This is a genomic window from Paraburkholderia denitrificans (assembly GCF_042655705.1).
GTDB lineage: Bacteria > Pseudomonadota > Gammaproteobacteria > Burkholderiales > Burkholderiaceae > Paraburkholderia > Paraburkholderia denitrificans.
On sequence record NZ_JBHSMP010000045.1, the window covers coordinates 1 to 57,671 of the forward strand.

Genomic DNA, 57,671 nt, shown 5'->3' on the forward strand with positions numbered 1-57,671 from the left:
CGTCAGGCTCCTTATGCTGTATCCGAAACCCCGGTGTCTCCCTGAGCGCCGGGGTTTCGGCGTTTACGTCCCGCCTGGGGCAGACGAGGCTGCGCGGCAGCGGTCAAGGCGAACAGTTAAAGCCGCAGGGCACATGAAGCAGCGCACATGAAAAAGCCGTCCCGAAAGACGGCTTTTCTGCATTCAAGCTCGTGACGATCTACTTCTGCGCAAGAAACTTCGTCGCAAGCTGCACCCAATACGACGAGCCAACCGGCAGCAACTGGTCATTGAAATCGTAGCTGGCGTTGTGCAACATGCACGGCCCCGCGCCGTGGCCCGCATCGCGATGGCCACCGTCGCCGTTACCCAAAAACGCGTAGCAACCCGGCTTCTCGATCAGCATGAACGAGAAATCCTCGGCGCCCATTGTTGGCTCGACGCTGGCGTTCACGCGGTCCTCACCGACTATCTCGCGCATGACCTCCGCAGCAAACTGCGTTTCCTTGCTGCTGTTTACCGTCGGCGGATAGTTGCGGTGGAAGGTCACCTCAGCGGTGCAATCATAGGCTTCGGCCGTGCTCGCAACGATCTTGCGTAGCCGCGATTCGATCAGATCGAGCGTATCCGTAGTGAACGTGCGAACAGTCCCGGCCAACCACGCGTCATTCGGTACGACATTGACCGCATCGCCGGCGTGAATCTGTGTGATCGACAGCACCGCCGTGTCGAGCGGCTTCTTGTTACGCGTGATGATACTTTGCAGCGCATTCGCGATCTGCACCGCGGTGAATACGGGATCGTGTCCATAGTGCGGCAGCGCCGCATGTGAACCGACGCCTTTAATGTCGATCCGGAATTCGTTGCTCGATGCCATGATCGGGCCTTCAGTCACGCCGAAGTGACCCGCCGGCATGCCCGGCCAGTTATGAATCCCGAACACGGCGTCGACGGGAAAGCGCTCGAACAACCCATCCTCGATCATCGCTTTCGCCCCCGCGCCGCCCTCTTCGGCAGGCTGGAAGATAAACACCACCGTGCCGTCGAACTGCCCGTGCTTCGCGAGATATCGGGCTGCGCCGAGCAACATCGCCATATGGCCATCGTGCCCGCACGCGTGCATCTTGCCTTCATTGCGCGAGCGGTGCTCGAAGGTATTCAGTTCGTGGATCGGCAGCGCGTCCATATCTGCGCGCAGCCCTACTGAGCGCGTGCCGTTGCCCCGTTTGAGAACACCGACAACGCCGGTTTTGCCCATTCCGCGATGTACGTCGATCCCCCATCCTGCTAACGTCGATGCAACCAGATCAGATGTGCTGGTTTCTTCGTAGCGCAGTTCGGGGTGAGCGTGAATCGTTCGTCGGAGGGCCTGGATTTCGCCTTGGGCGGACTGAATTTCCGGGATCAGTTTCATGGCGGACAGTGCGCGAGCGGGTGAGCACCCGGGATTGAACCGGGTTTGAATAGACCATTCTACGCCCAACCCCTTTTTTTGCTTTAACGCTTCGGGATCCTCGAACGATCAAAACACCCAAGAGGCGATGAGCTGGATAGCGGTCGATGTCGGCGGCAAGGCGACACTCTGCGCTGGCTGGTCGCTTGTCGCGTGCCGCCGCCGTTCGAGTGCTGCATCTAACTTGCTGATTCGCAGGGTTAAGCACCGATGCTTCCGTGCTACGATCCAGTTTTTAGCACGACCATTCGAAAAATAAAGGAGACGACGCCGCATGGAAAAAGTCTGGCTGAAATCGTATCCCCCCGGCGTTCCCTCGGAAATTGATCCGGGCCGCTACGCGTCGATCACGGCGCTGCTTGAAGAAAGCTTTAATGCGTATCGGACGAGGCCCGCTTTCGCATGCATGGGCAAGCAGATCACTTACGGCCAGCTTGACGACCTCTCGCGCCGGTTCGGGGCGTGGTTCCAGTCGCGCGGCATCGCGCGCGGCGCACGCATCGCCATCATGATGCCGAACGTGCTCCAGTATCCGGTCGCGCTTGCCGCGATCTTGCGCGCGGGCTACGTGGTCGTGAACGTGAACCCGCTCTACACGCCGCGCGAACTCGAACATCAGCTGAAGGACAGCGGTGCCGAAGCGATCGTCATCCTTGAGAATTTCGCGTCGACGCTTGATGCCGTCCTCGCGAGGACGAGCGTCAAGCACATCGTGGTCGCCTCGATGGGCGATCTGCTTGGTGTGAAGGGCTGTCTCGTCAATTTCGTCGTGCGGCGCGTGAAGAAGATGGTGCCCGTGTGGACCTTGCCGGGCCACGTGCGGTTCAACGATGCGATCGCCGCCGGTTCGCGCGCACAGTTCCAGCCTGTCGAGCAGTCGGGCGACGACGTCGCGTTTTTGCAGTACACGGGCGGCACGACCGGCGTTTCGAAGGGCGCGACGCTGCTGCATCGCAATCTGATCGCCAACGTGCTGCAGTCCGCGGCATGGAGCGAGCCCGCGCTCGCCAGGCTGCCGGACAGCGTCCAGGCGGTGACGGTCGCGGCGCTGCCGCTCTATCACGTGTTCGCGTTGACGGTCTGCGGCCTGCTGACGATCCGCACGGGCGGCCTCGCCGTCCTGATCCCGAACCCGCGCGACATCGCGGGCATGATCAAGGAACTCGAGGGCTACTCGATCACGACGTTCCCCGCGGTGAATACGCTCTACAACGCTGTCCTCAATCACCCGGATTTCGGCAAGCTCGATTTTTCGAAGCTGCTCGTTGCCAACGGCGGCGGCATGGCCGTGCAGGAAGCCGTGGCGAAGCGCTGGTACGAGAAGACACATGCTCCGATCATCGAGGGCTATGGTCTGTCTGAAACCTCGCCGAGCGTCACCTGCAATCCGACGACGGCGACCGAATACACCGGCACGATCGGTCTGCCGCTTCCCTCGACGGAAATCTCGATCCGCGACGATGCGGGCAACGAATTGCCGATTGGCGAAGCGGGCGAAATCTGCATTCGCGGGCCGCAGGTGATGGCGGGCTACTGGCAGCGGCCGGAGGAGACGGCGAAGGTCATGACGCCGGACGGCTTCTTCAAATCGGGCGATGTGGGCCTCATGAACTCGCGCGGCTATGTGAAGCTCGTCGATCGCAAGAAGGACATGATTCTCGTCTCGGGCTTCAACGTTTATCCGAACGAGGTGGAGGACGTGGTCGCGAAGCTGCCAGGCGTATTCGAAGTGGCGGCAGTGGGCGTGCCCGACCAGCATTCCGGCGAGGCGGTGAAGCTTTTCATCGTGAAGAAGGATCCGACGCTCACCGACAAGGACGTGTTCGATTACTGCAAGACGCAGCTCACGGGTTACAAGCGTCCGAAAATTGTCGAGTTCCGCAACGAGCTGCCGAAGAGCAACGTCGGCAAGATCTTGCGCCGGGAATTGCGCGACGGCCGCGCTTGAGCGGCGCCGATAACCGGTAAAGACTTAGGCCTGCCCGCGAGGGTGGGCCTTTCTTATTTGTGCGTGTCCAACCCGGAATCTGCCAAAGTGCAGCCGCGCCGTCACAAAGAAAAAAGGCGCCCTAAGGCGCCTTTGAGTTTGCTACAACTCTTCTTCTTCGAACCTGTGTCGGATCCCGAGCGTTTCTGGATTTTCTTCGTTTTATACGCGGAGCCGATTTTTTATTGACGTCGGTCTCTGCAGTCAACTTCGCGAGAGATTGCACGTAATGTAACAAACCCGCCGACCGGCGCAAAATAAAACCGGGCCGCTTCTAAGTACCTGTTTCGTTTACACAACATGGTCTAAAATATGCGCCTGCTATCGGCGCTGCCCCTGATTGACTGCGATCCGGGAGTTCCTGTATTGGCAAAAGCAGCCGCGCAAAGTCGCCGCAACAGTAGCTGCAAAAACGCGGTTCACGGCCTTGCCGCCGTTCGAGCAATCAAAGGGAGGTTGGATGACGCTTGACGATTTGATTACCGAATTCGATCGGGGCCTGCGCTCCGTTACGGGTGTTTCCCGGATGACGCGGCCGATGCCCGTACCGACTGCCCAGTCTTCGGAGGGCGAATCCGCCAAATCCACCGAATCCGCCGAAACGATGACGCCCGCCGCCGCGGAACTCACGCAGGCCGAGCGCGCGCACGCCGCGGGGCTGATGCGCGTGAATCATGTCGGTGAAGTGTGTGCCCAGGCCCTTTATCAGGCGCAGAAGCTGGCCACGCGTTCGTCCACGCTGAAGGCGGCGTTCGAACGGGCCGCGCGCGAGGAAGAGGATCACCTCGCATGGACAGCGCGCCGCCTGCAGGCGCTCGACGCGCGCCCGAGCCTGCTCAATCCGCTCTGGTATGCGGGCGCGGTGGCGATCGGTCTGGCCGCGGGCCGCTTTGGCGACAAGGTGAGTCTCGGTTTCATGGCCGAAACCGAGCGCCAGGTGGAACACCATCTCGACGGTCACCTGGAAAGCCTGCCGCCCGCCGATCTCGAATCGCGCGCCATCGTCGAGCAGATGCGCGCCGACGAGATCGCCCACGCGAAAGCGGCGGCCGATGCGGGCGGTGTCGAACTGCCGTTGCCGGTGCGCGCACTGATGCGCACCGTGTCGAAAATAATGACGCGTACCGCGTACTACATTTGAGGTTTTGATACGGAGCGGCGCCCTGTGCCGCTCCGTGTTTTGCACGCGATCCAATCCAGCTCGTCCCGCGCTTTTATTCCCGCCGAATCAAGTCCCGCCCGCGGTTTTCTTCGTGCTTTTCACGTATCACCTTCACAACCTGCGTTAGCTCATTCATTCGTAACGGTTTTTTATTTTTCACCTGACCTTGGGAAATGCCGCTAAGTCATTGTTCTATCGGACAAATTTCGTGAAAAAGCGAGCGGCGTCCCTTGACCCTTGTTGGACGTTCCTCTAAAGTGGGAGACAGTGTGAGAAAGTGTATTTTTGTGTGATTTCCGGGGCCTATTCGGGTAAATTTTTGAATTGAGACGGTTGGCCAGTGCCGCCGTTTGAGGGGGAGCAAATTGTTCCAGGGGGCGTCGGCGCTGACTCTTGATGCGAAAGGACGGATGTCGATTCCGTCGCGCTATCGGGACGCGCTGCAACAACAGGCAGAGGGACGGGTGACGATCACCAAGCACCCGGACGGCTGCCTGTTGCTATTTCCGCGCCCCGAATGGGAAGTGTTCCGCGCGAAGGTCGCCGCCTTGCCGATGGATGCGCACTGGTGGCGCCGGATTTTTCTCGGCAATGCGTCCGATGTCGACGTCGACAGCGCGGGCCGTGTGCTCGTCTCACCTGAATTACGTCTTGCGGCGGGAATGGAAAAGGAAGTCATGCTGCTTGGCATGGGTAGTCATTTTGAGTTGTGGGATGCGCAGACCTACGCGGCCAAGGAGCAGGCCGCGATGGCCCAGGGCATGCCCGACGCCTTGAAGAATTTCACGTTCTGATCGCGGTTTAAAAAGCTATGGCATCTGCGATGGGACAGGGACTGCAGCATCGCACGGTGCTGCTCGACGAAGCGGTCGATGCACTCGTCACGCGTGCGGACGGCCTCTATGTGGACGGCACGTTCGGGCGAGGCGGGCACAGCCGCGCGATCCTCGGCCGGCTCGCCGATGGCGGGCGCCTGATCGCGTTCGACAAGGATCCGCTCGCGATCGCCGAGGCCGCGACGATCGAGGATCCGCGTTTCGCCATCGTGCACGAGAGTTTTGCTTCGCTGCGCGACGCTCTGGCGTCGCGCGGGGTAGGGCGTGTGTCGGGAGTGCTGCTGGATCTTGGCGTGTCGTCGCCGCAAGTCGACGACCCGCAGCGCGGTTTCAGTTTCCGCGCGGACGGTCCGCTCGACATGCGGATGGACCCGACGCGCGGCGAGTCTGCCGCTGACTGGCTCGCTCGGGCCACGTTGCAGGAACTGACGGAGGTGATTCGAGATTATGGGGAAGAACGGTTTGCTTTTCAGATTGCAAAGGCGCTTGTTGCTCGCCGGGCAGAGTCCGACCGTCTCGGGCCTCTCGTCAGCACGGGCGAGCTTGCCCAAATCGTGGCTAACGTCGTCAAAACCCGTGAGAAGGGTAAGGACCCGGCAACCCGCACCTTTCAGGCTATACGGATTCACGTCAATCAAGAGCTTGCGGAGCTGCAAGTCGTTCTAGAAGCAGCGTTGTCCGCGCTGGAGCAGGGGGGGCGGCTGGTGGTCATCAGCTTTCATTCGCTCGAAGACCGGATCGTCAAGCGGTTCATGCAGGCGCACGCAAGCGCGCCCGCCGTTGACCGCCGCTTGCCGATCCGCGCCGTCGATTTGCCGAGCCCGCCGCTCAAGCTGCTCGGCCGCGTGTTCGCGAGCGACGCCGAAGTCGCCGCGAACCCGCGCGCCCGTTCGGCCGTGATGCGCATTGCGGAGCGCGTCGCGCCATGAACCGCCTGAACATCTTCCTGCTGATCGTCGTGATGGGCTGTGCGTTGTCGGTCGTCAACGCCACCAATCAGCAGCGCCAGATCTTCATCCAGCTGCAGCGTGCGCAGTCGCAGGAGCGCCAGCTCCAGCAGGACTACGCACAACTTCAGTATCAGCAGAGCGCGCTGTCGAGGACATCGCGCATCGAACAGATCGCCACCGATTCACTCAAGATGCAAGCCGTCGCGACCGGACGCACGCAATACCTGACTCTCGCGCCCGGGGCGACTGCCGCCTCGGACGCGCCGGTGCCCACGTCGGCGCCGGCCTCCGCCCCGGCCGCTCCTACCAGCCGTCGCGGAGGCACGCGATGAAAAAAGGCAATAGCCGCAAGAGCGTCGCCTTTTCGTCGAATCCGATCCTGTCCGTGCGCCTGCCGATGTGGCGCTCGAAGCTCGTCGTGTTCCTGCTGTTCATGGCGTTCGTCGCGCTGGCCGCGCGCGCGTTCTGGATCCAGGGCCCGGGCAACGCGTTCTATCAGAAGCAGGGCGAAAGCCGCTATCAGCGCACGGTCGAATTGCCCGCCACGCGCGGCAAGATCCTCGACCGCAACGGGCTCGTCCTCGCGACGAGCCTGCCCGTGCGCGCCATCTGGGCCATTCCCGAAGACGTGCCCGACGACCTCGGCGCTGACAAGCTCACGCAGCTCGGCCAGCTGCTCGACATGTCGACGACCGATCTGCGCAAGAAGCTCTCCGAGGACAAGAACTTCGTCTACGTGAAGCGCCAGGTGCCGCTCGAGGTCGCCGCCAAAGTGACGGCGCTCGACATTCCGGGCATCTATCAGCGCAACGAATACAAGCGCTTCTATCCGGAAGGCGAGGTGACCGCTCACCTGATCGGCTTCACGAACGTCGAGGACGAGGGCCAGGAAGGCATCGAGCTCAGCAACCAGAAGATTCTCGAAGGCATGCCGGGCATCCGTCACGTCATCAAGGACCGCATGGGGCACGTGGTCGAGGATCTGGACGAGCAGGTCGTGCCACACGACGGGCAGGACGTGCGGTTGTCGATCGACAGCAAGATCCAGTACATCGCCTGGTCGAACCTGAAGGCCGCCATCGAGAAGTTCAAGGCGAAGGCCGGCGCGGCGATGGTCGTCGACGTGCGCACCGGCGAAGTGCTCGCGCTCGTCAATTTCCCCACCTACAACCCGAACGACCGCTCGCACCTTACGGGCGAGCAGTTGCGCAACCGCATCCTCACCGACGTGTTCGAGCCGGGCTCGATCATGAAGCCGTTCACGGTGTCGCTCGCGCTGGATTTGCACCGCGTCTCGCCGACTACACTGGTGGATACGGGCCCCGGTCACTTCACGCTGGACGGCGCGACCATCACCGACGACGCCGCGTTCGGCGTGCTCACGGTGGGCGGCGTGATCCAGAAGTCGAGCAATATCGGCGCGACCAAGATCGCGATGACGCTCAAGCCCGAAGAAATGTGGGACATGTACACGAGCATCGGACTCGGTCAGGCGCCGAAGGTCGGATTCCCCGGCGCGGCGGCGGGCCGCCTGCGTCCGTGGAAAAGCTGGCGCCGCATCGAACAGGCGACGATGTCGTACGGTTACGGCCTTTCGGTGTCGCTGTTCCAGCTCGCGCGCGCGTACACGGCGATTGCCCACGACGGCCAGATCCTGCCCGTCACGATCTTCCGCCACCCGGGCGACGACCAGCCTGTGGCCGGCACGCAGGTGTTCTCGCCGACCACGGCGCGCGAAGTGCGCACGATGCTGGAAAGCGTGGTGTCGACCCAGGGCACGTCGCCGGCTGCGGCCGTGCCGGGCTATCGCGTGGGCGGCAAGTCGGGCACCGCGTACAAACATGAGGCCCACGGCTACGACAAGTCGAAGTACCGTGCGTCGTTCGTCGGCATGGCGCCGATGCCGAATCCGCGCATTGTCGTCGCCGTGTCGATCGACGAGCCGACTGCCGGCAGCCACTTCGGCGGCGCGGTGTCGGGTCCGGTGTTCTCGGCGATCGCCGGCGACACGCTGCGCTCGCTGAACGTGCCGCCCGACATGCCCGTCAAGCAGCTCGTCGTATCCGACGACACCGCGCGCGATACAGCTTCGAACACGCCGGCTTCCGGTGTGGTCGCCGCCGCGCCGGACAAGCGCGCAGTTGCTACACCGAATACAGCAGCGAATACCGCAGCGATTGCTGCACCGAATGCGGCGAAGAAACCCGCCGCAACGGCGCGTCGCCTGACCGTCGCCGAAAACGCCAGGAACAGCCCAGGAGTCGTCCGATGAGCGCAATGCGCAACCGGCATCCCGCGCACCAGCAGATCGCGGACGCGCTCGCGTGGCTGCGTGCGCACGCCGCGCCGCAGGCCGCCTTGCACGCCGACACGCGCGGCTTGAAACCGGGCGACGTGTTCGTCGCCTATGCCGTCGACGGCGCGGACAATCGCGCGCACATCGACAACGCGATCGAACGCGGTGCGGCCGCCATTCTTTATCAGCCGGAAGGGTTCGCGGGCCAGCCGGATGCGTCGATGTCGCTCGCGGTGCCGCAGCTCGACATGCTGGCCGGTGAGATTGCGAGCGGCTGGTATGGCGACCCGAGCGATGCGATGCTGATGGTCGGCGTGACCGGCACCAACGGCAAGACGTCGTGCAGCCAGTGGGTTGCCACGGCGCTTACGGCGATCGGCGAGAAGTGCGCGATCGTCGGCACGCTCGGCAGCGGCTTTCCCGGCCAGCTCGCGCATACCGGCTTCACCACGCCCGACGCGCCGCAACTGCAGCGCAGTCTCGCGCAGCTGCGCGCGTCCGGCGCGCGCGCGGTGGCGATGGAAGTGTCGTCGCACGCGCTGCATCAGGGCCGCGTGAACGGCACGTCGTTCGACGTCGCGATCTTCACGAATCTCACCCAGGATCACCTCGACTATCACCGTACGTTCGCGGCTTACGAGGCGGCGAAGGCACGGCTTTTCGCGTGGCCCGGCCTGAGTGCGGCAGTGATCAACGCCGACGATGAAGCAGGCCGCCGCCTGATCGCGTCGACGCGCGGCCACGCGCGCACGATCGCCTACAGCGTCGAAAAATCCGCTGCCGAAGCGCCGGTCGCCGATGCCTCGCTGCGCGCCTCGAACGTGCGCGCGACGGCGACGGGCACGGCATTCCACCTCGAAACCTCCGACTGGGGCGAAGCTGAAGTCGAAGTCGAGACGCTCGGCCTCTTCAACGTGAGCAATCTGCTGGGCGTGCTCGGCGCGCTGCTCGTGGCGAACGTGCCGCTCGTCGCGGCGCTCGGCGAACTGGCGAAGCTGCAGCCGGTGAACGGCCGCATGGAGCGCCTGGGCGGCCGCGTCGATCATGACGAGCCGCTCGTCGTGATCGATTACGCGCACACGCCCGACGCGCTCGAAAAAACGCTCGAAGCGCTGCGCCCGATTGCAGCGGCACGCGGCGGCCAGCTCGTGTGCATGTTCGGCTGCGGCGGCGACCGCGACGCGACCAAGCGTCCGCTGATGGGCGCCATCGCCGAGCGTCTGGCCGACCATGTCGTCGTGACGAGCGACAACCCGCGCAGCGAATCGCCTGCCGCGATCATCGACCAGATCGTCGGCGGCATGCGCGATGTAGAGCACGCGCGCCGTGTCGAGGACCGCGCGAGCGCGATCCTGCAAGCGGTGCGCGGCGCGGCGCGCGAAGACGTCGTCGTGCTGGCCGGCAAGGGGCACGAGGCGACTCAGGAAATCATGGGCAAGAAGCGTGCGTTCTCCGATCAGGACCACGCGCGGCTTGCTCTCGCTGCTCGTGCCACGCACGGGCGCGGAGGCGGTGAATGACGATGTTTTCCCTGCTCGAAGCGGCAGCGCTGATTCCGGGTGCGAGTGTGCTCGGCGACGAGCACGCCACGTTCGAGCGCGTGTCGACCGACAGCCGCACGGCCGGTCCCGGCGATCTGTTCGTCGCCCTCAAGGGCGAGCGTTTCGACGCGCACGACTTTCTGCCCGAAGTGGCGAACCGCCACGTAAGCGCGGTGCTGGTGTCGCGCAGTCCCGGCGACTGGCGCATTCCGGCGCTGCGCGTGGGCGACACACGCACGGCGCTCGGCGCGCTCGCGCTTGGCTGGCGGCGGCGTTTCGCGCTGCCGCTCGTCGCGGTGACGGGCAGCAACGGCAAGACGACCGTCAAGGAAATGATCGCGTCGATCTTCGCTGCGGCAGTCGGCGAAGACGGTCGGCTCGCGACCGCTGGAAACCTCAACAACGATATCGGCGTGCCGCTCACGCTACTGCGCCTGTCCGGCGCACATCGCCTCGCCGTCGTGGAACTCGGGATGAACCATCCGGGCGAAACGGAGTTGCTCGCACAGTTCGCGGAGCCGACTGTCGCGGTGATCAACAACGCGCAACGCGAACATCAGGAATTCATGGCGACGGTGGAAGCTGTCGCGCTCGAACACGCGAGCGTGATCCACGCCTTGAAGCCCGAAGGCGTCGCGGTGTTTCCCGCCGATGACGCGTACGCGGGCCTCTGGCACATCGCCGCGACCGGCTCGCGGGTGCTCGATTTTGCGCTTCATACCGACGAGCGCGCCGTCGATGCGGCTGTCACGGGCAAATTCGCGGGCAAGCTCGCGGACAAGCTCACGGCCAATCGCCTCTCCATCGCCACGCCGGAAGGTCATCTCGAAGTCGAACTGCAGGTGCTCGGCGCGCACAACGCCCACAACGCGCTTGCCGCGACGGCGGCGGCGCTCGCAGCCGGTGTTTCGCTCGATGCGATCCGCCGCGGGCTCGAAGCGTTCGTGCCGGTGAAGGGGCGTTTGCAGGTGAAACATGCGCTGCTCGGGGAACTTGCGGGCGCTGCGGTGATCGATGACACCTACAACGCGAACCCGGACTCCGTGCGCGCGGCAATCGACGTGCTCGCGCAGTGCGCCGCACCGCGCGTGCTGGTGCTCGGCGACATGGGCGAAGTCGGCGACGACGGTCCGGCGTTTCACCGCGAGGTGGGCGCGTATGCGAAAGAGCGCGGCATCGATGCGCTTTACACGCTCGGCGACGCCGCGCGCGACAGCTCGGCGGCATTCGGCGCGAACGCGCTGCATGCGGCCGGTGTCGGCGAACTGGTGAATGCGCTCTCGGCGGCCGGTTACGGTTCCGGCGCAACGTTACTCGTGAAAGGCTCGCGCTTCATGAAGATGGAACGCGTGGTGGCGGCACTCACGAATCCGCACAATCCTGCGCCGGATGCCAAATCCGGCGCGCACTGAAATACGAAGGAATCCAAGGCATGCTACTGGCGCTGGCGCAATGGCTGCAGAATGACGCAAGCTTCTTGCGCGTGTTCAGTTATCTGACGTTCCGTGCGGTGATGGCGACCATCACCGCGATGGCGATCGGACTTTTCTGCGGCCCGTGGGTCATCCGCAAGCTGACCGAGATGAAGGTCGGCCAGGCGGTGCGCACGGACGGTCCGCAGACGCACCTCGTGAAATCGGGCACGCCGACGATGGGCGGCGTGCTGATCCTCATGGGCATCGCGGTATCCACGCTGCTCTGGGGCGATCTCACGAACCGCTTCATCTGGATCGTGATGCTCGTCACGTTCGGCTTCGGCATGATCGGCTGGGTGGACGACTATCGTAAGGTCGTCTACAAGGACCCGCGCGGGATGTCGTCGCGCGAGAAGTATTTCTGGCAGTCGGTGATCGGTCTTTTCGCGGCCGTGTATCTCGCGTTCAGCGTGTCCGAGGCGAACAACGTGCGCGTGTTCGACCTCTTCATGGCGTGGGTCAGAAGCGGTTTTTCGATCGGCCTGCCCGCGCGCGCCGACCTCTTGCTGCCGTTCCTCAAGTCGATCAGCTATCCGCTCGGCGTGTGGGGCTTCATCGCGCTCACGTATTTCGTGATCGTCGGCGCGAGCAACGCCGTCAATCTCACCGATGGCCTCGACGGCCTCGTCATCATGCCGGTCGTGCTCGTCGGCGGCTCGCTCGGCGTGTTCGCCTATGTGATGGGCAGCTCGGTGTATTCGAAGTATCTGCTGTTCCCGCACATTCCCGGCGCGGGCGAGTTGATGATCTTCTGCTCGGCGATGGGCGGGGCCGGGCTCGCGTTTCTCTGGTTCAACACGTATCCCGCACAGGTGTTCATGGGCGACGTGGGCGCACTCGCGCTCGGCGGCGCGCTCGGCACCATCGCCGTGATCGTGCGCCAGGAGATCGTGCTCTTCATCATGGGCGGCATTTTCGTCGCGGAAACGCTCTCCGTGATGCTGCAGGTCACATGGTTCAAGTACACGAAGAAGCGTTTCGGCGAAGGCCGCCGCATCTTCAAGATGGCGCCGCTGCATCACCACTTCGAATTGTCGGGCTGGAAGGAGACGCAGGTTGTCGTGCGTTTCTGGATCATCACGCTGATGCTGTGTCTGTTCGGTCTGTCCACGCTCAAGTTGCGCTGAGTCAGCAGGTTAAACAAGCAGTCCAACTGGCAAGTAACCAAGGGAATCAAGCGATGTTTGGCGAGAAGTTTCGGGATCGGCAAAAGCCGATGGTGCTCGTGCTGGGGCTCGGCGAATCGGGCCTCGCGATGGCGCGCTGGTGCGCCAGGCACGGTTGCCGCCTGCGCATTGCCGACACGCGCGTGGCGCCGCCCGGCTTGCCCGAACTCGCCGCACGCGGCATCGACGCCGATTTCATCGGCGGGTCGTTCACGACCGCGTTGCTCGACGGCGTCGATCTCGTCGCGATGAGCCCCGGCCTCTCGCCGCTTGCCGCCGACCTCGTGCCGCTGATCGCGGCGGCGCGCGAGCGCGGTATCGATGTCTGGGGCGAACTCGAACTCTTTGCTCAGGCGCTGCGTCATCTCGGCGAGAGCGGCTACACGCCGAAGGTGCTCGCGATCACCGGCACGAACGGCAAGACCACGACGACGAGCCTCACGGGCATGCTCTGCGAGCGCGCGGGCAAGCGCGTCGCGGTCGCGGGCAACATCAGCCCGGCGATGCTCGACAAGCTTGCGGACGCTATCGACAACACCGCGCTGCCCGATGTCTGGGTGCTCGAATTGTCGAGCTTCCAGCTTGAGACATCGCAAACGTTCGCGCCGGACGCGGCCGCTGTTCTCAACATCACGCAGGATCACCTCGACTGGCACGGCGGCATGGATGCCTACGCCGCCGCGAAGGGCCGTATCTTCGGGCCGCAGACCACACGCGTGCTCAATCGCGACGATGCGCGCGTGATGGCGCTCGCGCCCGTGGCCGACAGCGCTGCGCGCGCCGTGACTGCAGTGACGTTCGGCCTCGACGAACCGCAGCGCGATGGCGACTACGGCCTCTCGCGCGAGAACGGCATGCTGTGGCTCGTGCAGGCGTATGACCGCGACGCGACGGACGAACCGGTTTCCGCGCGCCGCCGCAAGCAGCAGGAAAGCGCGTCCGCGAACCTCGGCATCAAGCGTCTGATGCCTGCGGACGCGCTGCGCATTCGCGGCCTGCACAACGCTGCGAACGCGCTGGCGGCGCTCGCGCTCACGCGCGCAATCGACCTGCCTGCGGCACCGCTGCTGCACGGCCTGCGCGACTATCGCGGCGAGCCGCATCGCGTGGAGTTGATCGCGTCGATCGAAGGCATCGACTACGTCGACGACAGCAAGGGCACGAACGTCGGCGCGACGGTCGCCGCGCTCGACGGCCTCGCGCAGCGCGCGGTGCTGATCGCGGGCGGCGACGGCAAGGGCCAGGATTTCGAGCCGCTCGCGGCCCCGGTGGCGCGCTGGTGCCGCGCGGTGATGCTGATCGGCCGCGACGCGCCGCAGATTCGCGCCGCGCTGGAGCCGACCGGCGTCGTCATCGACGATCACCCGACGCTCGAAGCCGCAACGCGCGCCGCCACGGCGCTCGCGCAACCCGGCGACGTCGTGCTGCTCTCGCCTGCGTGCGCGAGCCTCGACATGTTCAAAAACTACGCCCATCGCGCGGCCGTGTTCCACGATACGGTCGAGGAAATCGCCGCTGAACGGGGGACGATGATATGAGCTGGTCCGAACGGTTCGGTTCGCGATTCCTCGGCGAGCGTGGCGGCCAGGATGGGGCATCGGGCGGTGCAGCGGCCCGCGCGAGCGGGCTCGCGAGCGTCGTCAGCGGCGTGCGGCCCGCGCGCTCGCGCATGCTGGACTACGATCACTCGCTCGTGTGGGCCGTGATCGCGCTGCTCGGGCTCGGCGTCGTGATGGTGTATTCGGCGTCGATCGCCATGCCCGATTCGCCGAAGTACGCCTCGTATCACGACTACGCGTTCCTCTTGCGCCACCTCATTTCGCTCGCGGTCGCCGCGATTGCGGCGCTGATCGCGTTCCGCATCCCCGTTTCGACGTGGGACCGCTACGCGCCGAAGCTCTTCATCATCGTGCTCGCGATGCTTGTCGTCGTGCTGATTCCGCACATCGGCAAGGGCGTCAACGGCGCGCGCCGCTGGATTCCGCTCGGCGTCACCAACATGCAGCCGTCGGAAATCATGAAGCTCGCCGTGACGATCTACGCGGCGAACTACACGGTGCGCAAGCAGGAATACATGCACAGCTTCGCCAAGGGCTTTTTGCCGATGGCGTTCGCGGTCGGCGTCGTCGGCGCGCTGCTGCTGCTCGAACCCGACATGGGCGCGTTCATGGTGATCGCCGCAATCGCGATGGGCGTGCTGTTTCTCGGCGGCGTGAACGGCAAGCTGTTCGGCGGCCTCGTTGCGACAGCGGTCGGCACGTTCTCGCTGCTCGTGTGGGCATCGCCCTGGCGGCGCGAGCGGATCTTCGCGTATCTCGATCCGTGGGACGACCGCTACGCGCAGGGCAAGGCCTACCAGCTCACGCACTCGCTGATCGCATTCGGGCGCGGCGAGTGGTTCGGCGTCGGGCTGGGCGGCAGCGTCGAGAAGCTCAACTATCTGCCCGAAGCGCACACCGACTTCATCCTCGCCGTGATCGGCGAGGAACTCGGTTTTGTCGGCGTGCTGATCGTGATCCTGCTGTTCTACTGGATCGTGCGCCGCTCGTTCGAGATCGGCCGCCAGGCGCTCGCGCTCGACCGCACGTTCGCGGGGCTCGTCGCGAAGGGCATCGGCGTGTGGTTCGGCGCGCAGGCGTTCATCAACATGGGCGTGAACCTCGGCCTGCTGCCGACCAAGGGCCTCACGCTGCCGCTCGTGAGCTACGGCGGCTCTGGCATTCTGCTCAACTGCGTCGCCGTCGCGCTGCTGTTGCGCGTGGATTACGAGAATCGCGTGCTGATGCGTGGGGGGAAGGTATGAACCGCACGCTCATGGTGATGGCTGGCGGCACGGGCGGACATGTGTTCCCCGGGCTCGCGGTCGCGCACCGCATGCAGTCGTGGGGCTGGCGCGTCGTGTGGCTCGGCAATCCCGCGGGCATGGAAGCGACGCTCGTGCCGAAGCACGGCATTCCGATGGAATTCGTGCGCTTCGGCGGCGTGCGCGGCAAGGGCATCAAGACGAAGCTGATGCTGCCGCTCAACCTGCTGCGCGCATTCACGCAGAGCCGCGCGGCGCTCGCGCGCGTGAAGCCCGATGTCGTGCTCGGCATGGGCGGCTACATCACGTTCCCGGCGGGCGTGATGAGCGCGCTATCGGGCGCGCCGCTCGTGCTGCACGAACAGAACTCTATTGCGGGCCTCGCCAACAAGGTGCTGGCGAAGCTCGCGAAGCGCGTGCTCGTCGCGTTTCCCGGCGCGCTGCCGCACGCCGAGTGGACCGGCAATCCGATCCGCGAGGAACTCGAACACGTCGGCGAGCCGCAGGCGCGCTACGCGGCACGCAGCGGTCCGCTGCGCGTGCTCGTCGTCGGCGGCAGCCTCGGCGCGGCGGCGCTCAACGACGTGGTGCCTCGCGCGCTCGCGCTCATCGCGCAAGGCGAGCGTCCGCGCGTCGTGCATCAGGCGGGTGCGAAGCACATCGACGCGCTGAAGGCCAACTACGTCGAAGCGGGCCTGCTCGACCCGGCAGCAGCCGACGACTCGGTGCGGCTCGTGCCGTTCATCGACGACATGGCGAGCGCCTATGAGGACGCGGATCTCGTGATCTGCCGCTCGGGTGCGATGACCGTGGCCGAAATCGCTGCGGTGGGCGTGGCGGCGTGCTTCGTGCCGTTCCCGTTCGCCGTGGACGACCATCAGACCACCAACGCCGCATTCCTTGCCGACAAAGGCGCGGCGCGCGTGGTGCAGCAACGCGACCTGACGGCGGAATCGCTCGCCGGATGGCTGCGGCAACAAACCAGACAATCGCTGGCGGAAATGGCTGGGCGCGCCCGCGCGCTCGCGAAACCCGACGCCGCCGATCAGGTCGCAAGCATTTGCGCGGCCGTGGCCGGTGGCAGTCCGGGAGGAAAGCAATGAAACACATCGTCAAACATATTCATTTCGTCGGAATCGGCGGCGCGGGCATGAGCGGCATCGCCGAAGTGCTCATCACGCTCGGCTATCAGGTCAGCGGCTCGGACCTCACGCAGAACGCGGTCACCGACCGTCTCGCCGCGCTCGGCGCGCGCATCGCCATCGGCCATGACGCGCAGAACATCGAAGGCGCGAATGCCGTGGTCGTCTCGACCGCCGTGCGCAGCGACAACCCCGAAGTGCTCGCGGCGCGCCATCTGCGCGTGCCGATCGTGCCGCGCGCGGTGATGCTCGCGGAACTCATGCGCCTGAAGCAGGGCATCGCGATTGCGGGCACGCACGGCAAGACCACGACCACGTCGCTCGTCGCGAGCGTGCTCGCCGCGGGCGGACTCGATCCGACCTTCGTGATCGGCGGGCGCCTCATCAGCGCGGGCGCGAACGCGCGGCTCGGCACGGGCGACTTCATCGTCGCGGAAGCCGACGAGTCGGACGCCTCGTTCCTCAATCTTCTTCCGGTGATCGAAGTCATCACGAACATCGACGCCGATCACATGGACACCTACGGGCACGACTTCGCGCGCCTGAAGCAGGCGTTTATCGAATTCACGCACCGGCTGCCGTTCTACGGCATCGCGGTGCTCTGCGTCGACGACCCGAACGTGAAGCAGATCCTGCCGTTCGTCTCGAAGCCGATCATCCGTTACGGCTTCGCGCCCGAGGCGCAGGTGCGCGCGGTCAACGTCGTCGCGCGCGACGGCAAGATGTATTTCACGGCGATGCGCGAAGATGCGCCGTCGCTCGACATCGTGTTGAACCTTCCCGGTACGCACAATGTCCAGAACGCGTTGGCCGCGATTGCGATTGCGAGCGAACTCGAAGTGAAGGACGCGGACATCCAGCGCGCGCTCGCCGAATTCAACGGCGTGGGCCGCCGCTTCCAGCGCTACGGCGAGATTGCGGTCAACGGCGGCGGCACTTACACGTTGATCGACGATTACGGCCATCACCCGGTGGAGATGACCGCGACCATCGCTGCTGCGCGCGGTGCGTTTCCCGGGCGCCGTCTCGTGCTCGCGTTCCAGCCGCACCGCTATACGCGCACGCGCGACTGCTTCGAGGATTTCGTCAAAGTGCTGTCGACCGTCGATGCACTCGTGCTGACCGATGTGTACGCCGCGGGCGAAGCAGCGATCGTCGCCGCCGATGGCCGTGCGCTCGCGCGTGCGATCCGCGTGGCGGGCAAGGTCGAGCCGGTGTTCGTCGAAACGGTGGACGAGGTGCCGAACGCGCTTGCCGCAATGGTGCGCGACGGCGATGTGGTGATTACGATGGGCGCGGGGTCGATCGGCAGTGTGCCGGGTCGCGTCGCTGCCCGCGAAGAGAAGGTGTGAGATGAGCGACATTGATCCCAAGCGGTTCGGCAAGGTAGCGGTGTTGTTCGGCGGTGTGTCCGCCGAACGCGAGGTGTCGCTCAAGTCCGGCCGCCTCGTGTATGAAGCGCTGCGTGGCGCAGGCATCGACGCACATCTGTTCGACCCGTCCGAGCGGCCGCTTTCGGCGCTCAAGGAAGAGGGCTTCGTGCGCGCGTTCAACGCACTGCACGGCGGCTACGGCGAGAACGGCCAGATCCAGGGCGCGCTCGACTTCGAGGGCATCCGTTACACGGGCACGGGCGTGCTCGGCTCGGCGCTCGGCATGGACAAATTCCGCGCCAAGCTCGTGTGGCAGCAACTCGGCATTCCGACGCCGCCGTTCGAAACCGTGCTGCGCGACGACGACTACGCGGCGAAGGCGCCTGCCATCGTGGCGAAGCTCGGCCTGCCGCTCTTCGTGAAGCCGGCGTGCGAAGGTTCCAGCGTTGCGGTCATCAAGGTGAAGAGCGCCGCCGAACTCGCACCGGCGCTCGAAGAGGCCGCGAAGTTCGACAAGATCGTGCTGGTGGAGAAGAGCATCGAAGGCGGCGGCGAGTACACCGCGTGCATCGCGGGCGACCTCGACTTGCCGCTCATCAAGATCGTGCCCGCGGGCGAGTTCTACGACTACGACGCGAAGTATCTGCTCGACAGCACGCAATACCTGATTCCTTGCGGCGTGGCGCCGGAGGAAGAGGCGCGCCTGAAGAAGCTCGCGCGGCTCGCGTTCGAGGTGCTCGGCTGCAGCGAGTGGGGCCGTGCCGATTTCATGATCGACGGCGCGGGCAACCCGTATTTCCTCGAGGTGAATACGGCGCCGGGCATGACCGATCACTCGCTGCCGCCGAAGGCGGCGCGCGCCATCGGCATCTCGTATCAGGACCTGGTCGTGCAGGTGCTCGCGCTTACGTTGAAGGATTGACGCCACTAACGGACCTTTACCGACGAATTGAATTAAGCCAACTGACGCAACAATCTCGACATGTGGAATAACGTACGCCAGCTCAACCTCGCCGCCAATGCAATGCATGCGCTTCTCGCGCTTGCATTGCTGGTGGCCGGCGGTTTCTGGCTGGTGCAGCGGCCGAATTTTGCGCTGCGCGAAATCCGCATCGAGGGCGACACCGACCACATCAATGCGCCGACCGTACGGGCGAGCGTGGTTGGCCGTCTGAAAGGCAACTTCTTCACCGTCGATCTCGATGCCGCGCGCCAGGCATTCGAGCAGATGCCGTGGGTGCGCCACGCGAGCGTGCGTCGCGTGTGGCCGAACGCGCTGGCGGTGAACCTCGAAGAGTACAAGCCGATCGCCACCTGGGGCAGCGATCAGCTCGTGAGCACGGACGGCGAGTTGTTCACCGCGAACCAGGCCGAACTCGACGACGAACTGCCCGCGTTCGACGGTCCTGAAGGCAGTGCGAAAGAGGTCGTTGCGCGTTACCGCGATTTCGTCAAATGGTTTGCGCCTCTTGGCCTCACCCCGGACGAAGTGACGCTCTCGCCGCGCTACGCATGGACCGTAAAGCTTTCGAACGGCACGCAGGTGGAACTCGGCCGCGAGCGCAACGCGGACACGCTCGGGGAGCGCTCGCGCCGGCTCATCGCGGCATGGGCGGCGGTCACGCAACGTTGGGGGGAAGACGTCCAGTATGCGGATTTGCGCTATCCGAATGGATTTGCGATTCGAGCGGCCGGCATGCGCTTTATCAGCGACACGGCCACCGGCAAGAAGTAACAGCACATCACACGCAACGAGCACGCTATGAGTAAAGACTACAAAGATCTGCTGGTCTCCCTCGACATCGGGACGTCGAAGGTGGTGGCCGTTGTCGCCGAGTTGAAGGGCGAAGGCCACTACGAGGTGATCGGACTCGGCCAGAGCGAATCGAAGGGGCTCAAGAAGGGCGTCGTGGTGAATATCGAGGCCACGGTGCAGTCCATTCAACGCGCGCTCGAAGAAGCGGAGCTGATGGCCGACTGCAAGATCACGAACGTGTTTACCGGCATCGCGGGCAGCCATATTCGCAGCTTCAATTCGAGCGGGATGGTCGCGATCAAGGAGAAGGAAGTCACGCAGGCGGACGTCGCGCGCGTGATCGAGACCGCGAAGGCGATCAACATCCCGACCGACCAGCAGGTGCTGCACATCCTCACGCAGGAATTCATCATCGACGGCCAGGAAGACGTGCGCGAGCCGATCGGCATGAGCGGCATCCGTCTCGAAGTGAAGGTGCACATCGTCACGGGCGCGGTGAGCGCGGCGCAGAACGTCGTGAAGTGCGTGCGCCGCTGCGGCCTCGAAGTGAACGATCTGATCCTGCAGCCGCTGGCGTCGTCGCTCGCGGTGCTGACCGAGGACGAGAAGGAACTCGGCGTCGTGCTGGTGGACGTGGGCGGCGGCACGACCGACATCGCGATCTTCAGCGAAGGCGCGATTCGCCAGACGGCGGTGATTCCGATCGCGGGCGACCAGGTGACGAGCGACATCGCGATGGCGCTGCGTACGCCGACGCCCGACGCGGAAGACATCAAGGTGAGCTACGGCATCGCGAAGCAGGCGCTGGCCGACCCGGACGAGATGATCGAAGTGCCGGGGCTCGGCGAGCGCGGTCCGCGCACGCTGTCGCGTCAGGCGCTGGCGGCCGTGATCGAGCCGCGCGTGGAAGAACTTTTCTCGCTCGTGCAACAGGTCGTGCGCGAGTCGGGTTACGAAGAACTGCTGAGTTCGGGCGTCGTGCTGACGGGCGGCGCCGCGATGATGCCGGGCATGGTCGAACTCGGCGAGGACATTTTCCTCAAGCCGGTGCGCATCGGCGTGCCGGAGTATGCGGGCGGTCTCGCGGACGTCGTGCGCAATCCGCGCTACTCGACGGCGATGGGCCTGCTCGCGGAAGGCCGCTCGCAGCGCATGCGCGGTCGCAAGGTTGCAGTGCAGTCGGGATCAATGGGCCAGGTCTTCTCGCGGATGAAGGACTGGTTCCTCGGCAACTTCTGACGGCAGGGCTGGAAACAAGCAGTGAACAAGCAGGGAACAAGCAGGGAACAAGCGATTAACAGATGAGAATACGCGCCGGTGACGGCGGCCGGCGCGCACAGGGAGGTTGCCCGATCTTCCTGCGGATAACGGCCGAAGAGCGGTATCTCTTTCTTGACGGAGGCAACATGGAATTCCAGATGCTGGAAACGGAAACCAACGGCACCATCATCAAGGTGGTGGGCGTAGGTGGCGCTGGCGGCAATGCCGTGCAGCACATGATCAACCGCGGCGTTCAGGGCGTCGACTTCATCGTGATGAACACGGATGCGCAGGCGCTTTCGCGCTCGCGCGCATCGGCCGTGATCCAGCTCGGCAACACTGGCCTTGGCGCCGGTGCGAAGCCGGAAATGGGCCGCCTGGCGGCTGAAGAAGCACGCGAGCGCATCGCCGACGCACTGCTCGGCGCGCACATGGTGTTCATCACCGCGGGCATGGGCGGCGGCACCGGTACGGGCGCAGCCCCGGTCGTGGCGCAGATCGCCAAGGAAATGGGCATTCTGACTGTTGGCGTCGTGAGCAAGCCGTTCGAGTTCGAAGGCGGCAAGCGTATGCGCGTGGCAGAAGCCGGTGCGCAGCAACTGGAGGATCACGTCGACTCGCTGATTGTCGTGCTCAACGACAAGCTGTTCGACGTGATGGGCGATGACGCCGAGATGGACAAGTGCTTCCAGTGCGCGGACGACGTTCTGAACAACGCAGTGGCCGGTATCGCCGAAATCATCAACGTCGACGGTCTGGTGAACGTCGACTTCGAAGACGTGAAGACGGTGATGGGCGAGCAGGGCAAGGCGATGATGGGCACGGCGACGGTGGCCGGCGTCGATCGCGCGCGCCTCGCTGCCGAACAGGCCGTGGCGAGCCCGCTGCTCGAAGGCGTCGATCTGTCTGGCGCGCGCGGCGTGCTGGTCAACATCACGTCGAGCCGTTCGCTGCGTTTGTCGGAAACGCGCGAAGTGATGAACACCATCAAGAGCTACGCGGCGGAAGACGCCACGGTGATCTTCGGCGCGGTGTACGACGACGCGATGGGCGACGCGCTGCGCGTGACGGTGGTTGCGACGGGCCTCGGCCGCGCGGCGAAGAAGCAGCAGTCGGCGGCGCCGATGACGCTGCTGCGTACCGGCACGGACAACCATCCGGTTCCGGCGATGCAGTCGTACGCACCGCAGTCCTCGGCGGGCACGACGGCCGATTACGGCGCGCTCGATACGCCGGCTGTGTGGCGCACGTCGCGCGACACCGCGGCTTCGCACGTTCAGGCGCTGCAGGAAAAGGGCGTCGATACGTACGATATCCCGGCGTTCCTGCGCAAGCAGGCGGACTGAGGGCTGGCGTACATGGGACCAGCGTGCGGTGCGGCCAGGCCGGAGTGAGTACGGCGAGATCTGAGTGAGCGATGTGGGACCTGAGCGGGCGGTAAAGCGCGGCTCCGGTCGGCATGCCTGCTTTGGTCGCCAGGTAATACGCCAGCTCCGGCCGACGCGCGCGACGCGTCGCAATGAAAGCCAGCAGGGCCGTGTCCGCGAGGACGTACGGTCGGGATGGTTGCCCGCTGCGTTTGTGCGAGCTTTATGCGAGCGGCGGACGGCGTGCCGTCTGACGATCCTGAAAGCCTGATGGCAGATAATGGCGGGATGTCGCGCATTGAACGCTGATGCACCGATGCGAAGGACGAGTAGCAGGACGAGTAGTGATCAAACTGGGTGAATCGCTGCCGGACGTGAACCTCCACGAATTCGTCGAGGACATGCACGAAGGCTGCACGCAGGGGCCGAAAAGCCTGAGCGTGCGTGAAGAGGCGGCGGGCAAATGCGTGGTGATCTTCGGATTGCCGCGTGCATTCACGCCCGCGACTTCGGCGAGACAGGTGCTGGGATACGTCGAGTGGGCCGAGGCGATTGCCCCGGCTGGCATCGACGAAATCTGGTACGTGTCGGTTAGCGATGCGTTCGTGATGGGCGCGTGGGGACGCGATCTGCGTACCGCGGGCAAGGTACGCGCGATGGGCGACGGCAGTGCAACATTCACCCGGGCGCTTGGTCTGGAGCAGGATTTGTCGGCGCGTGGCATGGGCATTCGCTCCCTGCGCTACGCAATGGTGGTCGACGACGGCGTGGTCAAGACGCTGGATGTCGAAGCACCCGGCAAGTTCGAAGTAAGGGATGTGTCGAACATCCACGCAACGTTGAGGCCCGAATGAGCGCTTCGACCGGCGACACGTTGCCGCAGCGCAACGAGCCGACGGCGCAAATGTGACGGGCCATTACGTCGCACCAGGCGGGCCGATGACCGAAAACGCCTCCGTTTCGGACATCGGCTCCGCTGCTTTTCCCGCTCGCGTAATAGCGGGAAACAGATTGTCACGCTGAGGGAAACAGCGAAAACCCTATATCTGGAGTATAATTCGCGCTATTAGTTAAAAAATCCCGATTGGGATTTTCAATGGGCAGAGTCATGTTGAAGCAGCGAACCATCAAATCGATCGTGAAAACGGTCGGCATCGGCCTGCACTCGGGCCGCAAAGTCGACTTGACGCTCCGTCCGGCTGCGCCGGATACGGGCATCGTGTTTTCGCGCGTGGATTTGCCGACGCCGGTGGATATTCCCGCGTCGGCGATGTCGATTGGCGATACGCGTCTCGCGTCGGTGCTGCAGAAAGACGGCGCGCGCGTCTCGACGGTCGAGCACCTGATGTCCGCGTGCGCGGGCCTTGGCATCGACAACCTCTACGTCGACGTGACCGCCGAGGAAATTCCGATCATGGACGGCAGCGCGGCCTCGTTCGTGTTCCTGATCCAGTCGGCCGGAATCGAAGAACAGAACGCCGCGAAGAAATTCATCAAGGTCAAGAAGCCCGTGGAAATCCGCGAGGGCGACAAGTTCGCGCGCCTCGATCCGTATTTCGGCTTCAAGCTCAAGTTCACGATCGATTTTCGCCATCCGGCTGTCGACAAGACGGGCCAGGCGCTCGAAGTCGATTTTGCCAACACGTCGTATGTGCGCGAAATCGCGCGCGCCCGCACGTTCGGCTTCGCGCACGAGGTTGAAATGATGCGCGAGCTGGGCCTTGCGCGCGGCGGCAGCATGGACAACGCGATCGTGCTCGACGAATACCGCATCCTGAACAACGACGGCCTGCGCTACGACGACGAATTCGTGAAGCACAAGATGCTCGACGCCATCGGCGATCTTTATGTGGTGGGGCACCCGCTGCTCGCGTCGTACACGGCGTACAAGTCGGGCCACGGCCTGAACAACCTGCTGCTGCGCGAATTGCTCAAGCACGAAGACGCTTACGAGATCGTCACCTTCGACGACATGCACAAGGCGCCGCGCGGCTTCGGCTACGAAGCGCAGACCGCATTCGCCTGAGCGCGAACGCGTCAGACGATCAGCGAAAAGGGCGGCAACATACCGCCCTTTTTCAATTTCAGCGCTTCATTTCTCGCTGCATCAATTCCTGCTCGCATCGCCGTGTGCCGCTATCGCTGCATAACCGGCTAGCGCGGATCAGCGCTTGTTCGAATGGCGCGCCGCCATTTTTGCCAGCGCGATTTGCAGCGGCGAAGGCGGCAATTCCTCGCTGAGCGCCCGCAGCGCAGCCGCGCCGACCGGCGTCATGCGCGCCTGTTTGGGCGGTTTCGTTTCCTTGACCGACTGCGGACGCACGCGGATACGCACGGCGTCGAGCGGCCAGCCGCGCGCCTGCAGATCGGCAACGAGGCGCGGTTCCAGATGCCGCAGCCGCGCCGCGAGCGCATTATGGGCGGTGAAGAGCGCGAGCTTGCCGTCCTTGATGAAGCCCGGCTCTACGCTCGCCGCGAGGTAATCGGGCAGCAGTGCGTCGAGGTCGCGCTGCATCGCCGCCATCTGCTCGACGCCGGCGCGCAGCGGCGCGAACGCGTCGGTGCGGCTTAGCAGTTCGCTCACGGGCTGGGCGTAGCGCGGCGCAGACGGCCTTGAAAATGGCGAGAAACGGCTCATGTTGGGAAGAGGACGGGCGCACACGTAACGTCGCGTGCAATTGCCGCCATTGTAGCTTGCACGGCAAGCGCCCACGCGCCTTCCGGCCGTCTGGCCCGGACCTGCCAGCAGGCAGGCCATACAGCCGGGCCCACACAGCCGGGAGGCTTTCCGTGCGGGCATTTGGCGCGCCATCTCGTCTTGCCGCTGACATAAGCGGGCATGAGGGTGCGTGCTAAAATGCCCGATTCGAATCCACCATTTTGGGCTTAAGCCGCCGAGGTCTTTCCGATTCGGGTACAGCCGCAGGTTTGGCAGGTTGAACGCCGAAAACCACGCACGAATCCCGACCGAAGCCGCGACGCAGACACCGATCCGATGACCACCGGTTTCTTACAGAAAATCTTTGGCAGCCGCAATCAGCGCCTGATCAAGCAATATCAGAAGACGGTCGCGGCGATCAATGCGCTCGAACCGCAGATCGAGCAGTACAGCGACGAGCAACTGCGCGCGAAGACCGTTGAGTTCCGCGAGCGCGTGGCGAACGGCGCGTCGCTCGACGAGCTGCTGCCGGAAGCTTTCGCGGTCTGCCGCGAGGCCAGCAAGCGCGTGCTCAAGATGCGCCACTTCGACGTCCAGCTGATCGGCGGCATGGTGCTCCATTACGGCAAGATCGCCGAAATGCGCACCGGCGAGGGCAAGACGCTCGTCGCAACGCTCGCGGCCTACCTGAACGCGCTCTCCGGGCGCGGCGTGCACGTCGTGACGGTGAACGATTACCTCGCGCAGCGCGACGCCGAATGGATGGGCCGCCTGTACAACTTCCTGGGCTTGAGCGTCGGCGTGAACCTGTCGCAGATGGACCACGCTATGAAGCAGCAGGCGTACAGCTCGGATATCACGTACGGCACGAACAACGAGTTCGGCTTCGACTACCTGCGCGACAACATGGTCTACGAGACCGACGCGCGCGTGCAGCGTGCGCTGAACTTCGCCGTCGTCGACGAAGTGGACTCGATCCTGATCGACGAAGCGCGCACGCCGCTCATCATCTCCGGCCAGGCCGAAGATCACACCGAACTCTACGTGCGCATGAATGCGCTGCCGCCGCTGCTCGAGCGCCAGATCGGCGAAGAGAAGGCCGACGGCACGGGCGTCGAAAAGCCGGGCGACTATACGCTCGACGAAAAGGGCCGCCAGGTGTTCCTCACGGAGTCCGGCCACGAGAAGGCCGAACGCATGCTCTCCGAGTGGGGCCTGATCGGCGATGGCGAAAGCCTTTACGCGCCGCAGAACATCACGCTGATGCACCACGTGTACGCGGCCCTGCGCGCGCACACGCTGTTCTTCAAGGACCAGCACTACGTGGTGCAGAACGGCGAAGTCATCATCGTCGACGAATTCACCGGCCGTCTGATGTCCGGCCGCCGCTGGTCGGATGGCCTGCATCAGGCCGTCGAGGCGAAGGAACACGTGAAGATCCAGAGCGAGAACCAGACGCTCGCTTCGATCACGTTCCAGAACTACTTCCGCATGTACGGGAAGCTGTCGGGCATGACCGGCACCGCCGACACGGAAGCGTACGAATTCAACGAGATCTACGGCCTCGAAACCGTCGTGATCCCGACGAACCGCGTACCCAAGCGTGCCGACAAGCAGGATCAGATCTACAAGAGCGCCCGCGAGCGTTACGACGCCGTGATCCGCGACATCCGCGAGTGCTATGAGCGCGGTCAGCCGGTGCTCGTCGGCACGACGTCGATCGAAAACTCCGAACTGCTCTCCGACCTGCTCACGAAGGCCGGGCTGCCGCACGAAGTGCTCAACGCGAAGCAGCACGCGCGCGAAGCGGCAATCGTCGCCGAAGCGGGCCGTCCGCAGCGCATCACGATCGCCACGAACATGGCGGGCCGCGGTACCGACATCGTGCTCGGCGGCAACGCCGAAAAGCAGGCGTCGTTCATCGAGGCCGACGAATCGATTGCCGACGACGAAAAGACGCGCCGCATCCAGCAGCTCAACGACGAATGGCAGACGCTGCACGATCATGTGAAGGCCGCCGGCGGTCTGCACATCATCGGCACCGAGCGCCACGAGTCGCGCCGTATCGACAACCAGCTGCGCGGCCGTGCGGGCCGTCAGGGCGATCCGGGTTCGTCGCGCTTCTATCTGTCGCTCGAAGACCCGCTGCTGCGCATTTTCGCTGGCGACCGCGTGCGTTCCATCATGGACCGCCTGAAGATGCCCGAAGGCGAGGCGATCGAGGCAGGCATCGTCACGCGTTCGATCGAGTCGGCGCAGCGCAAGGTCGAAGCGCGCAACTTCGATATCCGCAAGCAGCTGCTCGAATACGACGACGTGTCGAACGACCAGCGCAAGGTGATCTACCAGCAGCGCAACGAACTGCTCGAAGCGCACGACATCACCGAAACCATCGGCGCGATGCGTCACGGCGTGATGTCCGAACTCGTGCGCGAGTTCGTGCCCGCGGGCAGCATCGAGGAACAGTGGGACGTGCCCGAGCTGGAGGAAGTGCTGCGCAACGAATGGCAGCTCGACCTGGCGATTCAGGAGATGATCAACGAGTCGTCGTCGATCGACGCCGACGAGATTCTCGAAGCCGTGCTCGCCGCCGCCGACGAAGCCTACGAGCAGAAGGTCGCACTCGTCGGACGCGAATCGTTCAGCGCATTCGAGCGCTCGGTCATGCTGCAGACGCTCGACCGCAGCTGGCGCGAACACCTCGCGGCGCTCGACCATCTGCGCCAGGGCATCCATCTGCGCGGCTATGCGCAGAAGAATCCGAAGCAGGAATACAAGCGCGAGGCGTTCGAACTGTTCGCCGCGATGCTCGACGCCGTGAAGAACGAAGTCACGAAGATCGTGATGAACGTGCAGATCCAGTCGCCCGAGCAGCTCGAAGAGGCCGCCGAACAGATGGACGAGCAGGGCGGTCATCTCGTCGATAATGTCGAGTTCCGCCACGCGGAATTCGCCGAAGCCGATGCAGTGGCGGCGGCGCCGGTTGCGGCCGATGCGGCTGCGGCGATGGTCGGCGCGGCCATGAGCCACGCGCACGCCGCCGCGCCGGACGGCCAGAACATGCCGAAGGTGGGCCGCAACGATCCGTGCCCGTGCGGCAGCGGCAAGAAGTACAAGCAGTGCCACGGCAAGATCGCGTGATGCCGGGCGGCGCGCGTACCGTACGTACACGCGCCGCTGTTAGTTTTACGCGGCTCTGCAGTTGGCGCCGCCGTTGACCTTGCAGTTGATTCCGTGGCCCGGACTTCGTTTCCGGGCCTTGCCTTTTGATTCCCAATGCCGGCCAGGCTGAAAGCGCCTCGGTCGGCATTGCCTTTTCGACAGGTCGCCACCATGGCTGTCAATTTTCCCTCGATCGATCCCGCGCAACTTCATCCGGTGGCCGGCGTGACGCTTGGCTGGGCCGAAGCCAACATCCGCAAGCCCAACCGCAAGGACGTGCTCGTGATTTCCGTCGACGAAGGCGCGAGCGTCGCGGGCGTGTTCACGCTGAACCGCTTCTGCGCGGCGCCAGTGACGGTGTGCCGCGAGCATCTCGCGAAGGTGCGCGGCGGCGGCAAGGGAATCCGCGCGCTCGTCATCAACACGGGCAACGCGAACGCGGGCACGGGCGAGCCCGGTCTTGCCGACGCGCGCGCGACCTGCGATGAACTCGCGCGTCTCGCGGGCATCGAGCCCGCGCAGGTGCTGCCGTTCTCGACGGGCGTGATTCTGGAGCCGCTGCCGATCGACCGCCTGAAGGCCGGCCTGCCTGCCGCGCTCGCGAACCGCAAGACCGCGAACTGGTACGACGCGGCGCAATCGATCATGACCACCGACACGCTGCCGAAGGCCGCGTCGCGCCAGGTCGTGATCGATGGCCACACGGTCACGCTCACGGGCATCAGCAAGGGCGCGGGCATGATCAAGCCGAACATGGCGACGATGCTCGGCTTCCTCGCATTCGATGCGAACGTGGCGCAGCCGGTGCTCGACGAACTCGTGAAGCACGTCGCGGACCGCTCGTTCAACTGCATCACCATCGACGGCGATACGTCGACGAACGACTCGTTCATGTTGATCGCCTCGGGCAAGTCGAGCTTGCCGGCCATCACGTCGACGGACTCGCCCGCCTATGCGGCGCTGCGCGATGCCGTGACCGAAGTCGCGCAGACGCTCTCGCAGCTGATCGTGCGCGACGGCGAAGGCGCGACGAAGTTCATGACGGTGCAGGTCGAAGGCGGCAAGGACGTCGCCGAATGCCGCCAGATCGCCTACGCGATCGGCCACTCGCCGCTCGTGAAGACGGCCTTCTACGCGTCGGATCCCAACCTCGGCCGCATCCTGGCCGCGATCGGCTATGCGGGTGTGACGGATCTCGATGTCGGCAAGATCGACCTCTATCTCGACGACGTGCTCGTCGCGAAGAGCGGCGGGCGCAACCCGGCGTATCGCGAGGAAGACGGCCAGCGCGTCATGAAGAAGAGCGAGATCCTGATCCGCGTGCTGCTGGGCCGCGGCGATGCGCAGGCCACGGTCTGGACCTGCGACCTCTCGCACGACTACGTGAGCATCAACGCCGACTACCGCTCCTGATCCTGCGGCTTACGGTTCTTCAAGCCTTTACGCACATGGACAAGCTCGAACAGTTTCTGACCCGCGCCGAAGCATTGATCGGCCGCCTCGAAGCGGTGCTGCCACCGGCCGCTCCGGTCGTCGACTGGAACGCGGCGGTGGCGTTTCGCTGGCGCAAGCGTCAGGGCCGCGGCTATCTGCAGCCGGTGCCGTCGGTGTCGCCGATTACGCTCGACGACCTGCAGAACATCGACCGCCAGAAAGATCTCATCGAACGCAACACGCGCCAGTTCGTGCAGCAGAAGCCCGCGAACAACGTGCTGCTCACTGGTGCGCGCGGCACGGGTAAATCTTCGCTGATCAAGGCGTGCCTGAACGCATTCGCGAACGACGGCCTGCGCCTCATCGAAGTCGATAAAGACGATCTGCACGATCTGGGCGACATCGTCGATCTGATCTCGGGGCGCACCGAGCGTTTTATCGTGTTCTGCGACGACCTCTCGTTCGAGGAAGGCGAATCGGGTTACAAGGCGCTCAAGGTGGCGCTGGACGGCTCGGTGGCCGCACAGGGCGACAACGTGCTGATCTACGCGACCTCGAACCGCCGCCACTTGCTGCCCGAGTACATGAGCGAGAACGAGACGTACCGGCACATGCCGGACGGCGAAATCCATCCGGGCGAGGTGATCGAGGAGAAGATCTCGCTGTCCGAGCGCTTCGGCCTGTGGGTGAGCTTCTATCCGTTCAAGCAGGACGACTATCTGACGATCGTCGGCCACTGGCTGCGCCATTTCGGCTGTGGCGACGCCGATGTCGAAGCCGCGCGCGGCGACGCGCTCGTCTGGGCGCTGGAGCGCGGCTCGCGCTCGGGCCGCGTCGCGTGGCAGTTCGCGCGCGACTGGTCGGGCAAGAAGGTGCAAGACACATGAGCGGCGCCAACGGAGCAGGTAAGGCGCAGATGCGGCCGGTAACCGAAGTGGCGGTTGGCGTGATGGTGCAGCCGGATGGCCGCTATCTGCTGGCGCAGCGCCCCGACGGCAAGCCCTACGCGGGCTACTGGGAGTTTCCGGGCGGCAAGCTGGAGGCGGGCGAGTCGGTCGAGGCGGCGCTTGCGCGCGAGCTGCACGAGGAACTGGGCATCGACGTGAAGGCGTGCCATCTGTGGCACACGCTCGAACACGATTACCCGCACGCCTACGTGCGCCTCTATTTCTGCAAGGTGACCGAGTGGAGCGGCGAGCCGCACGGACGCGAGGGCCAGGCGTTCGTCTGGCAGTCGCTGCCGGCGAGCGTCGAACCGCTTCTGCCAGCCGCCATTCCCGTGCTGGAATTGCTGGCAGCCGAGTGAGGCGACAAAAAAAAGCCGCTGCGTGAATCGCGTAGCGGCTTTTTGCTTTTCGTGCGCCTGCTTGTTGGCCAGCTTATTGACCTGTGTATTGGCCCGATTACTGGCGCGTGTCGGTGGGGGGCGCGTCGTCGGGCGGCGTCTCTTCGTCGTTACCGCCGATGCGGTACTTTTCGGCGGCCCAGGCGCCCAGGTCGATCTGCCTGCACCGTTCGGAGCAGAACGGGCGGAACCGGTTTTCCGGCACCCAGCGGACATCCTTGCCGCAAGTCGGACATTTGACGACGGTGACCATTTGCTTAGCCGGCTGCTGCCGCGTTGGTGAACATGTTGCCGCGACGCGACATCAAAGGCTGCACAGCGTCAGCTGGAACGGCACGTCGACATCGACGGCGCGCGGCCGCAGATCGCCGTCCTGCACGGTGAAGCGCACCCACAGCATGTACTTGTTGGCGCTCGCTTCCGGGATCATGCGCAAATCCGGTGCCACGCGTACCTGCATCAGCTGATAGGCACGGCCCGCGAGCATCTGCTGGTAGCTGCCCTGCATCGCCATCACCTTCGACGCCTGACCCGATTCGCGCGCGAGACGCAGCACGATCGAGGCCGCGTCGCGCAGCGGCAGCAGCGGCATTACCCACTTGGCGATGTCTTGACGGCGCTGGTCGGGATGCAATTGTTGCCATGCGTAGTACGACGGCAGGTCGAACTTGCAGGTGCCGCCCGGAATGATCGCGCGGCTGCGGATGCTCGTGAGCCACTCGTTTTCGGAGAGATGCTGGCCGGTCTTGCCCTGCATCTGCGTGAGGCCCGCGAGTGTCTGCTCGATTTCGCCGAGCACGGTTTCGAGCGCGTTCTGTTCGATGCCGGGATTGCCGCGGAACGGTGCGAGCGTCTGACGTTGCCTTTCGAGTTCCTTCATCAGGTCCGACTTGAGGTCGGCGCGGCCTGCGACTTCCGCGATTTCGAAAAGCGTGGTGAGCGCGACGTGGTGTTCCCTCGGATCCTCCTGCGTCAGGAAAAACGTGAAGCGCTCGAACAGGTCTTCGAGGCGCAGCAGCGTACGGATTCGCTCGTTGAAGGGATACTCGTAAAGAATCAAGCGCGCTCGCCTCTGGCGTGGTCGGTGAAGGATTGCAGCACATTCTAATGCCGCAAGACTACGGTCGCAATCTTGCCGAGGCTGCTGTAGCTCAGGCGTGCGGGCCTGCTGCCTGTTCCTGTGCGAGCGCAAGCGCGATGTACTTCGCGTGCAGTGCGTCCACGTCGCGGCCGAGTGTTTCGAGCGATGCGCCGTCGTTGAGCACGGCATCGTCGGCCGCGGCGAGACGCGCCTCGCGCGTGACCTGGCGCGCGATGATGGCGAGCACCTGCTCGCGCGTGAAACCATTGCGGCGCATGACGCGTGCGATCTGTGTCTCGACGCTGCAGTCGACATCGAGTACACGGTCGACGCGCTGCTTCCAGGTACCGGATTCCACGAGAAGCGGCACCACGACGATCACATAGGGCCCGCTCGCCGCGCGCGACGCCCGCTCGGTCTCCGAGCGGATCAGCGGATGCGTGATCGCTTCGAGCCGCTTGCGCGCCGATTCGTCGCTAAAGACCAGCGCGCGCATGCGGGCGCGGTCCATCGAGCCGTCGGATGCGACGAATTCGGGTCCGAATTGTTCCAGGATCTGTGGCATTGCGGCGCCGTGGGGCGCCGTGATCCGATGGGCGATCAGATCGGTGTCGATCACCGGCACGCCGCGTGCCGCAAACAGATCCGCCACAGTCGATTTGCCGCTGCCGATGCCTCCTGTCAGTCCGACTGAGAACATCGATCAGTTCCCCCACACAAAATAGAGCGGCGTGCCTGCGAACAGCATGACAAACGCGCCCAACGCGAGATACGGACCGAACGGCAGCGGCTCTTCGAAGCGCATGCGACCGGTCCATGTGGCCGCGAGTCCGATCACGGCGCCCGCGACGGCGGCGATTGCGACGATCTGGGGCAGCGCGCCCCAGCCGAGCCAAGCGCCAAGCGCGGCCAGCAGCTTGAAATCGCCCTGGCCCATGCCTTCGATGCCGCGCAACAGCCGGAACAGCCAGTAGATGCACCAGAGTGCGAGATAGCCCGCGATGGCGCCGATCACGGCATCGTGCAGGCTGACGAACGTGCCGGACAGATTCACGATCAGTCCGGCCCAGAGCATCGGCTGCGTGATTTCGTCGTAAAGCATCTGATGTTCGAGATCGATCGCGCTTGCGGCAATCAGCGCCGCGCACAGGGCGAACGCGGCCAGCGCCTTGCCCGAAGGGCCGAACACGGCGAGTGCGAGCAGCGCACAAATCGCGCCCGCGAGTTCGATGAGCGGATAGCGAATGCTCACGCGCGCGCGGCAGTGGCTGCAGCGTCCGCGCAGTACGAGCCAGCTCAGCACGGGAATGTTTTCCCACGCGCGCAGTACGTGGCCGCAGTGCGGGCAGGCGCTGCGCGGAAGCCACAGGTTGTAGCGGCTGGGCAGGCCGTCGTCGGCGAGGTGCTCGCCGGTGGTTTCCGCGGCGTCGCCGGAACCAGCGGAGGCGGCGGCATCGGCGGCATCGGCGCGCCAGGCGCGTTCGAGCATGATCGGCAGGCGATGCACGACCACGTTCAGAAAGCTGCCCACGACGAGCCCCAGCACGATTGCCAGGCACGCCAGAACGGCGGGCGGCAACGCACCGAGTGGTCCGTCAGACGCGAACCCGGAAGTGAACAGAATATGAGCGGGCATGAGAGGTATTGGAATCTGGCAGCGATGCTACACCACGTTGCCGAGTTGAATGATAGGAAGATACATCGCGACGACAAGTCCGCCGACGAGCGCGCCGAGCACGACGATCACGAGCGGCTCGCACAAACTCGAAAGCAGCCCGATTTTTTCGTCAACCTGACGGTCGGCGAGCGACGCGACGTCGAGCAGCATCGCGTCGAGCGCACCCGACTCTTCAGCGACGGCAACCGGCTGGATCACTTCGGCAGGAAAGCAGCCGGCAGCGCGCATGGCGGCCGCGAGCCGCTCGCCATGCCGCAGCCGTGCGCTGACGCCCGCAGTCGCGTGGTCGAAGTAAGCGTTGCCGCTGGCATGGGTGAGCGAGTCGAATGCGTCGGCGAGCGGTGTGCCCGCCGCGAGTAGCGTGCCGAGCGCCCGGCTCCAGCGCGCCGCGCAGAGTGCGGTGAGCAGCGTGCCCACGAGCGGCGGTTTCAGCGCGAGGCGACCGAAGGCGATGCGAGCGCGCGCGGAGCGTCGCATCGCGACGCGCGCTGCGAACACGGCTGTCGCGCAACACGCAGTGACGGGCAGACTCCATCGTGCCGCTCCCGCTGACAGCATCAGCACGAACTGCGTGGGCGCTGGCAATGCCGCGCCGAAGCCTTCGAAGATCTGCTTGAACGTGGGTACGACCCAGATGAGCAATGCCGCCGTGATCGCGACCGCGAGCAACAGCACGGCAACCGGATAGGTGAGCGCGGCACGCACTTTGGCACGCTGCGCGGCGGCGCGCTCGCGATCGTCGGCGATACGCGCGAGCACGGCGGGCAGTGCGCCCGACGCCTCGCCGACCGCCACCAGCTGGCAATACAGTGCGCCGAAACGCTGAGGATGGCGTGCGAGTGAATCGGAGAAGCGCATGCCGGTGGCGATATCGCGCGCGAGCGTGCCGACGATGCGCGGCATGCCCTGCGGTCCCGGTGACTGTGCAAGCAGGTCGAGTGCAGGCGCAAGCGGCAGGCCGGCGCGCAGGAGGCTCGACAACTGGCGTGTGAAACGCGTGATGTCCGCGGGACTGGCGTGTGGGACCGGTGCCGCGCGCTGTCGCGCGAGCACTGTGACCGTGATGCGTTCGCGCTTGAGCGCGTCGCGCACGGCGGCGGCGTCGATAGCGATCGACGTGCCGCGCCTGGGTGCGCCCGTCGCGTCAACGCCGTGCCAGGCGAACCGCCATTCAGAAGGCGCGCGATCCGGATGGGGGCGTGCGGGCGTCATGGCGAATCCGTGGCCGAGAGCGCCTCGGCGAGGCTCGTCGTGCCGTCGCGTACGCGTGCCAGTGCGGCTTCGCGCAGCGTCGCCGCGCCGTCCGCGCGCGCCTGCTGTGCAATGACGTGTGCACCTTGCTTCGCGACGATCCGTTCGCGCATCGCAGCCGTGACTGGCATGACCTCATGGATTCCGATGCGCCCGCGATATCCGATGCCATGGCACGATTCGCAGCCGCATGCTTCGTAAATCGTTTGATCGCCGTCCAGCCCGGCCGCGCGCAACGCTGCCGCCGATTCCCGGGCCGGTACGCGGCATTGCGGGCATAGCCGCCGTACGAGCCGCTGAGCCGTGACGAGCCGCAGCGCGCCCGCGAGGTTATAAGGCTCGACGCCGATATCGATCAGGCGCGCGGCAGCCGCGGGCGCGTCGTTGGTGTGCAGTGTCGAGAGCACGAGGTGTCCGGTCTGCGCGGCTTTCACCGCGACGCTCGCGGTTTCCTCGTCGCGAATCTCGCCGATCATGATCACGTCCGGGTCCTGGCGCAGCAGTGCGCGCAGGGCGACGGCAAACGTGAGCCCGGCCTTCTCGCGCACGTTGACCTGGTTGATGCCCGCGAGCTGGATCTCGGCGGGATCTTCCACCGAGCACAGATTGCGTGAGTCGTTGTTGAGCATCTGCAGAAAGCAGTACAGCGAGAGCGTCTTGCCGCTGCCGGTCGGCCCCGTCACGAGCACGAGGCCGTGCGGTGCGCGGATCGCATCGGCGACGCTCTGCCGCTGTGCTTCGTCGAGCCCGAGCGCCGCGAGCGTGAGGTTCTCGGGCAACGCTTCGAGCCGCCGCAACACGAGCTTTTCGCCGAACAGCGTGGGCAGCGAATTCACGCGATAGTCTTCGGCGGCTTGCGTCGGCAGCGGCGATATGAGCCGCAGACGGCCGTCGAGCGGAACGCGCCGCTCGGCGATATCCATGCGTGCGAGCACCTTGACGCGTGTGATGAACGCATCGCGCAGATGCCTGGGCGGCCGCGCCACCTCGTGCAGCACGCCATCGATGCGCAGCCGGATACGCCAGCCGTGCTCGAGCGGCTCGACATGAAGATCGGAGGCGTTGCGGCGTGCCGCAACGCTCAGCATGTCGGTGAGGAGACGCACGGCGGGAGCGTCGTCGACGCCCGCCGAGGCAGCGGGTGTGGCCGATGCAGCCGCCGCTGCGGGAGTGGCGAAGAGCGGCGCGGGCACCGCGGGGCGCGGCGCGCCGCCGCTCGCCGCAGACTGAAGAGCCGCGAATACGCGGCTCGACGCCAAACGATCAGGAATGGAAAACATCGGACGGAGCCACCTCGAACAAGGAACGGCTCCATCATCGAACGGCGCACGGCTCGCGCGCCATTCAGCCAGACGGCTAACGGCGCGACAGCAGCTTCTTCGTTTTCTTCGGCGGGTTCACGCCCGGCTTGAAGAGCTTCACCGTGCGCACGGCCTGATCGTCGCTGCGCAGCACTTCGAGCTTCGCGTCGCCGATCTGCACGCACACGTCGCCTTCTGGAATCTCTTCGAGCGCTTCGAGGATCAGGCCGTTGAGCGTCTTCGGTCCGTCGGTGGGAAGCGTCAGGTGGAGCCAGCGGTTCAGTTCGCGCAACGGCATGCTGCCGGGCACGATGCATTCGCCGTCCTCGTTCCAGCCGCCGCGGCCTGCGCCGCTCCTCGGCAGCGTCGTCGTGAATTCGCCGATCAGTTCCTCGATGATGTCTTCCGGCGTGACGATGCCTTCCATCTCGCCGTATTCGTTCACGACGAGCGCGATGCGGTGGCGGCTTTCCTGGAAGTACTGAAGCTGCTGGAACACGGGCGTGCCGGTCGGCACGAAGTAGGGATCGGCGAGCAGCTCGCGCAGCGTCTCGCGGTCCACTTGCCGGTTGTGCAGCGCGGATAGCGTCTTGCGCACGTGCAGCACGCCCAGCACGCGGTCGATATCGCCCTGATAGACGATCAGCTTGTTGTGATAGCAGGTTTCGAGCTGATGCAGGATGTCTTCGAGCGGCGCTTCGAAGTCGAGCGCCTCGACGCGGCGGCGCGGGATCATCACATCGTCGACGGTGATGTTTTCGAGATCGAACAGGTTCAGCAGGATGCTGCGGTGCTTGGTCGGCATGAAGCTGCCGGATTCGAGCACGATGGTGCGCAGTTCCTCGGTCGAGAGGCGCTGGTCGCGACCCTGGCTCGTGTTGATGCGCAACAGGCGCAGGACGCCGTTCGCGAACTGGTTCACGAACCACACGACAGGCTTGGTGACGCGCATGAGCGGCGCGATCATGAGGCTCGCGGGCAGGGCGATCTTCTCGGGGAAGGTCGCGCCGACGATCTTCGGCATGATTTCCGCGAACACGATGATCAGGAATGCGACGATACCGGTCGCGATCGACAGGACCAGATTGTCATGGCCGAACGTGCGCAGCGCGATCGAGGTGGTGAGGACCGGGATGATCGTGTTGAACAGGTTGTTGCCGATCAGGATCACCGTGAGCAGCAGGTCGGTGCGGCCGAGCAGGTTTTGCGCGGTCTTCGCGCCGAGCGCGCCGTGGTTGACGAGATATTTCAGTCGATGACGGTTGAGCGCCATCATCGACGTTTCAGAGATGGAGAAGAAGCCGGAGCCGATGAGCAGGAGTAAGACGGCGCAAACTTGCGCCCATAAAGGAATTTGGTCCACGCGTCGTGAATGTCAGAGTGAGTGAAACGGATGAGATGACTATAGCAGAGGGGGTCTTGCGGGACTGGCGCTGCGATGCAGCCGGCGTTGGAGTGCACACAGAGGCGGACGGTGCACGGGGACTTGGGCCATCCCGGTCGCGCGGCAGGCGCGAAGTGAGCCTTCGAAGTGCGCCTTGAGCCTCAAGAAGCAAGCCTTGGAAAGCAGGCAAAAAAAAACCGCACAACATGTGTGCGGTTTTTCGAAATTCTGGTCGGGGTGAGAGGATTCGAACCTCCGGCCTCTACGTCCCGAACGTAGCGCTCTACCAGGCTAAGCTACACCCCGAAATTTCCTGCTATTCATCCTGCTACTCAATTAGACTTTACAGCTCGCTTCGTCTTCTTCAAGACTGGCGCGTCGTCGAGTAAGAACATAATTCTAGCAGGCTATCTTTGTAAATGGAAGAGGGGAACGCTGAAATTGCATCGGCGGCGGCCTGTGCCTCGGCATTCGCGCACGCGAGCGTGTGATCGAGCGCGCCCGAGCGTGTGATCGCCGTGAAGATTTCATTGAAGCGCGTCGTGCCGCCTTGCTCGATGGCTTCGCGCGCAAGCGCCGATTCCGCTGCCGTGCCGTGCTCGATCAGCCAGATGAGCGGCAGCGTGGGCTTGCCTTCGCGCAGATCGTCGCCGGCGTTCTTGCCCATCGCTTCGGCCGTGCCTGCGTAGTCGAGCCAGTCGTCCATGATCTGGAACGCCGTGCCGATGCGGCGGCCGAACTCCGCAGCCGCTTCCTCGGTGCGTGCATCCGACCCCGAGAGCACCGCGCCGAGCTGCGCCGCAGCCTCGAAGAGCTTCGCCGTCTTGTAACGGATCACGCGCATGTAGCGGGACACGTCCACGTCGGCGTCGTGCATGTTCAGGAGCTGGAGCACTTCGCCTTCGGAGATGATCGTCGTGGCTTGCGACAGGATTTCCATCACGCGCATCTTGCCCACGCCCACCATCATTTCGAACGAGCGCGAATACAGATAATCGCCGACCAGCACGCTCGCCGCGTTGCCAAACAGCGCATTGGCCGTCTGGCGGCCGCGCCGCAGGTCGGATTCGTCGACCACGTCGTCGTGCAGCAGCGTCGCCGTGTGGATGAACTCGACCACGGCGGCGAGTGAGTGCCGGTGCGTGCTGCGGTCGCCGAGCGCGCCAGCCACGAGCAGCAGCAGCGCCGGGCGCAGCCGTTTGCCTCCCGCGCCGATGATGTACTCGGAGATCTGGTTGATCAGCATCACCTCGGACGCCAGGCTTTGCCGGATGACGCGGTTGACCTGCTCCATGTCAGCGGCGATCGGGGCAAGCAGGGTAGTTGCGCTGGGGGTAGGGGTGGCGGTGGACGGCATGATGACGTTTATCGATAGTGCCGCGGATTATAAGGCGAATCGCGCGATTCCCGGACGTTGTCATACTGTCCTGGCCGCTTCCGCGTCGCTTCCTGGTCGGCTTCCGCGCAGCTTCACCGTGGTTTCCAGGCACTTTCCTGGCAGTTTCCAGGTAGCGAGCGGCGATCCCGTCAGGGGGCGGCGCCCGGAAAACGTGCGCCGGGCGGTGCCTGGACGCCTGTGGGCGTTCGGTGTCAAGGAGTTTTGACTGCGTATCTAACTCCATGTATAATCAGCGGTTTCCAGCGCCAAATGCAGCCTGCACGTGCAGGTTTGTCAACAAGCTGGAAAGTATTCTCAGAGTGAGGTTCTCAATGTACGCGGTCATAAAAACCGGCGGCAAGCAGTATAAGGTTGCCGTTGGCGAAAAACTTAAAGTAGAACAGATACCGGCAGACATTGACGCAGAAATCACGCTCGACCAGGTTCTCGCAGTGGGCGAAGGCGAATCGATTAAGTTCGGTACGCCGCTGGTCAGTGGGGCTTCCGTCAAGGCTACCGTTGTCTCGCAAGGTCGTCACGCCAAAGTGACCATCTTCAAGATGCGTCGCCGGAAGCACTACCAGAAGCACGGCGGCCACCGCCAGAACTACACCGAACTGCGCATCGACGCGATCAACGCTTAAGTCGACGCAAAGCGCACGAAGGTAAAGGAGCAAACAAATGGCACACAAAAAGGCTGGCGGTTCCTCGCGGAACGGCCGTGACTCAGAGTCGAAACGACTTGGCGTGAAGGTGTTCGGCGGCCAGGCGATCCTCGCAGGCGGCATCATCGTTCGCCAGCGCGGCACGCGCATGCACCCGGGCAACAACGTCGGCATCGGCAAGGACCACACGCTGTACGCGCTGGTTGACGGCCACGTCACGTTCACGACCAAGGGCGCAGCGAATAAGCACATGGTCAACGTCGTCCCGGCAGCGGCCTAAGCTTTTTAGCCCGCTCGCAATCGACGCAAGGAAGGCCCCGCGAAGTTTGCGGGGCCTTTTTATTTATCGTTGTTTATCGTTGGCGATTGGCCCGGGCCACGCCGGCCGCAGACGTTCGGCCAGGTTGGTCAAGCGAAGCTGCGCGCGGCAAAATAACGACATCCACGGGACGGAGTAACGCATGAAGTTCATTGACGAAGCGAAGATCGAAGTCATCGCCGGCGATGGGGGCGATGGCAGCGCGTCGATGCGGCGCGAGAAGTTCGTCCCGTTCGGCGGCCCGGACGGCGGCGACGGCGGGCGCGGCGGCAGCGTCTACGCGATTGCCGACCGCAACATCAACACGCTGATCGACTACCGCTATACGAAGAAGCATCTGGCCCGCAACGGCGAGAACGGCCGCGGCGCGGACTGCTATGGCAAGGGCGGCGACGACGTCACGCTGCGCATGCCGGTGGGCACGTCCATCACCGATCAGGATACGGGCGAGCTGATCGCCGACCTCACCGAGCACGACCAGCGCGTCATGGTCGCGCAGGGCGGCGCGGGCGGCCTCGGCAACCTGCATTTCAAGTCGTCCACGAATCGCGCGCCGCGCCAGAAAACCGACGGCAAGCCCGGCGAGCGCCGCATGATCAAGCTCGAACTCAAGGTGCTGGCGGACGTCGGCCTGCTCGGCATGCCGAACGCGGGCAAGTCCACGTTTATTTCGTCCGTGTCGAACGCGCGGCCGAAGGTGGCGGACTATCCGTTCACGACGCTTGCGCCGAACCTCGGCGTGGTCCGTGTGGGACCGAGCAAGAGCTTCGTGATCGCCGATATTCCGGGCCTGATCGAAGGCGCGGCGGAAGGCGCGGGTCTCGGTCACCAGTTCCTGCGCCATCTGCAGCGCACCAACCTGCTGCTGCATCTTGTCGACCTAGCGCCGTTCGACGAAGCGGTCGACCCGGTGGCGGAGGCGAAAGCCATCGTCGGCGAACTGCGCAAATACGACGAGTCGCTCTACGAGAAGCCGCGCTGGCTCGTGCTCAACAAGCTCGACATGGTGCCCGAAGAGGAGCGTGCCGCGCGCGTGGCCGATTTCGTGAAGCGCTACGAGTGGGACGGCCCCGTGTTCGAGATCTCGGCGCTCACCGGCCAGGGCTGCGAAAACCTGTGCTACGCCGTGTACGACTACGTTTCCGCGCATTCGGATGCACGCCGTGCCGAACAGGCTGAAGACCTCGCGTCCGACGTCCGCTTTCGCGACACGCCGCCCGCCGAAGGCGGCGTGAGCCAGCCGCAGGAGTAATACCTCGCCAGTGCCGGCGCGCAGGGCGCGCCGGCGGTCGCATCGTCATCCGTTATTTGGGGAGATCGCGCAGTATGCGTTCCGTCATCGCCGATTCCCGGCGTCTGGTAGTGAAAGTCGGTTCGAGCCTCGTCACGAACGACGGCCGGGGGCTCGATCATGCGGCGATCGGCCGCTGGGCCAAGCAGATCGCGGCGCTGCGTTCGCAGGGCAAGGAGGTGGTGCTGGTCAGCTCGGGCGCGATTGCCGAAGGCATGCAGCGGCTCGGGTGGTCGAAGCGCCCGCGTGAGATCGACGAACTGCAGGCAGCCGCGGCGGTTGGCCAGATGGGGCTCGCCCACGTGTACGAGAGCCGTTTTGCCGAACATGGCATCCGCACCGCGCAGATCCTGCTCACGCACGCCGACCTCGCCGATCGCGAACGCTATCTGAACGCGCGCTCGACGCTGCTCACGCTGCTGCGTCTCGGCGTCGTGCCGATCATCAACGAGAACGACACGGTCGTCACCGACGAAATCAAGTTCGGCGACAACGACACGCTCGGTGCACTGGTCGCCAATCTGATCGAAGGCGACGCGCTCATCATCCTGACCGACCAGAGCGGCCTTTACACGGCCGATCCGCGCAAGGATCCGTCAGCGACGCTCGTTCAGGAAGCGGATGCGGGCGATCCGGAACTCGAAGCGATGGCGGGCGGCGCCGGATCGAGCATCGGCCGCGGCGGCATGCTGACCAAGATCCTTGCGGCCAAGCGCGCGGCCCATAGCGGCGCGAATACCGTGATCGCGAGTGGCCGTGAATCCGAGGTTCTCGTGCGTCTTGCGGCGGGCGAGGCGATCGGCACGCAGTTGATCGCACGCACCGCACGCATGGCTGCACGCAAGCAGTGGATGACCGACCACCTTCAGGTGCGCGGGCACGTCGTGATCGACGATGGCGCCGTTCAGAAGCTCACTACCGACGGCAAAAGCCTGCTGCCGATCGGCGTGACTGGCGTGCACGGCGCTTTTGCGCGCGGCGAGGTGATTGCGTGTCTGAACCTCGCGGGCGTCGAAGTCGCGCGCGGACTTACTAACTACAGCAGCGCGGAAGCAAACCTGATTCAGCGTCATGCGAGCAGCGAGATCGAGAGCGTCCTCGGTTACATGCTCGAACCCGAACTGATCCACCGCGACAATCTCGTGCTCGTCTGACGTTCTTCATACGCGTACCCAGCAAAAAAGCCGCACCGGCGCAGAGCCGGGGCGGCTTTCGTACTTAATAACGCAACATCGGCGCGAAGCTTCAGGACGCAGCTTCAGCGAACGAACGAGGATTGCGTGCGTCCGTAACGCAGGTTCTGGAGGATGACCGACGCTTTCGCCACGGGTAGCTTGTTCGAGCAGAAGTAGTCCTGATAGAGCGAAGCGTGATACGCGTTCAACGAGCCGTTCTCGATACGCGACCAGTCGTTCGCCACGGTTTTGTCCCAGCCGTTGTGATCGGCGTCGAGACTCGCATAGAGGCGCCATTCGTACGTATCGCAGCGAATGCCTTCGTAGTTCACGTTGCGTGCGCCCGTCGGGCTCGTGATGACGATCGTGTAGCGCACGACGCCGTCCGTGCCGACCGTGAGCGAAGCGGGATCGACGGCGAACTTGAGCGGCGTGTTGTTGGAGACGTCGAACGGCAGCAGCTTCGCGCTGGCCTCAGGCAGCGGAGGCAGCCCTTCGAGCTTGTTTTCCTGCCAGTCGCCTTTACGGTCGAGCAGATAGACGAATGCGCTGTCGTCCTTGTTGGTCGGGCCAGAGCTGCCGCAACCGGCCAGCAGGACGCTACTTGCGGCTGCGGCGCACACCGCAGCAAGAGCAATTCGGTTCAAATTGATTTCCCTTCGTAGCAACGTCGCGACGCGCGCGAGCAGCATCGCGCCGCAAATGCAAACGGCGACGCGAGTCTCGCTCGTGCCGCCGGTTCTTGTGTCCAGTGCGCCGTCGTCGGCCTGTCAGTCATGCTCGTCCGGCGCAGGCACGATCATACTCTGGCCCGGCCCGCAATCGCCTTCGTCCGCTGCGCCATCCGGCTCGTGGACGAACTCAGGCTCGGCCTGCACGGCGTTGGCGTGCGCCGACGTGACGACGCGCGGATAGCGCACTTCGTGAGCGTGCAGGCAGGCGCGATCCTGCCGCGCCGCTGCGGGGCGCCGCAGGAAGCGCGACAATTCCGTCAACGCGAGTTGATAGACGTCGCGCTTGAACTCGATGACCGCTTCGAGCGGCACCCAGTATTCGTTCCAGCGCCACGCATCGAACTCGGGATGCTCCGTTGCCCGCAGGCAGATATCGCAATCGCGCCCGACCATGCGCAGCAGAAACCAGATCTGCTTCTGACCGCGATAATGGCCGCGCACTTCGCGCTTGATGAACTTGTCCGGCACCTCATAACGCAACCAGTCGCGCGTGCGACCGACGATCTTGACGTGCTCAGGTAGCAGCCCGGTTTCTTCTTGCAACTCCCGATACATTGCCTGCATGGGGGTCTCACCATATTTGATGCCCCCTTGCGGAAACTGCCAGGAATGTTCGCGAACCCGCTTGCCCCAAAACACCTCGTTATGCGCGTTCAAGAGGATGATGCCGACGTTCGGGCGAAAGCCTTCACGATCCAGCATACAACCACCTTCGAATCCTTTAAAATTGCTTTGATTATAAACAGATAACGGTCCTCACGCACCCGAGCGCCGGAAGATTGGAGCGTTTTACTGCGCATTCTCGCAAGAGCGGGCAAACGACGCGCGCAATCAAGGTACGAAGGGGCGTTCGCTCGCGAGGTCGGCCCGCGCCCTGTTTAGTGCGCTAGCATGTCGGCACCGCGCAGTTCCGGGAATTCCTATACCCGTTTCACCTTGTTCGGGCGGTCCGCACGGGCCGCCGCTTTTGGAAAATCTGAATGAAAGCCTCCCGTTTCTTTATCGGCACCCTGAAGGAAGCGCCGGCTGACGCCGAGATCGTCAGCCACAAGTTGATGGTTCGCGCGGGCATGATCCGTCGCGTCGCAGGCGGCATCTACAACTATCTGCCGATCGGCCTGCGCTCGATCCGCAAGGTCGAGCAGATCGTGCGCGAGGAAATGAACCGCGCGGGTGCGATCGAATTGCTGATGCCGTCGGTGCAGCCGGCCGAGCTGTGGCAGGAATCGGGACGCTGGGAGCAATACGGGCCGGAGCTGCTGCGCTTCAAGGACCGCAAGCAGAGTGATTTCGTGATGGGGCCGACGCACGAGGAAGTCATCACCGACATCGCGCGCAACCAGATCAAGAGCTACCGGCAGATGCCGGTGAACTTCTATCAGGTGCAGACGAAGTTCCGCGACGAAATCCGTCCCCGTTTCGGCGTGATGCGCGGCCGCGAGTTCATCATGAAGGACGCGTATTCGTTCGATAAGGACGTCGACGGCCTCAAGGTTTCGTACCAGAAGATGTATGACGCCTACACGCGGATCTTCACGCGTCTCGGCCTCCAGTTCCGCGCCGTGGCGGCCGACAACGGTTCGATCGGCGGCAGCGGCTCGCACGAATTCCACGTGATCGCAGAGACCGGCGAGGACGACATCGCCTACTGCCCGACGTCCGATTTCGCGGCGAACGTCGAAGCCGCCGACGCGCTGCCGCTCATCGCGCAACGCGGTGCGGCAACCGAAGCGCTCACGAAGACCGCGACGCCGAGCGCGCCGAAGTGCGAGCAGGTCGCCGAGCTGCTCGGCATTCCGCTTGAGCGCACGATCAAGTCGATCGTGCTGGCGACGGATCACGGCGAAGGCGCCGAACCGACGATCTGGCTGTTGCTCCTGCGCGGCGACCACGATCTGAACGAGATCAAGGCGAGCAAGCTCGAAGGCCTCGGCAATTTCCGCTTCGCGACCGAAGCCGAGATCGTCGAGTGGTTCGGCACGCCGCCGGGCTACCTCGGCCCGATCGGCACGAAGAAGCCGGTGAAGGTGATCGCCGATTCGACGGTCGCGAACATGAGCGACTTCGTCGTCGGCGCGAACGAAGTGGACTTCCACACGACGGGCGTGAACTGGGGCCGCGATCTGCCGGAACCGGTCGTCGCCGACATCCGCAACGTGAAGAAGGGCGATCCTTCGCCGGACGGCAAGGGCGTGCTCGACATCTGCCGCGGCATCGAAGTGGGCCACGTGTTCCAGCTCGGCACGAAATACTCCGAAGCGATGAGCGCCACTTTCCTCGGCGAAAACGGCAAGCCGCAACCGATGCAGATGGGCTGCTACGGCATCGGCGTCACGCGTATTCTCGGTGCCGCGATCGAACAGAACTTCGACGACAAGGGCATCATCTGGCCGGAATCGATCGCGCCGTTTCAGGTCGTCGTGTGCCCGATGGGGCTCGACCGCAGCGAGCTCGTGCGCGAGCACGCCGGGCGCGTCTACGACGAACTCCTGAAGGCGGGCATCGACGTGATCCTCGACGACCGCGGCGAGCGTCCGGGCGTCATGTTCGCGGACTGGGAACTGATCGGCGTGCCGCATCGCCTCGTGATCGGCGAGCGCGGCCTGAAGGAAGGCAAGATCGAGTACCAGGGCCGCCGCGATGCGGAAGCGACGCTGCTGCCGGCCGACGAGGCCGCGCAGGTCGTGGCGCAGAAGGTCCGCGCCGCGCTCGCGCGCTAAGCGTCACGGAGCACGGCAAGCGTGGAGTACAGCTTTCTGTCCGCGACGGTCCTGCTGCTGCTTATCACCGATCCGCTCGGCAACATTCCGCTCTTCATCGGGTGTTTGCACCATGTGGCGCCAGCGCGCCGGGCGATCGTGATCCTGAGAGAAGTGGCGATCGCGTTCGTGATCCTGCTCATCTTCATGGTGGCCGGCAACGGCTTCCTGCGGATGATGGGGCTCACGGATACGTCGCTGCGCATCGGCGGCGGCATCGTCCTGTTCCTCATCGCGCTGCGCATGATCTTTCCGCATCCGGGCGGCCCGTTCGGCGGCAGCGACAAGGGCGGCGAGCCGCTTATCGTGCCGCTCGCCATTCCCGCGCTGGCGGGGCCCTCGGCGCTCGCGACCGTCATGCTGCTTACCTCGCAGGCGCCGGGCAAGCTGCTCGAATGGATTGCGGCGCTCACGGTGACGATGGTGGTTTGCGCCGTGGTGCTCGTGCTGGCCGAGCGCATTCAGCAGTGGCTCGGCGAGCGTGTGGTGACGGCGTTCGAACGGCTCATGGGACTCGTGCTGGTGGCGATCTCGGTCGAGATGATCCTCGCGGGGATCAGCAAGTTCGTCCACAGCCTTTGATATCCGGCGAACGCGCCAACGAAAAAGCCGCTCTGATGGGCGGCTTTCTTATGTCGCGTGCTCCGCGCGTTTCGCGCAAGCGGCGGGGCGCATGAAATTGCTTATGCGTCCGCTTATACGTCTTCAGTTAGCGCACGGATAGTCGGCAGATTGCGCCAGTAGCCCTTCGCGTCCATGCCGCAGCCGAACACGTAACGATCCGGCACTGAGAAGCCGCAATAGTCGGGATGCAGCGGCTTCGCCTTCGGGATGATCTTCTCGCACAGCACCGCCGACAGGAATCGCTTCGCACCCATCGCGAGGATGCGGTCGCGGATCGCAGCCATGGTCTCGCCTTCGTCGAGGATGTCGTCGAGCACCAGCACCACGCGATCCTTCACCGACTCGCGCGGCGCCACGCGCCACTGCATTTCGGCGCTGCCCTTGATGGCGTTGCGATAGCGCGTGAGGTGGATGTAATCGAATTCGAGCGGGAAGTCGAGGTGGGGCAGCAGCATGCCGGTGAAGACGGCGGCGCCGCCCATCACCGATAGCACGAGCGGGAAGTCTTCGCTGACTTCGGCGCGGATGGCTTCGGCCATCCGGCCGATCGACTCATCGACCGCTTGCCTGGAAACGATCTCTTCGGAGTGGCGGAATATGTGCAGGGCTTCTTCGCGATTCATGACTCAGGCGGGATCGTAGCTGTAGCTATTCAGTGTGGAAAATAACGCTGGCGCGCGCTACAGCATAAACCCGCGCTTTCCGGCTCGCGCGCCGCATTACCGACGATGGGCCGCCGCGCGGCGCCCGAACGCATCCGGGCGCCGCGGCAGGGACCGCAAGCTTACCGCATGCCGGGCATCATGCCCTTCATGCCGCGCATCATCTTCTGCAGATTGCCGCCCTTGAGCTTCTTCATCATGGTGCGCATCTGCTCGTACTGGTTCAGCACGCGATTCACTTCCTGCACCTGCACGCCCGCGCCCGCCGCGATGCGGCGCTTGCGGGTTGCCTTGATGAGTTCCGGCTTGGCGCGCTCGGCGGCCGTCATCGAATTGATGATGCCTTCCATGCGGCGCAGCTGCTTTTCGGCGATGCCCATGTCGGCGCCCGCGGCAGCCTGCTGGAACTGCGCCGGCAGCTTGTCCATGAGCGTCGAGAGACCGCCCATTTTTTTCATCTGCGAAAGCTGCGCGCGGAAATCGTTGAGATCGAAGTCGCCGCCTTTCTTGACCTTGTCGGCGAGCTTCTGCGCGGCCTGCACGTCGACGCCGCGCTGCGCTTCCTCGACGAGCGCGAGAATGTCGCCCATGCCGAGAATCCGGTTCGCCATGCGATCCGGATGGAAGACTTCGAGGCCGTCGAGCTTTTCCGCGACGCCGACGAACTTGATCGGCTTGCCCGTGATGTGGCGCACGGAGAGCGCCGCGCCGCCGCGCGAGTCGCCATCGAGCTTGGTGAGCACGACGCCGGTGAGCGGCAGGGTGTCATTGAACGCTTTCGCGGTGTTGACGGCGTCCTGGCCGAGCATCGCATCGACGACGAAGAGCGTTTCCGCGGGATTGAGCGCCGAGTGAAGCGCGGCGATCTCGTTCATCATCGCTTCGTCGATGCCGAGGCGGCCGGCCGTGTCGACGAGCAGCACGTCGTGATAGTGGCGCTTCGCCCAATCGACGGCCGCATTGGCGATATCGACGGGTTTCTGGTCGGGCTGCGACGGGAAGAACTCGGCACCGACCTGCTCCGTCACCGTCTTGAGCTGCGCAATGGCGGCCGGACGATAGACGTCGCATGAAACGGTGAGCACCTTCTTCTTGTGCTTCTCTCGCAGCAGCTTCGCGAGCTTGCCGACGGTGGTCGTTTTACCGGCGCCCTGCAGACCGGCCATCAGGATGACGGCGGGCGGCGAAACGGCGAGATTGAGTTCGGCGGCCTTGCCTTCGTAGTCGCCGCCGATCACGGCGGTCAGTTCGCGCTGCACGACGCCGACGAGCGCCTGCCCGGGCGACAGGCTGCCGATCACTTCTTCGCCGAGCGCCTTTTCCTTCACCTTGGCGATGAATTCGCGCACGACGGGCAGCGCGACGTCCGCTTCGAGCAGTGCGAGACGCACTTCGCGCAGCATTTCCTGCGTGTTGGCCTCGGTCAGCCGGGCTTCGCCGCGCAGCGTCTTGACGACGCGCGCCATCCGTTGAGTGAGATTGTCGAGCATGGGGAGCGGTAGACAGTGCAGCCCGAGTCACAAGCGCGCGGGTATAAGGGTGCAACCGTCGCAGCCTGAGGGGGCTATAGTAAACTTCGAATATGGATATTGTACTGTATGCCCTCACTGCACTCCTCTACGGCGGATTGTGCACCGCCGACTGGCGCGCGCTGCGCCGCGCAGGCGTGCGCCCGCTCCTCGGCAGCGTGCCGCCGGTGCCGGTCACGGCGACGGTAGACGGCGACGGCGTGCCGCGCACCCGCGGTTTCGGGCCGGTATCGCGTACTTTGCTGTTCATCGCGCTCGCGGCGCACGGCCTGCTGCTGCACACGACGATCTTCCACGACAACGAGATGATCTTCGGCTTCGCGTTCGCGTTGTCGGCGATGTTCTGGCTCGGCGTGGGCATCTACTGGATCGAGAGCTTTTTCTTCCAGCTCGACGGGCTGCGGCTCATGCTCTTGCCGCTCGCCGTGGTGGCGTCGCTTTTGCCGATTCTGTTCGGCGGCGTGCGCGTGCTTCCATATGCCGCAGCACCGATGTTCAAGCTGCACTTCGTCATCGCGAACGTCGCCTACGGCCTCTTCGCCATCGCCGCTTTGCACGCAATCCTGATGCTCGCCGTCGAGCGCCGTCTGCACGCGCTGCGCGGCGGCGGCATACCGCGCAATGCGCTGACGCGCGGCGGCTGGCTGTCGAACTGGATCGAGACGCTGCCGCCGCTCCTCACGATGGAGAAGCTGCTGTTCCGCCTGATCAGCGCGGGCTTTGCACTGCTCACGCTCACGCTCATCTCGGGCATCGTGTTCAACGAGCAGTTGATCGACAAGCCGCTCTCGCTCGACCACAAGACCGTCTTCGCGATCCTCTCGTGGCTGATGTTCGGCGCGCTGCTCACGGCACGCAAGATTTCGGGCTGGCGCGGCCGCGCCGCGCTGCGCTGGGTGATCGCCTCGTTCGTTGCGTTGCTGCTCGCGTACGTCGGCAGCCGGTTCGTCTTCGAGGTGCTGCTGCACCGTTCTGTTGCCTGAGCGCGTATCGATACGCGCATCGATGCCATGAGACAGCTTTTCCTTCTGATTCTGCTGTTCGTCGTCGGACAGTGGTTCGTCAAGTCACTGCGCGGCGCACAGTCGCGTTCCGGCTCGCAAGGGCAACGCACGCCAGGCGCTCAGGGTGGCCAAGGTGCACAAGGTGGTCAGAGCGCCCGGAACGGGCAGGGCGCATGGCGCGCACCGGCTGGCGGCGCAAGCCGTCCGAATGGCCAGGCGGCGCTGGCTGAACCGATGGTGCGTTGCGCCGAATGCGGCGTGCACGCGCCGCGCAGCGAGTCCGTGATGATGGGCTCGCAGTCGTTCTGCAGCGACGAACACGCACGCGCCTACGCCGCACGCACGGCGAACCAGGATCGCGCCGCGCGATGAGCGCAGCGTCACCGTTCGAGGCGGACGCGCAGGGCTGGGTGGCCGCCGCGCGCCGCCTGCCGTCGCCGAACTTCGAAGCGCGTCCCGCAGGCGCCGTGCCGACGCTCATCGTCGTGCACAACATCAGCCTGCCGCCCGACACCTTCGGCGGCCCCGAAATCGCCGACCTCTTCCTCAATCGCCTCGACTGCGACGCGCATCCTTACTTCGATCAGCATCTGCGTGGCGTGCGCGTGTCGGCGCACTTCGTGATCCATCGCGACGGTGCGCTCGAACAATTCGTCTCCTGCGACGCGCGCGCATGGCACGCGGGCGTGTCGAACTTCTTCGGCCGCGCGCGCTGCAACGACTTCTCGATCGGCATCGAACTCGAAGGCAGCGACACGACGGCGTTCGAGCCCGCGCAATACGCGACGCTCGCGGCGCTCGTGAAGGCGCTCGCCGCGCGCTATCCGATCCGTGCGCTCGCGGGTCATTCAGACATTGCACCGGGCCGCAAGACCGACCCCGGGCCGCATTTCGACTGGGCGCGCCTGCAACGCGACACGCAGCTTGCCGACGCGTACTTCCCCTGCTTTCGTCAACCGGGCGCACCCGATGCGACGCTGTGACTCTGCGTTGCCGGCATAAAAAATCGCTCTGACTGTTGCGTTACCGCAAGGCCCCGGCGCGCCGGAGCGTTTCTGGTTGTCAAGAGTTTGCGCTGAAATAAATTGGTTTGATCGAGTCCGAATCTTCACTATACTTGGTGAACAACATTCGCTTTTACACCATATGTTGTGTTGTGATGCGGCGCCCGGCTCCATGAGCACGGCGCCGCGTGCATTAGCGGCACAGGAAAAAAGAATGATGTGCGGTGTATCCGGCGCAAGTAGTTGCGAACTGGTGCACCGGCTGTAGTCGGGAAAGAGGGCGCAGCCAATGATCGCGGCATGCACGATGAACACTCGTATCGCGTTTGTCCCATCGGCCTTGCCGCATCCGGCAGCCTCGCCAGGCTGGCTCTCTTTCTCCACCCGATCGACCGCGCACGGGGGCGCGGCATCCGATTTAATCCGCGAAAACGCTTCGCACACTTCCAGGACCAGGAGCTTTGCACATGCAAACGACCGATAACGTCTCGAGCCGGGTAGAAGGCGCGCCTGTTGCGCATACGCCGGGTGGCCAGCCGCAAACCGGCCAGGCGAGCACGTCGCAGTTCGAGGACCACAAGGTGATCCGTCGCAACGGCAGCGTGATGCCGTTCGAGCCGTCGAAGATCGCGATCGCGATGACCAAGGCATTTCTGGCTGTCAACGGCGGACAAGGCGCGGCGTCGGCACGCGTGCGCGAACTCGTCGAACAACTCACGCAGAACGTCGTGCGCGCACTCGTGCGCAGCCGTCCGAATGGCGGCACGTTCCATATCGAAGACATCCAGGATCAGGTCGAACTTGCGCTGATGCGCGGCGGCGAGCACAACGTCGCGCGCGCCTACGTGCTGTATCGCGAGAAGCGCAACCAGGAACGCGGCCACGCGCTCGAAACGCAGGCAGCGGCGGCGCCTGGCCTGAACGTTACCGACAACGGCGTGACGCGTCCGCTCGACATGGGCGCGCTGCGCGCGCTGATCGTGTCGGCGTGCGAGCACCTCGGCGATGCAGTGAACCCGGATCCGATCGTCGCGGAAACGGTGAAGAACCTCTACGACGGCGTGCCGATGGCACAGGTCTACGACTCGGCCATCCTCGCTGCACGCACGATGATCGAAAAGGACCCGGCGTACAGCCAGGTCACGGCGCGCATTCTGCTGCACACGATCCGTCGCGAAATTCTCGAAGAGGAAGTGACGCAGGCGCAGATGGCCGAGCGTTACGCCGAATACTTTCCGCAGTTCGTGAAGCGCGGCGCGGAAGCGGGCCTGCTCGACGACAAGCTGCTCCAGTTCGATCTGAAGCGCCTCGCATCGGCGCTCGACGCGAACCGCGATCTGCAGTTCGGCTACCTCGGCCTGCAGACGCTCTACGACCGCTACTTCCTGCACGTCGAAGGCACCCGCATCGAGATGCCCCAGGCATTCTTCATGCGCGTCGCGATGGGCCTGTCGCTCAACGAGATCGACCGTGAAGCGCGCGCGATCGAGTTCTACAACATCCTTTCGTCGTTCGACTTCATGTCGTCGACGCCGACGCTGTTCAATTCGGGCACGCACCGCTCGCAGCTTTCGTCGTGCTACCTGACGACCGTCTCCGACGATCTCGACGGCATCTACGAAGCGCTCAAGGACAACGCGCTGCTCTCGAAGTTTGCCGGCGGCCTCGGCAACGACTGGTCGCGCGTGCGCGCGCTCGGCTCGCACATCAAGGGCACCAACGGCAAGTCGCAGGGCGTGGTGCCGTTCCTGAAGGTGGTCAACGACACGGCAGTCGCCGTGAACCAGGGCGGCAAGCGCAAGGGCGCAGTCTGCGCGTACCTGGAGTCGTGGCACCTCGACATCGAAGAGTTCCTCGAGCTGCGCAAGAACACCGGCGACGACCGCCGCCGCACGCACGACATGAACACGGCGAACTGGATTCCCGACCTGTTCATGAAGCGCGTGATGGAAGGCGGCGACTGGACGCTCTTCTCGCCGTCTTCCTGCCCGGACCTGCACGACAAGTTCGGCGACGAGTTCGAGCGCGCTTACGTCGCTTACGAAGAGAAGGCCGCGCGCGGCGAGATCAAGCTGTACAAGAAAATGCCCGCGGCCCAGCTGTGGCGCAAGATGCTCGGCATGCTGTTCGAAACCGGCCATCCGTGGATCACGTTCAAGGACCCGTGCAACGTGCGCTCGCCGCAGCAGCATGTCGGCGTCGTCCACTCGTCGAACCTGTGCACGGAAATCACGCTCAACACCAACGACAACGAGATCGCGGTCTGCAACCTCGGCTCCGTGAACCTCGTCGCGCACATGGTCAAGCAGGCCGACGGCAGCTACGCACTCGACCAGGACAAGCTCAAGCGCACGATCAGCGTCGCGATGCGCATGCTCGATAACGTTATCGACATCAACTACTACGCGGTGCCGAAGGCGCGCAACTCGAACCTGAAGCACCGTCCGGTCGGCATGGGCATCATGGGCTTCCAGGACTGCCTGCATCTGCTGCGCACGCCGTATGCGTCGCAGGCGGCGGTCGAGTTCGCCGATCAGTCGATGGAAGCGGTCTGCTACTACGCCTACTGGGCGTCGAGCGAGCTGGCCGAGGAGCGCGGGCGCTACTCGACGTATCGCGGCTCGCTGTGGGATCGCGGCATCCTTCCGCAGGACACGCTGAAGCTGCTCGCCGACGCGCGCGGCGGTTACGTCGAAGTCGACACGAGCGAGACGATGGACTGGGCGTCGCTGCGCGCGCGCATCGCAACGCACGGCATGCGCAACTCGAACTGCGTGGCGATCGCGCCGACGGCAACGATCTCGAACATCATCGGCGTCGCGGCCTGTATCGAGCCGACGTTCCAGAACCTCTACGTGAAGTCGAACCTCTCGGGCGAGTTCACGGTGGTCAACGAGTACCTGGTGCACGACCTGAAGGCGCGCGGCCTGTGGGACGAGGTGATGGTCGCCGACCTGAAGTACTTCGACGGCACGCTCTCGCGCATCGACCGCGTTCCGGCCGATCTGCGCGCGATCTATGCGACGGCGTTCGAAGTCGATCCGACGTGGCTCGTCGAAGCGGCGTCGCGTCGCCAGAAGTGGATCGACCAGGCGCAGTCGCTGAACATCTACATGGCGGGCGCGTCGGGCAAGAAGCTCGACGAGGTCTACAAGCTCGCGTGGGTGCGCGGCCTGAAGACGACCTACTACCTGCGCACGATGGCGGCGACGCACGTCGAGAAGTCGACGGTGGCGCACGGCGCGCTGAACGCGGTGCCGACGAGCGGCAATAGCGGCACTGGCGGCAGCGGTGCGGCTGGCTCCGGCGGCGCATTCGGTGGCGCGGGTTTTGGCTCGGGTTCCGGCGCAGCAGGTGGTGGTGCCGACTCGACGCTCCTGCAATCGGCGGCAGCGCCCGAGGCCGACGGTCCCGTGTGCATGATGCGTCCGGGCGATCCGGGCTTCGAAGAGTGCGAAGCCTGCCAGTGATGCACGCTGCAGTGCACCGCGTTTGAAGCGGCACAGCAGCACTACTAGTAGTAAACAGTAGGCAGCGGTTAGCAGGAAAAGGCGGCGCGTGCGATGCGCGCCGCCAGCAGCCAGGTTCGCGGCGCTCGCATCAATCGCATCAATCGCGACCGCACATTTACCGGCACGCACGCGGCGACTCGCGCAAAGATCGGCGAGAGGGCATCAGGAATCCCTGGAGTTTTCGCCGATGCACGCGGGTTGCTTCACGGGTTGCTTCCCGACATGTAGCGATGATCAGCGTTGAGCAGCGACGAGCATGCGAAGTCCGCCGTTGAAGCAGTGACCGAGGCATGCAGTGCTTCTTGCACATCGTGCGTCGCGCGCCGCGAACACACACTCTTTCACGACTCATTCGACACACGCGAAGGCATGCACTCACGCAGTTATCGCAGCGCTTGCGCGAAGCGATCGACACGATGCGATGACAAAGTGTTGTATGCAGGTCGCACCGTGAATCGAAATCAGAACTTTTCGTGTGCGAGCCCTTTTACCGCTCACGAAAAGATGGTACAAACCGATCTAAATTGATGGTGACATTTATGCTCAACTGGGATGACGAGATCACGGCCGTAAATCCGTCGAGCGGTGCGCAGCAAAACACGATGCGTAACGCCGAGGGCCAGGCTGTCCCGGCTGCCGATGTGCAGTTCGGTCTGCGTTCCACTCCTCAGGCAACCACAGCGGAAAATATTTTCTCCAGCGACTTCGCAGTTCCCCCGCCGCCTCCGGCGCCGGTGTCCTCCGAAGCGCGCGTGAATGTCGCCGACAAGCGCATCATCAACGGTCAGACCGACGTGAACCAGTTGGTCCCGTTCAAGTACAAGTGGGCCTGGGAAAAATATCTGGCGGGCTGCGCGAACCACTGGATGCCGCAGGAAATCAACATGTCCCGCGACATCGCGCTCTGGAAAGACCCGAACGGTCTGTCCGATGACGAGCGACGCATCGTCAAGCGCAACCTCGGCTTCTTCGTGACCGCCGACTCCCTCGCCGCGAACAATATCGTACTGGGTACCTACCGCCACATCACGGCGCCCGAATGCCGCCAGTTCCTGCTGCGCCAGGCGTTCGAAGAGGCGATCCACACGCACGCTTACCAGTACATCGTCGAATCGCTCGGTCTGGACGAAGGCGAGATCTTCAACGCGTACCACGAGGTCAAGTCGATCCGCGACAAGGACGAGTTCCTGATCCCGTTCATCCATACGCTCACGGATCCGTCGTTCAAGACCGGCACGCTCGAAGCCGACCAGAAGCTGCTCAAGTCGCTGATCGTGTTCGCCTGCATCATGGAAGGCCTGTTCTTCTATGTCGGCTTTACCCAGATCCTCGCGCTTGGCCGCCAGAACAAGATGACTGGCGCGGCGGAGCAATATCAGTACATCCTGCGTGACGAGTCGATGCACTGCAACTTCGGCATCGACCTCATCAACCAGATCAAGCTCGAGAACCCGCACCTGTGGACCCCCGCGTTCCGTGCAGAGATCGCTGATCTGTTCAAGCAGGCGGTCGACCTCGAATACCGCTACGCGGAAGACACGATGCCGCGTGGCGTGCTCGGTCTGAACGCGGCGATGTTCAAGGGCTATCTGCGCTTCATCAGCAACCGTCGTTGCCAGCAGATCGGTATCGATCCGCTGTTCCCGAACGAGGAAAACCCGTTCCCGTGGATGAGCGAGATGATCGACCTGAAGAAGGAGCGTAACTTCTTCGAGACACGTGTGATCGAATATCAGACAGGCGGTGCACTGTCCTGGGAGTGAGCGGGACGCACCGCTGATCAAGTCTATTGTGGGGATGCCGGCGGCGCTTGCGCAAGCGCGCGTACCGGCTAGATGATTAGGAGCAGGAACGCCTGATGCAAAGCGTGCCCGGAGCCCTGGCGGCTCACCGATATGACTGGCACTTTGCGAACCCTTCAGAGGGATGGGCAAACTTCCCCCCGGAAAAAGGCGCGGGCCGTGTGGCCGGCGTCTTCAACGAACGTTGGCCGGCGTCGGTATCCGATGCCGGATTGACATGGCGCGCGGTGCCAAAGGGCATCGCGCGCCTTACCGCATTCATTAGCGTAAGCGCGCGGGATCAGCGTACGCCGATGAATAGCCCGCTTCGCAGCGTGCGCCCTGAGAAGCGTTCGCGGGAAGCGGGTTTTGACGAAGGGCGATGTTTGAACTGACTCTCATCTGAACCTGAAGGAGAAGAAAATGGTTACTGCCAAGAAGAAACCGGCGGCCAAGAAGGCTGCAGTGAAGAAAGTCGCAGCGAAGAAAGCCGCTCCGGCAAAGAAAGTTGCTGCGAAGAAAGTAGCGGTCAAGAAGGTCGCCGTGAAGAAGGTTGCTGCGAAGAAGGCAGCACCGGCGAAGAAGGCCGCTGTGAAGAAGGTTGCAGCCAAGAAGGTCGTGGCGAAGAAAGTCGCGGCCAAGAAGGTTGCAGCGAAGAAAGTCGCCGTGAAGAAGGTCGCGGCGAAGAAGGCTGCACCGGCGAAGAAGGCCGCAGCCAAGAAGGTTGCAGCGAAGAAAGTCGCCGTAAAGAAGGTCGCGGCGAAGAAGGCTGCACCGGCGAAGAAGGCCGCTGCGAAGAAGGCTGCACCGGCGAAGAAGGCCGCTGCGAAGAAGGCTGCGCCCGCGAAGAAGGCCGCTGCGAAGAAGGCCGCTGCGAAGAAGGCTGCGCCTGCCAAGAAGACTGCGCCTGCCAAGACGGCTGCGCCTGCGAAGAAGGCCGCCGCGAAGAAGGCCCCGGCGAAGAAGGCAGCTGCCAGGAAGGCCGCCGCCGCGCCCGCACCCGCTGCCCCTGCTGCTGCGCAACCGGCCGCTCCCGCAGCAACCGTGAAGACTGCCCTGAACCCGGCCGCAGCATGGCCGTTCCCGACCGGCAGCCGTCCGTAATACGCAGTACCAGGCGAGGCGCGCATCGCGCGCTTCGCGCTTCGGGTCGATTCGAGGCCCGATGCAGATCCCGTCGCAGGGCACGCCCGCGACGGGATTTTTTTCGCCCCTCACCGGCGCGAACGCCCGTGCGCAGGCATGAAAAAAGGCGCATGCACAGGGGAGCACATGCGCCTGAGGTTCCGCGTGCGGCGACTGGCGCCTTGCGCGGTACAGGGGAAATCGGTGTCGCTGTTTTAGTGCGTGACGCGGGTGACGCCGCCGCTCGAAAGCAGCCGTACGCGGTCTC

General features: G+C 64.3%; 50 protein-coding genes, 1 tRNA gene and 1 pseudogene (1 of these 52 running past the window's edge). 36 read left to right on the forward strand and 16 right to left on the reverse strand.

Annotation, left to right across the window (positions count from 1 at the left end; translation table 11 throughout):
* Positions 1-199 precede the first annotated feature (199 nt).
* The gene (locus ACFPTO_RS24605; protein ID WP_377715627.1) at positions 200-1,393 is read right to left on the reverse strand and encodes a M20 aminoacylase family protein; all 1,194 of its coding nucleotides are present in this window, start codon (positions 1,391-1,393) and stop codon (positions 200-202) included.
* 313 nt (positions 1,394-1,706) lie between these two features.
* On the opposite strand from ACFPTO_RS24605, the gene ACFPTO_RS24610 reads away from it, so the two are divergent.
* From ACFPTO_RS24610 to lpxC, 19 genes are all read left to right on the forward strand, one after another.
* The gene (locus ACFPTO_RS24610; protein WP_377715629.1) at positions 1,707-3,380 is read left to right on the forward strand and encodes a long-chain fatty acid--CoA ligase; all 1,674 of its coding nucleotides are present in this window, start codon (positions 1,707-1,709) and stop codon (positions 3,378-3,380) included.
* Between the two features lie 499 nt (positions 3,381-3,879).
* Entirely contained in the window at positions 3,880-4,560 is a 681-nt protein-coding gene (coq7, locus tag ACFPTO_RS24615; protein ID WP_377715631.1) for a 2-polyprenyl-3-methyl-6-methoxy-1,4-benzoquinone monooxygenase, read from the forward strand.
* 386 nt (positions 4,561-4,946) lie between these two features.
* Complete coding sequence (mraZ, locus tag ACFPTO_RS24620; protein WP_028214080.1) at positions 4,947-5,375, forward strand: division/cell wall cluster transcriptional repressor MraZ; 429 nt, start codon at positions 4,947-4,949, stop codon at positions 5,373-5,375.
* 29 nt (positions 5,376-5,404) lie between these two features.
* Complete coding sequence (gene rsmH, locus ACFPTO_RS24625) at positions 5,405-6,346, forward strand: 16S rRNA (cytosine(1402)-N(4))-methyltransferase RsmH (RefSeq protein ID WP_377715633.1); 942 nt, start codon at positions 5,405-5,407, stop codon at positions 6,344-6,346.
* Positions 6,343-6,699, forward strand: coding sequence for a cell division protein FtsL (ftsL, locus tag ACFPTO_RS24630; RefSeq protein ID WP_377715635.1), 357 nt, complete (start codon positions 6,343-6,345; stop codon positions 6,697-6,699). Before rsmH ends, ftsL begins: the two co-directional genes overlap by 4 nt.
* Positions 6,696-8,639, forward strand: coding sequence for a peptidoglycan D,D-transpeptidase FtsI family protein (locus ACFPTO_RS24635; RefSeq protein WP_377715637.1), 1,944 nt, complete (start codon positions 6,696-6,698; stop codon positions 8,637-8,639). Before ftsL ends, ACFPTO_RS24635 begins: the two co-directional genes overlap by 4 nt.
* Positions 8,636-10,183 carry a UDP-N-acetylmuramoyl-L-alanyl-D-glutamate--2,6-diaminopimelate ligase gene (locus ACFPTO_RS24640; protein WP_377715639.1) on the forward strand — a complete coding sequence of 516 codons (1,548 nt, stop codon included), beginning with the start codon at positions 8,636-8,638 and terminating at the stop codon, positions 10,181-10,183. Before ACFPTO_RS24635 ends, ACFPTO_RS24640 begins: the two co-directional genes overlap by 4 nt.
* The gene (locus ACFPTO_RS24645) at positions 10,180-11,616 is read left to right on the forward strand and encodes a UDP-N-acetylmuramoyl-tripeptide--D-alanyl-D-alanine ligase (RefSeq protein ID WP_377715641.1); all 1,437 of its coding nucleotides are present in this window, start codon (positions 10,180-10,182) and stop codon (positions 11,614-11,616) included. Before ACFPTO_RS24640 ends, ACFPTO_RS24645 begins: the two co-directional genes overlap by 4 nt.
* A gap of 20 nt (positions 11,617-11,636) precedes the next feature.
* Positions 11,637-12,806 (forward strand): phospho-N-acetylmuramoyl-pentapeptide-transferase, encoded by a 1,170-nt coding sequence (gene mraY, locus ACFPTO_RS24650; RefSeq protein ID WP_377715643.1) that lies wholly within the window; start codon positions 11,637-11,639, stop codon positions 12,804-12,806.
* A gap of 53 nt (positions 12,807-12,859) precedes the next feature.
* Positions 12,860-14,383, forward strand: coding sequence for a UDP-N-acetylmuramoyl-L-alanine--D-glutamate ligase (murD, locus tag ACFPTO_RS24655; protein ID WP_377715645.1), 1,524 nt, complete (start codon positions 12,860-12,862; stop codon positions 14,381-14,383).
* Positions 14,380-15,648: a putative lipid II flippase FtsW gene (ftsW, locus tag ACFPTO_RS24660; RefSeq protein WP_377715647.1), complete on the forward strand. Its 1,269-nt coding sequence runs from the start codon at positions 14,380-14,382 to the stop codon at positions 15,646-15,648. Before murD ends, ftsW begins: the two co-directional genes overlap by 4 nt.
* Positions 15,645-16,751, forward strand: a complete 1,107-nt coding sequence (murG, locus tag ACFPTO_RS24665) for an undecaprenyldiphospho-muramoylpentapeptide beta-N-acetylglucosaminyltransferase (RefSeq protein WP_377715649.1) — start codon at positions 15,645-15,647, stop codon at positions 16,749-16,751. The genes ftsW and murG overlap by 4 nt, the downstream gene beginning before the upstream one ends.
* A complete protein-coding gene (gene murC / locus ACFPTO_RS24670) occupies positions 16,748-18,142 on the forward strand; it encodes a UDP-N-acetylmuramate--L-alanine ligase (RefSeq protein ID WP_377715651.1) in 1,395 nt (464 codons plus the stop codon). The genes murG and murC overlap by 4 nt, the downstream gene beginning before the upstream one ends.
* A 1-nt stretch (position 18,143) precedes the next feature.
* Entirely contained in the window at positions 18,144-19,085 is a 942-nt protein-coding gene (locus tag ACFPTO_RS24675; protein ID WP_377715653.1) for a D-alanine--D-alanine ligase, read from the forward strand.
* Positions 19,086-19,145: 60 nt separating this feature from the next.
* Entirely contained in the window at positions 19,146-19,898 is a 753-nt protein-coding gene (locus tag ACFPTO_RS24680) for a cell division protein FtsQ/DivIB (RefSeq protein ID WP_377715655.1), read from the forward strand.
* 27 nt (positions 19,899-19,925) lie between these two features.
* Entirely contained in the window at positions 19,926-21,158 is a 1,233-nt protein-coding gene (ftsA, locus tag ACFPTO_RS24685; protein ID WP_296655414.1) for a cell division protein FtsA, read from the forward strand.
* Between the two features lie 167 nt (positions 21,159-21,325).
* Positions 21,326-22,525, forward strand: coding sequence for a cell division protein FtsZ (gene ftsZ / locus ACFPTO_RS24690; protein WP_377715657.1), 1,200 nt, complete (start codon positions 21,326-21,328; stop codon positions 22,523-22,525).
* A 365-nt stretch (positions 22,526-22,890) separates the two neighbouring features.
* Positions 22,891-23,400: a peroxiredoxin gene (locus tag ACFPTO_RS24695; RefSeq protein ID WP_377715659.1), complete on the forward strand. Its 510-nt coding sequence runs from the start codon at positions 22,891-22,893 to the stop codon at positions 23,398-23,400.
* A gap of 254 nt (positions 23,401-23,654) precedes the next feature.
* The gene (gene lpxC, locus ACFPTO_RS24700; RefSeq protein WP_296655422.1) at positions 23,655-24,572 is read left to right on the forward strand and encodes a UDP-3-O-acyl-N-acetylglucosamine deacetylase; all 918 of its coding nucleotides are present in this window, start codon (positions 23,655-23,657) and stop codon (positions 24,570-24,572) included.
* 138 nt (positions 24,573-24,710) lie between these two features.
* Here lpxC and ACFPTO_RS24705 read toward each other — a convergent pair whose 3' ends face one another.
* Positions 24,711-25,184: a DciA family protein gene (locus tag ACFPTO_RS24705; RefSeq protein WP_377715661.1), complete on the reverse strand. Its 474-nt coding sequence runs from the start codon at positions 25,182-25,184 to the stop codon at positions 24,711-24,713.
* 357 nt (positions 25,185-25,541) lie between these two features.
* Here ACFPTO_RS24705 and secA point away from each other — a divergent pair, with 357 nt between their 5' ends.
* The 4 genes from secA (at position 25,542) to mutT (ending at position 31,107) form a co-directional block, all read left to right on the forward strand.
* The gene (secA, locus tag ACFPTO_RS24710) at positions 25,542-28,346 is read left to right on the forward strand and encodes a preprotein translocase subunit SecA (protein ID WP_377715663.1); all 2,805 of its coding nucleotides are present in this window, start codon (positions 25,542-25,544) and stop codon (positions 28,344-28,346) included.
* Between the two features lie 192 nt (positions 28,347-28,538).
* Positions 28,539-29,780 (forward strand): bifunctional glutamate N-acetyltransferase/amino-acid acetyltransferase ArgJ, encoded by a 1,242-nt coding sequence (gene argJ, locus ACFPTO_RS24715; protein WP_377715665.1) that lies wholly within the window; start codon positions 28,539-28,541, stop codon positions 29,778-29,780.
* Positions 29,781-29,815: 35 nt separating this feature from the next.
* On the forward strand, positions 29,816-30,688 hold the full coding sequence (locus ACFPTO_RS24720) for an ATP-binding protein (RefSeq protein WP_377715667.1): 873 nt from the start codon (positions 29,816-29,818) through the stop codon (positions 30,686-30,688).
* Complete coding sequence (gene mutT / locus ACFPTO_RS24725) at positions 30,685-31,107, forward strand: 8-oxo-dGTP diphosphatase MutT (RefSeq protein WP_377715669.1); 423 nt, start codon at positions 30,685-30,687, stop codon at positions 31,105-31,107. Before ACFPTO_RS24720 ends, mutT begins: the two co-directional genes overlap by 4 nt.
* A gap of 97 nt (positions 31,108-31,204) precedes the next feature.
* Here mutT and ACFPTO_RS24730 read toward each other — a convergent pair whose 3' ends face one another.
* From ACFPTO_RS24730 to ACFPTO_RS24770, 9 genes are all read right to left on the reverse strand, one after another.
* Positions 31,205-31,399, reverse strand: coding sequence for a DNA gyrase inhibitor YacG (locus tag ACFPTO_RS24730; protein WP_377715671.1), 195 nt, complete (start codon positions 31,397-31,399; stop codon positions 31,205-31,207).
* A gap of 51 nt (positions 31,400-31,450) precedes the next feature.
* Positions 31,451-32,206: a cell division protein ZapD gene (zapD, locus tag ACFPTO_RS24735; protein WP_293042848.1), complete on the reverse strand. Its 756-nt coding sequence runs from the start codon at positions 32,204-32,206 to the stop codon at positions 31,451-31,453.
* 91 nt (positions 32,207-32,297) lie between these two features.
* Positions 32,298-32,927 (reverse strand): dephospho-CoA kinase, encoded by a 630-nt coding sequence (gene coaE, locus ACFPTO_RS24740; RefSeq protein WP_377715673.1) that lies wholly within the window; start codon positions 32,925-32,927, stop codon positions 32,298-32,300.
* Positions 32,928-32,930: 3 nt separating this feature from the next.
* Positions 32,931-33,863: a prepilin peptidase gene (locus ACFPTO_RS24745; RefSeq protein WP_377715675.1), complete on the reverse strand. Its 933-nt coding sequence runs from the start codon at positions 33,861-33,863 to the stop codon at positions 32,931-32,933.
* Between the two features lie 27 nt (positions 33,864-33,890).
* Entirely contained in the window at positions 33,891-35,117 is a 1,227-nt protein-coding gene (locus ACFPTO_RS24750; RefSeq protein ID WP_377715677.1) for a type II secretion system F family protein, read from the reverse strand.
* Positions 35,114-36,436 (reverse strand): GspE/PulE family protein, encoded by a 1,323-nt coding sequence (locus tag ACFPTO_RS24755; RefSeq protein ID WP_377715679.1) that lies wholly within the window; start codon positions 36,434-36,436, stop codon positions 35,114-35,116. Before ACFPTO_RS24755 ends, ACFPTO_RS24750 begins: the two co-directional genes overlap by 4 nt.
* Before the next feature lie 76 nt (positions 36,437-36,512).
* Entirely contained in the window at positions 36,513-37,820 is a 1,308-nt protein-coding gene (locus ACFPTO_RS24760; protein ID WP_377715681.1) for an HlyC/CorC family transporter, read from the reverse strand.
* A 250-nt stretch (positions 37,821-38,070) separates the two neighbouring features.
* Positions 38,071-38,147: transfer RNA gene (locus tag ACFPTO_RS24765), tRNA-Pro, on the reverse strand.
* Positions 38,148-38,205: 58 nt separating this feature from the next.
* Positions 38,206-39,198: a polyprenyl synthetase family protein gene (locus ACFPTO_RS24770; RefSeq protein WP_377715683.1), complete on the reverse strand. Its 993-nt coding sequence runs from the start codon at positions 39,196-39,198 to the stop codon at positions 38,206-38,208.
* 353 nt (positions 39,199-39,551) lie between these two features.
* On the opposite strand from ACFPTO_RS24770, the gene rplU reads away from it, so the two are divergent.
* The 4 genes from rplU (at position 39,552) to proB (ending at position 42,648) form a co-directional block, all read left to right on the forward strand.
* Positions 39,552-39,863, forward strand: coding sequence for a 50S ribosomal protein L21 (rplU, locus tag ACFPTO_RS24775; protein ID WP_007180329.1), 312 nt, complete (start codon positions 39,552-39,554; stop codon positions 39,861-39,863).
* Between the two features lie 37 nt (positions 39,864-39,900).
* A complete protein-coding gene (gene rpmA / locus ACFPTO_RS24780) occupies positions 39,901-40,164 on the forward strand; it encodes a 50S ribosomal protein L27 (protein WP_293042744.1) in 264 nt (87 codons plus the stop codon).
* A gap of 181 nt (positions 40,165-40,345) precedes the next feature.
* The gene (gene cgtA / locus ACFPTO_RS24785) at positions 40,346-41,455 is read left to right on the forward strand and encodes an Obg family GTPase CgtA (RefSeq protein WP_377715686.1); all 1,110 of its coding nucleotides are present in this window, start codon (positions 40,346-40,348) and stop codon (positions 41,453-41,455) included.
* A gap of 74 nt (positions 41,456-41,529) precedes the next feature.
* Positions 41,530-42,648, forward strand: coding sequence for a glutamate 5-kinase (gene proB / locus ACFPTO_RS24790; RefSeq protein WP_296655530.1), 1,119 nt, complete (start codon positions 41,530-41,532; stop codon positions 42,646-42,648).
* Positions 42,649-42,752: 104 nt separating this feature from the next.
* Here proB and ACFPTO_RS24795 read toward each other — a convergent pair whose 3' ends face one another.
* Both ACFPTO_RS24795 and ACFPTO_RS24800 read right to left on the reverse strand, forming a co-directional pair.
* The gene (locus ACFPTO_RS24795) at positions 42,753-43,316 is read right to left on the reverse strand and encodes a CNP1-like family protein (protein ID WP_377715693.1); all 564 of its coding nucleotides are present in this window, start codon (positions 43,314-43,316) and stop codon (positions 42,753-42,755) included.
* 255 nt (positions 43,317-43,571) lie between these two features.
* Positions 43,572-44,105: pseudogene (locus ACFPTO_RS24800) on the reverse strand (RNA pyrophosphohydrolase); the annotation flags it as partial.
* Between the two features lie 278 nt (positions 44,106-44,383).
* Here ACFPTO_RS24800 and ACFPTO_RS24805 point away from each other — a divergent pair.
* Together ACFPTO_RS24805 and ACFPTO_RS24810 are read left to right on the forward strand one after the other, a co-directional pair.
* Positions 44,384-46,123, forward strand: coding sequence for a proline--tRNA ligase (locus ACFPTO_RS24805; RefSeq protein ID WP_377715695.1), 1,740 nt, complete (start codon positions 44,384-44,386; stop codon positions 46,121-46,123).
* 21 nt (positions 46,124-46,144) lie between these two features.
* Entirely contained in the window at positions 46,145-46,744 is a 600-nt protein-coding gene (locus ACFPTO_RS24810; protein WP_377715697.1) for a MarC family protein, read from the forward strand.
* 113 nt (positions 46,745-46,857) lie between these two features.
* On the opposite strand, the gene ACFPTO_RS24815 is transcribed toward ACFPTO_RS24810, so the two are convergent.
* Both ACFPTO_RS24815 and ffh read right to left on the reverse strand, forming a co-directional pair.
* Positions 46,858-47,409: a hypoxanthine-guanine phosphoribosyltransferase gene (locus ACFPTO_RS24815; RefSeq protein WP_377715699.1), complete on the reverse strand. Its 552-nt coding sequence runs from the start codon at positions 47,407-47,409 to the stop codon at positions 46,858-46,860.
* A 161-nt stretch (positions 47,410-47,570) separates the two neighbouring features.
* Positions 47,571-48,938 carry a signal recognition particle protein gene (ffh, locus tag ACFPTO_RS24820; RefSeq protein WP_377715701.1) on the reverse strand — a complete coding sequence of 456 codons (1,368 nt, stop codon included), beginning with the start codon at positions 48,936-48,938 and terminating at the stop codon, positions 47,571-47,573.
* A gap of 92 nt (positions 48,939-49,030) precedes the next feature.
* Between ffh and ACFPTO_RS24825 the strand changes: the two genes are divergently transcribed.
* The 7 genes from ACFPTO_RS24825 (at position 49,031) to ACFPTO_RS24855 (ending at position 57,382) form a co-directional block, all read left to right on the forward strand.
* On the forward strand, positions 49,031-49,960 hold the full coding sequence (locus ACFPTO_RS24825) for a cytochrome C assembly family protein (RefSeq protein ID WP_377715702.1): 930 nt from the start codon (positions 49,031-49,033) through the stop codon (positions 49,958-49,960).
* A 27-nt stretch (positions 49,961-49,987) separates the two neighbouring features.
* Entirely contained in the window at positions 49,988-50,353 is a 366-nt protein-coding gene (locus tag ACFPTO_RS24830; protein ID WP_377715704.1) for a PP0621 family protein, read from the forward strand.
* Positions 50,350-50,964, forward strand: coding sequence for a 1,6-anhydro-N-acetylmuramyl-L-alanine amidase AmpD (gene ampD, locus ACFPTO_RS24835; RefSeq protein ID WP_377715705.1), 615 nt, complete (start codon positions 50,350-50,352; stop codon positions 50,962-50,964). The genes ACFPTO_RS24830 and ampD overlap by 4 nt, the downstream gene beginning before the upstream one ends.
* Before the next feature lie 488 nt (positions 50,965-51,452).
* Positions 51,453-54,455: a ribonucleoside-diphosphate reductase subunit alpha gene (locus ACFPTO_RS24840; protein WP_377715707.1), complete on the forward strand. Its 3,003-nt coding sequence runs from the start codon at positions 51,453-51,455 to the stop codon at positions 54,453-54,455.
* 581 nt (positions 54,456-55,036) lie between these two features.
* The gene (locus ACFPTO_RS24845) at positions 55,037-56,260 is read left to right on the forward strand and encodes a ribonucleotide-diphosphate reductase subunit beta (RefSeq protein WP_377715708.1); all 1,224 of its coding nucleotides are present in this window, start codon (positions 55,037-55,039) and stop codon (positions 56,258-56,260) included.
* Between the two features lie 95 nt (positions 56,261-56,355).
* Positions 56,356-56,673: a hypothetical protein gene (locus tag ACFPTO_RS24850; protein WP_377715710.1), complete on the forward strand. Its 318-nt coding sequence runs from the start codon at positions 56,356-56,358 to the stop codon at positions 56,671-56,673.
* A 28-nt stretch (positions 56,674-56,701) separates the two neighbouring features.
* Positions 56,702-57,382, forward strand: coding sequence for a histone H1-like DNA-binding protein (locus tag ACFPTO_RS24855; protein WP_377715711.1), 681 nt, complete (start codon positions 56,702-56,704; stop codon positions 57,380-57,382).
* 236 nt (positions 57,383-57,618) lie between these two features.
* Here the strand turns inward: ACFPTO_RS24855 and ACFPTO_RS24860 are convergent, their stop codons facing one another.
* Positions 57,619-57,671, reverse strand: the 3' end of a protein-coding gene (locus ACFPTO_RS24860; RefSeq protein ID WP_377715713.1) for an outer membrane lipoprotein. 415 nt of this gene lie beyond the right edge of the window; 53 of the gene's 468 nt are visible here — the last part of the coding sequence; the start codon falls outside the window, past its right edge; it ends in the stop codon at positions 57,619-57,621.

Bases quoted from the DNA above. Each gene is read 5' to 3' on its own strand.
- ACFPTO_RS24845 (WP_377715708.1), top strand. From the start codon at position 55,037: ATGCTCAACTGGGATGACGAGATCACGGCCGTAAATCCGTCGAGCGGT.
- mutT (WP_377715669.1), top strand. From the start codon at position 30,685: ATGAGCGGCGCCAACGGAGCAGGTAAGGCGCAGATGCGGCCGGTAACC.
- murG (WP_377715649.1), top strand. From the start codon at position 15,645: ATGAACCGCACGCTCATGGTGATGGCTGGCGGCACGGGCGGACATGTG.
- ACFPTO_RS24635 (WP_377715637.1), top strand. From the start codon at position 6,696: ATGAAAAAAGGCAATAGCCGCAAGAGCGTCGCCTTTTCGTCGAATCCG.
- mraY (WP_377715643.1), top strand. From the start codon at position 11,637: ATGCTACTGGCGCTGGCGCAATGGCTGCAGAATGACGCAAGCTTCTTG.
- coq7 (WP_377715631.1), top strand. From the start codon at position 3,880: ATGACGCTTGACGATTTGATTACCGAATTCGATCGGGGCCTGCGCTCC.
- ACFPTO_RS24730 (WP_377715671.1), bottom strand. From the start codon at position 31,399: ATGGTCACCGTCGTCAAATGTCCGACTTGCGGCAAGGATGTCCGCTGG.
- ACFPTO_RS24675 (WP_377715653.1), top strand. From the start codon at position 18,144: ATGAGCGACATTGATCCCAAGCGGTTCGGCAAGGTAGCGGTGTTGTTC.
- ftsZ (WP_377715657.1), top strand. From the start codon at position 21,326: ATGGAATTCCAGATGCTGGAAACGGAAACCAACGGCACCATCATCAAG.
- rpmA (WP_293042744.1), top strand. From the start codon at position 39,901: ATGGCACACAAAAAGGCTGGCGGTTCCTCGCGGAACGGCCGTGACTCA.
- proB (WP_296655530.1), top strand. From the start codon at position 41,530: ATGCGTTCCGTCATCGCCGATTCCCGGCGTCTGGTAGTGAAAGTCGGT.
- ACFPTO_RS24805 (WP_377715695.1), top strand. From the start codon at position 44,384: ATGAAAGCCTCCCGTTTCTTTATCGGCACCCTGAAGGAAGCGCCGGCT.
- ftsL (WP_377715635.1), top strand. From the start codon at position 6,343: ATGAACCGCCTGAACATCTTCCTGCTGATCGTCGTGATGGGCTGTGCG.
- ACFPTO_RS24770 (WP_377715683.1), bottom strand. From the start codon at position 39,198: ATGCCGTCCACCGCCACCCCTACCCCCAGCGCAACTACCCTGCTTGCC.
- ACFPTO_RS24720 (WP_377715667.1), top strand. From the start codon at position 29,816: ATGGACAAGCTCGAACAGTTTCTGACCCGCGCCGAAGCATTGATCGGC.
- rplU (WP_007180329.1), top strand. From the start codon at position 39,552: ATGTACGCGGTCATAAAAACCGGCGGCAAGCAGTATAAGGTTGCCGTT.
- ACFPTO_RS24645 (WP_377715641.1), top strand. From the start codon at position 10,180: ATGACGATGTTTTCCCTGCTCGAAGCGGCAGCGCTGATTCCGGGTGCG.
- ACFPTO_RS24825 (WP_377715702.1), top strand. From the start codon at position 49,031: ATGGATATTGTACTGTATGCCCTCACTGCACTCCTCTACGGCGGATTG.
- rsmH (WP_377715633.1), top strand. From the start codon at position 5,405: ATGGGACAGGGACTGCAGCATCGCACGGTGCTGCTCGACGAAGCGGTC.
- murD (WP_377715645.1), top strand. From the start codon at position 12,860: ATGTTTGGCGAGAAGTTTCGGGATCGGCAAAAGCCGATGGTGCTCGTG.
- argJ (WP_377715665.1), top strand. From the start codon at position 28,539: ATGGCTGTCAATTTTCCCTCGATCGATCCCGCGCAACTTCATCCGGTG.
- cgtA (WP_377715686.1), top strand. From the start codon at position 40,346: ATGAAGTTCATTGACGAAGCGAAGATCGAAGTCATCGCCGGCGATGGG.
- ACFPTO_RS24815 (WP_377715699.1), bottom strand. From the start codon at position 47,409: ATGAATCGCGAAGAAGCCCTGCACATATTCCGCCACTCCGAAGAGATC.
- ACFPTO_RS24605 (WP_377715627.1), bottom strand. From the start codon at position 1,393: ATGAAACTGATCCCGGAAATTCAGTCCGCCCAAGGCGAAATCCAGGCC.
- ACFPTO_RS24840 (WP_377715707.1), top strand. From the start codon at position 51,453: ATGCAAACGACCGATAACGTCTCGAGCCGGGTAGAAGGCGCGCCTGTT.
- ACFPTO_RS24855 (WP_377715711.1), top strand. From the start codon at position 56,702: ATGGTTACTGCCAAGAAGAAACCGGCGGCCAAGAAGGCTGCAGTGAAG.
- ACFPTO_RS24745 (WP_377715675.1), bottom strand. From the start codon at position 33,863: ATGCCCGCTCATATTCTGTTCACTTCCGGGTTCGCGTCTGACGGACCA.
- ACFPTO_RS24850 (WP_377715710.1), top strand. From the start codon at position 56,356: ATGCAAAGCGTGCCCGGAGCCCTGGCGGCTCACCGATATGACTGGCAC.
- secA (WP_377715663.1), top strand. From the start codon at position 25,542: ATGACCACCGGTTTCTTACAGAAAATCTTTGGCAGCCGCAATCAGCGC.
- murC (WP_377715651.1), top strand. From the start codon at position 16,748: ATGAAACACATCGTCAAACATATTCATTTCGTCGGAATCGGCGGCGCG.
- lpxC (WP_296655422.1), top strand. From the start codon at position 23,655: ATGTTGAAGCAGCGAACCATCAAATCGATCGTGAAAACGGTCGGCATC.
- ACFPTO_RS24680 (WP_377715655.1), top strand. From the start codon at position 19,146: ATGTGGAATAACGTACGCCAGCTCAACCTCGCCGCCAATGCAATGCAT.
- coaE (WP_377715673.1), bottom strand. From the start codon at position 32,927: ATGTTCTCAGTCGGACTGACAGGAGGCATCGGCAGCGGCAAATCGACT.
- ampD (WP_377715705.1), top strand. From the start codon at position 50,350: ATGAGCGCAGCGTCACCGTTCGAGGCGGACGCGCAGGGCTGGGTGGCC.
- ffh (WP_377715701.1), bottom strand. From the start codon at position 48,938: ATGCTCGACAATCTCACTCAACGGATGGCGCGCGTCGTCAAGACGCTG.
- ACFPTO_RS24830 (WP_377715704.1), top strand. From the start codon at position 49,988: ATGAGACAGCTTTTCCTTCTGATTCTGCTGTTCGTCGTCGGACAGTGG.
- ftsW (WP_377715647.1), top strand. From the start codon at position 14,380: ATGAGCTGGTCCGAACGGTTCGGTTCGCGATTCCTCGGCGAGCGTGGC.
- ACFPTO_RS24755 (WP_377715679.1), bottom strand. From the start codon at position 36,436: ATGTTTTCCATTCCTGATCGTTTGGCGTCGAGCCGCGTATTCGCGGCT.
- ACFPTO_RS24610 (WP_377715629.1), top strand. From the start codon at position 1,707: ATGGAAAAAGTCTGGCTGAAATCGTATCCCCCCGGCGTTCCCTCGGAA.
- ACFPTO_RS24640 (WP_377715639.1), top strand. From the start codon at position 8,636: ATGAGCGCAATGCGCAACCGGCATCCCGCGCACCAGCAGATCGCGGAC.
- ACFPTO_RS24705 (WP_377715661.1), bottom strand. From the start codon at position 25,184: ATGAGCCGTTTCTCGCCATTTTCAAGGCCGTCTGCGCCGCGCTACGCC.
- ftsA (WP_296655414.1), top strand. From the start codon at position 19,926: ATGAGTAAAGACTACAAAGATCTGCTGGTCTCCCTCGACATCGGGACG.
- ACFPTO_RS24750 (WP_377715677.1), bottom strand. From the start codon at position 35,117: ATGACGCCCGCACGCCCCCATCCGGATCGCGCGCCTTCTGAATGGCGG.